At 72.2% G+C, this 55,174-nt stretch carries 53 protein-coding genes (2 of these 53 only partly in view); 19 read left to right on the forward strand and 34 right to left on the reverse strand.

Going from position 1 to position 55,174, the window contains the following annotated elements:
- A protein-coding gene (locus ACH4TP_RS36815; RefSeq protein WP_389237569.1) for an alpha/beta hydrolase crosses the window boundary here: on the reverse strand, window positions 1-151 show its 5' portion. It extends 962 nt beyond the left edge of the window; the window shows 151 of its 1,113 coding nt (coding positions 1-151); the start codon lies at window positions 149-151; the stop codon falls past the left edge of the window.
- Between the two features lie 165 nt (window positions 152-316).
- On the opposite strand from ACH4TP_RS36815, the gene ACH4TP_RS36820 reads away from it, so the two are divergent.
- The 7 genes from ACH4TP_RS36820 to ACH4TP_RS36850 all read left to right on the forward strand — a co-directional run bounded on the left by ACH4TP_RS36820 (window position 317) and on the right by ACH4TP_RS36850 (window position 5,739).
- The gene (locus ACH4TP_RS36820; protein ID WP_398440313.1) at window positions 317-2,185 is read left to right on the forward strand and encodes a phosphatidylglycerol lysyltransferase domain-containing protein; all 1,869 of its coding nucleotides are present in this window, start codon (window positions 317-319) and stop codon (window positions 2,183-2,185) included.
- 28 nt (window positions 2,186-2,213) lie between these two features.
- Complete coding sequence (gene folP / locus ACH4TP_RS36825) at window positions 2,214-3,074, forward strand: dihydropteroate synthase (protein WP_398191063.1); 861 nt, start codon at window positions 2,214-2,216, stop codon at window positions 3,072-3,074.
- Between the two features lie 65 nt (window positions 3,075-3,139).
- Entirely contained in the window at window positions 3,140-3,559 is a 420-nt protein-coding gene (locus ACH4TP_RS36830; RefSeq protein ID WP_389237674.1) for a nuclear transport factor 2 family protein, read from the forward strand.
- A 121-nt stretch (window positions 3,560-3,680) separates the two neighbouring features.
- Entirely contained in the window at window positions 3,681-4,040 is a 360-nt protein-coding gene (gene folB, locus ACH4TP_RS36835) for a dihydroneopterin aldolase (protein ID WP_017240053.1), read from the forward strand.
- Window positions 4,037-4,636, forward strand: coding sequence for a 2-amino-4-hydroxy-6-hydroxymethyldihydropteridine diphosphokinase (folK, locus tag ACH4TP_RS36840; RefSeq protein ID WP_398191066.1), 600 nt, complete (start codon window positions 4,037-4,039; stop codon window positions 4,634-4,636). The genes folB and folK overlap by 4 nt, the downstream gene beginning before the upstream one ends.
- Window positions 4,637-4,685: 49 nt before the next feature.
- Window positions 4,686-5,171, forward strand: coding sequence for a DUF3180 domain-containing protein (locus ACH4TP_RS36845; RefSeq protein WP_398191069.1), 486 nt, complete (start codon window positions 4,686-4,688; stop codon window positions 5,169-5,171).
- A gap of 34 nt (window positions 5,172-5,205) precedes the next feature.
- A complete protein-coding gene (locus ACH4TP_RS36850) occupies window positions 5,206-5,739 on the forward strand; it encodes a hypothetical protein (RefSeq protein WP_398440314.1) in 534 nt (177 codons plus the stop codon).
- Window positions 5,740-5,747: 8 nt separating this feature from the next.
- Here the strand turns inward: ACH4TP_RS36850 and ACH4TP_RS36855 are convergent, their stop codons facing one another.
- From ACH4TP_RS36855 to dacB, 7 genes are all read right to left on the reverse strand, one after another.
- Window positions 5,748-6,740 carry a hypothetical protein gene (locus ACH4TP_RS36855; RefSeq protein WP_398440315.1) on the reverse strand — a complete coding sequence of 331 codons (993 nt, stop codon included), beginning with the start codon at window positions 6,738-6,740 and terminating at the stop codon, window positions 5,748-5,750.
- Window positions 6,741-6,809: 69 nt separating this feature from the next.
- Window positions 6,810-7,415 (reverse strand): GTP cyclohydrolase I FolE, encoded by a 606-nt coding sequence (gene folE, locus ACH4TP_RS36860; protein ID WP_398440316.1) that lies wholly within the window; start codon window positions 7,413-7,415, stop codon window positions 6,810-6,812.
- 102 nt (window positions 7,416-7,517) lie between these two features.
- Complete coding sequence (ftsH, locus tag ACH4TP_RS36865) at window positions 7,518-9,536, reverse strand: ATP-dependent zinc metalloprotease FtsH (RefSeq protein ID WP_389237556.1); 2,019 nt, start codon at window positions 9,534-9,536, stop codon at window positions 7,518-7,520.
- A 171-nt stretch (window positions 9,537-9,707) separates the two neighbouring features.
- Window positions 9,708-10,247 (reverse strand): hypoxanthine phosphoribosyltransferase, encoded by a 540-nt coding sequence (gene hpt / locus ACH4TP_RS36870; protein WP_116165458.1) that lies wholly within the window; start codon window positions 10,245-10,247, stop codon window positions 9,708-9,710.
- A gap of 41 nt (window positions 10,248-10,288) precedes the next feature.
- A complete protein-coding gene (tilS, locus tag ACH4TP_RS36875) occupies window positions 10,289-11,287 on the reverse strand; it encodes a tRNA lysidine(34) synthetase TilS (RefSeq protein ID WP_389237554.1) in 999 nt (332 codons plus the stop codon).
- Between the two features lie 208 nt (window positions 11,288-11,495).
- A complete protein-coding gene (locus ACH4TP_RS36880; protein ID WP_398440317.1) occupies window positions 11,496-12,644 on the reverse strand; it encodes a zinc-dependent metalloprotease in 1,149 nt (382 codons plus the stop codon).
- Between the two features lie 59 nt (window positions 12,645-12,703).
- Window positions 12,704-14,098 carry a D-alanyl-D-alanine carboxypeptidase/D-alanyl-D-alanine-endopeptidase gene (dacB, locus tag ACH4TP_RS36885; protein ID WP_398440318.1) on the reverse strand — a complete coding sequence of 465 codons (1,395 nt, stop codon included), beginning with the start codon at window positions 14,096-14,098 and terminating at the stop codon, window positions 12,704-12,706.
- A 102-nt stretch (window positions 14,099-14,200) separates the two neighbouring features.
- Between dacB and ACH4TP_RS36890 the strand changes: the two genes are divergently transcribed.
- Both ACH4TP_RS36890 and ACH4TP_RS36895 read left to right on the forward strand, forming a co-directional pair.
- On the forward strand, window positions 14,201-14,692 hold the full coding sequence (locus tag ACH4TP_RS36890) for an inorganic diphosphatase (RefSeq protein ID WP_388859057.1): 492 nt from the start codon (window positions 14,201-14,203) through the stop codon (window positions 14,690-14,692).
- Between the two features lie 147 nt (window positions 14,693-14,839).
- Window positions 14,840-16,498: a threonine/serine exporter ThrE family protein gene (locus tag ACH4TP_RS36895; protein ID WP_398191086.1), complete on the forward strand. Its 1,659-nt coding sequence runs from the start codon at window positions 14,840-14,842 to the stop codon at window positions 16,496-16,498.
- A gap of 12 nt (window positions 16,499-16,510) precedes the next feature.
- On the opposite strand, the gene ACH4TP_RS36900 is transcribed toward ACH4TP_RS36895, so the two are convergent.
- The gene (locus ACH4TP_RS36900; protein WP_389237546.1) at window positions 16,511-17,215 is read right to left on the reverse strand and encodes a DedA family protein; all 705 of its coding nucleotides are present in this window, start codon (window positions 17,213-17,215) and stop codon (window positions 16,511-16,513) included.
- 150 nt (window positions 17,216-17,365) lie between these two features.
- On the opposite strand from ACH4TP_RS36900, the gene ACH4TP_RS36905 reads away from it, so the two are divergent.
- Window positions 17,366-17,734, forward strand: a complete 369-nt coding sequence (locus ACH4TP_RS36905; RefSeq protein ID WP_389237672.1) for a YbjQ family protein — start codon at window positions 17,366-17,368, stop codon at window positions 17,732-17,734.
- Window positions 17,735-17,752: 18 nt separating this feature from the next.
- Here ACH4TP_RS36905 and ACH4TP_RS36910 read toward each other — a convergent pair whose 3' ends face one another.
- Window positions 17,753-18,514, reverse strand: a complete 762-nt coding sequence (locus ACH4TP_RS36910; protein ID WP_389237544.1) for a MerR family transcriptional regulator — start codon at window positions 18,512-18,514, stop codon at window positions 17,753-17,755.
- Window positions 18,515-18,640: 126 nt separating this feature from the next.
- On the opposite strand from ACH4TP_RS36910, the gene ACH4TP_RS36915 reads away from it, so the two are divergent.
- Entirely contained in the window at window positions 18,641-19,921 is a 1,281-nt protein-coding gene (locus ACH4TP_RS36915; RefSeq protein WP_398440319.1) for an ion channel protein, read from the forward strand.
- 24 nt (window positions 19,922-19,945) lie between these two features.
- On the opposite strand, the gene ACH4TP_RS36920 is transcribed toward ACH4TP_RS36915, so the two are convergent.
- The 4 genes from ACH4TP_RS36920 to ACH4TP_RS36935 all read right to left on the reverse strand — a co-directional run bounded on the left by ACH4TP_RS36920 (window position 19,946) and on the right by ACH4TP_RS36935 (window position 23,603).
- Entirely contained in the window at window positions 19,946-20,560 is a 615-nt protein-coding gene (locus tag ACH4TP_RS36920; protein ID WP_398440320.1) for a PadR family transcriptional regulator, read from the reverse strand.
- Between the two features lie 23 nt (window positions 20,561-20,583).
- Window positions 20,584-21,138 carry a DinB family protein gene (locus ACH4TP_RS36925; protein ID WP_389237538.1) on the reverse strand — a complete coding sequence of 185 codons (555 nt, stop codon included), beginning with the start codon at window positions 21,136-21,138 and terminating at the stop codon, window positions 20,584-20,586.
- A 72-nt stretch (window positions 21,139-21,210) separates the two neighbouring features.
- Complete coding sequence (locus tag ACH4TP_RS36930; protein WP_398440321.1) at window positions 21,211-22,668, reverse strand: aldehyde dehydrogenase family protein; 1,458 nt, start codon at window positions 22,666-22,668, stop codon at window positions 21,211-21,213.
- A gap of 62 nt (window positions 22,669-22,730) precedes the next feature.
- Window positions 22,731-23,603 (reverse strand): helix-turn-helix domain-containing protein, encoded by an 873-nt coding sequence (locus tag ACH4TP_RS36935; protein ID WP_389237534.1) that lies wholly within the window; start codon window positions 23,601-23,603, stop codon window positions 22,731-22,733.
- Between the two features lie 332 nt (window positions 23,604-23,935).
- Here ACH4TP_RS36935 and ACH4TP_RS36940 point away from each other — a divergent pair, with 332 nt between their 5' ends.
- Window positions 23,936-24,433 (forward strand): ATP-binding protein, encoded by a 498-nt coding sequence (locus tag ACH4TP_RS36940; RefSeq protein ID WP_389237532.1) that lies wholly within the window; start codon window positions 23,936-23,938, stop codon window positions 24,431-24,433.
- Between the two features lie 108 nt (window positions 24,434-24,541).
- Here the strand turns inward: ACH4TP_RS36940 and ACH4TP_RS36945 are convergent, their stop codons facing one another.
- From ACH4TP_RS36945 to ACH4TP_RS36960, 4 genes are all read right to left on the reverse strand, one after another.
- Window positions 24,542-24,754, reverse strand: a complete 213-nt coding sequence (locus ACH4TP_RS36945; RefSeq protein WP_389237670.1) for a DUF397 domain-containing protein — start codon at window positions 24,752-24,754, stop codon at window positions 24,542-24,544.
- Between the two features lie 179 nt (window positions 24,755-24,933).
- Complete coding sequence (gene rpmG, locus ACH4TP_RS36950) at window positions 24,934-25,098, reverse strand: 50S ribosomal protein L33 (RefSeq protein ID WP_225801770.1); 165 nt, start codon at window positions 25,096-25,098, stop codon at window positions 24,934-24,936.
- Window positions 25,099-25,163: 65 nt separating this feature from the next.
- Window positions 25,164-27,218 carry an FUSC family protein gene (locus ACH4TP_RS36955; RefSeq protein WP_398191098.1) on the reverse strand — a complete coding sequence of 685 codons (2,055 nt, stop codon included), beginning with the start codon at window positions 27,216-27,218 and terminating at the stop codon, window positions 25,164-25,166.
- A gap of 652 nt (window positions 27,219-27,870) precedes the next feature.
- Window positions 27,871-29,007 (reverse strand): DUF2786 domain-containing protein, encoded by a 1,137-nt coding sequence (locus ACH4TP_RS36960; protein ID WP_398440322.1) that lies wholly within the window; start codon window positions 29,005-29,007, stop codon window positions 27,871-27,873.
- Window positions 29,008-29,193: 186 nt separating this feature from the next.
- Here ACH4TP_RS36960 and ACH4TP_RS36965 point away from each other — a divergent pair, with 186 nt between their 5' ends.
- Both ACH4TP_RS36965 and ACH4TP_RS36970 read left to right on the forward strand, forming a co-directional pair.
- Window positions 29,194-29,982: an ABC transporter ATP-binding protein gene (locus ACH4TP_RS36965; RefSeq protein WP_398440323.1), complete on the forward strand. Its 789-nt coding sequence runs from the start codon at window positions 29,194-29,196 to the stop codon at window positions 29,980-29,982.
- Window positions 29,976-32,084, forward strand: a complete 2,109-nt coding sequence (locus tag ACH4TP_RS36970) for an FtsX-like permease family protein (protein WP_398440324.1) — start codon at window positions 29,976-29,978, stop codon at window positions 32,082-32,084. Before ACH4TP_RS36965 ends, ACH4TP_RS36970 begins: the two co-directional genes overlap by 7 nt.
- Window positions 32,085-32,673: 589 nt before the next feature.
- Here ACH4TP_RS36970 and ACH4TP_RS36975 read toward each other — a convergent pair.
- Together ACH4TP_RS36975 and ACH4TP_RS36980 are read right to left on the reverse strand one after the other, a co-directional pair.
- Entirely contained in the window at window positions 32,674-33,219 is a 546-nt protein-coding gene (locus ACH4TP_RS36975; protein WP_389237669.1) for a GNAT family N-acetyltransferase, read from the reverse strand.
- Window positions 33,220-33,241: 22 nt separating this feature from the next.
- Entirely contained in the window at window positions 33,242-34,168 is a 927-nt protein-coding gene (locus ACH4TP_RS36980) for an NADP-dependent oxidoreductase (RefSeq protein ID WP_398440325.1), read from the reverse strand.
- 153 nt (window positions 34,169-34,321) lie between these two features.
- Between ACH4TP_RS36980 and ACH4TP_RS36985 the strand changes: the two genes are divergently transcribed.
- Window positions 34,322-35,566, forward strand: coding sequence for a LuxR C-terminal-related transcriptional regulator (locus ACH4TP_RS36985; RefSeq protein WP_398440326.1), 1,245 nt, complete (start codon window positions 34,322-34,324; stop codon window positions 35,564-35,566).
- A gap of 58 nt (window positions 35,567-35,624) precedes the next feature.
- Complete coding sequence (locus tag ACH4TP_RS36990) at window positions 35,625-37,304, forward strand: bifunctional 3'-5' exonuclease/DNA polymerase (protein WP_398191113.1); 1,680 nt, start codon at window positions 35,625-35,627, stop codon at window positions 37,302-37,304.
- A gap of 48 nt (window positions 37,305-37,352) precedes the next feature.
- Here the strand turns inward: ACH4TP_RS36990 and ACH4TP_RS36995 are convergent, their stop codons facing one another.
- Window positions 37,353-38,633, reverse strand: a complete 1,281-nt coding sequence (locus ACH4TP_RS36995) for a hypothetical protein (RefSeq protein ID WP_398440327.1) — start codon at window positions 38,631-38,633, stop codon at window positions 37,353-37,355.
- Between the two features lie 40 nt (window positions 38,634-38,673).
- The gene (locus ACH4TP_RS37000) at window positions 38,674-39,183 is read right to left on the reverse strand and encodes a SigE family RNA polymerase sigma factor (protein ID WP_398191119.1); all 510 of its coding nucleotides are present in this window, start codon (window positions 39,181-39,183) and stop codon (window positions 38,674-38,676) included.
- A gap of 123 nt (window positions 39,184-39,306) precedes the next feature.
- On the opposite strand from ACH4TP_RS37000, the gene ACH4TP_RS37005 reads away from it, so the two are divergent.
- Window positions 39,307-39,690, forward strand: coding sequence for a DUF6479 family protein (locus ACH4TP_RS37005; protein WP_398191122.1), 384 nt, complete (start codon window positions 39,307-39,309; stop codon window positions 39,688-39,690).
- Window positions 39,691-39,862: 172 nt separating this feature from the next.
- On the opposite strand, the gene ACH4TP_RS37010 is transcribed toward ACH4TP_RS37005, so the two are convergent.
- Window positions 39,863-40,558, reverse strand: coding sequence for a pyridoxamine 5'-phosphate oxidase family protein (locus ACH4TP_RS37010; protein ID WP_389237510.1), 696 nt, complete (start codon window positions 40,556-40,558; stop codon window positions 39,863-39,865).
- A 206-nt stretch (window positions 40,559-40,764) separates the two neighbouring features.
- Here ACH4TP_RS37010 and lepB point away from each other — a divergent pair, with 206 nt between their 5' ends.
- Entirely contained in the window at window positions 40,765-41,526 is a 762-nt protein-coding gene (gene lepB / locus ACH4TP_RS37015) for a signal peptidase I (protein WP_398440328.1), read from the forward strand.
- 99 nt (window positions 41,527-41,625) lie between these two features.
- Here lepB and ACH4TP_RS37020 read toward each other — a convergent pair whose 3' ends face one another.
- The 6 genes from ACH4TP_RS37020 to ACH4TP_RS37045 all read right to left on the reverse strand — a co-directional run bounded on the left by ACH4TP_RS37020 (window position 41,626) and on the right by ACH4TP_RS37045 (window position 49,181).
- Complete coding sequence (locus ACH4TP_RS37020) at window positions 41,626-42,867, reverse strand: MFS transporter (protein ID WP_389237506.1); 1,242 nt, start codon at window positions 42,865-42,867, stop codon at window positions 41,626-41,628.
- A 37-nt stretch (window positions 42,868-42,904) separates the two neighbouring features.
- Entirely contained in the window at window positions 42,905-44,788 is a 1,884-nt protein-coding gene (locus tag ACH4TP_RS37025) for a hypothetical protein (RefSeq protein WP_398440329.1), read from the reverse strand.
- A 220-nt stretch (window positions 44,789-45,008) separates the two neighbouring features.
- Window positions 45,009-46,937, reverse strand: coding sequence for an FAD/NAD(P)-binding protein (locus ACH4TP_RS37030; protein ID WP_398440330.1), 1,929 nt, complete (start codon window positions 46,935-46,937; stop codon window positions 45,009-45,011).
- Between the two features lie 66 nt (window positions 46,938-47,003).
- Complete coding sequence (locus tag ACH4TP_RS37035; RefSeq protein ID WP_398440331.1) at window positions 47,004-47,267, reverse strand: acyl carrier protein; 264 nt, start codon at window positions 47,265-47,267, stop codon at window positions 47,004-47,006.
- Between the two features lie 41 nt (window positions 47,268-47,308).
- Window positions 47,309-48,241 carry a 3-oxoacyl-ACP synthase gene (locus ACH4TP_RS37040; RefSeq protein ID WP_389237498.1) on the reverse strand — a complete coding sequence of 311 codons (933 nt, stop codon included), beginning with the start codon at window positions 48,239-48,241 and terminating at the stop codon, window positions 47,309-47,311.
- A 1-nt stretch (window position 48,242) separates the two neighbouring features.
- The gene (locus ACH4TP_RS37045) at window positions 48,243-49,181 is read right to left on the reverse strand and encodes an alpha/beta hydrolase (protein WP_389237496.1); all 939 of its coding nucleotides are present in this window, start codon (window positions 49,179-49,181) and stop codon (window positions 48,243-48,245) included.
- A gap of 224 nt (window positions 49,182-49,405) precedes the next feature.
- Here ACH4TP_RS37045 and ACH4TP_RS37050 point away from each other — a divergent pair, with 224 nt between their 5' ends.
- Window positions 49,406-50,179, forward strand: coding sequence for an SDR family NAD(P)-dependent oxidoreductase (locus ACH4TP_RS37050; RefSeq protein ID WP_389237494.1), 774 nt, complete (start codon window positions 49,406-49,408; stop codon window positions 50,177-50,179).
- A gap of 75 nt (window positions 50,180-50,254) precedes the next feature.
- On the opposite strand, the gene ACH4TP_RS37055 is transcribed toward ACH4TP_RS37050, so the two are convergent.
- The 5 genes in view from ACH4TP_RS37055 to ACH4TP_RS37075 are tightly spaced (at most 5 nt apart) and all read right to left on the reverse strand, a layout consistent with a single transcriptional unit that may run on beyond the window.
- Window positions 50,255-51,274 carry a C45 family autoproteolytic acyltransferase/hydolase gene (locus ACH4TP_RS37055; protein ID WP_398191139.1) on the reverse strand — a complete coding sequence of 340 codons (1,020 nt, stop codon included), beginning with the start codon at window positions 51,272-51,274 and terminating at the stop codon, window positions 50,255-50,257.
- Entirely contained in the window at window positions 51,271-51,888 is a 618-nt protein-coding gene (locus tag ACH4TP_RS37060) for a GNAT family N-acetyltransferase (protein ID WP_398191142.1), read from the reverse strand. Before ACH4TP_RS37060 ends, ACH4TP_RS37055 begins: the two co-directional genes overlap by 4 nt.
- A 5-nt stretch (window positions 51,889-51,893) precedes the next feature.
- A complete protein-coding gene (locus ACH4TP_RS37065; protein WP_398191145.1) occupies window positions 51,894-52,157 on the reverse strand; it encodes an acyl carrier protein in 264 nt (87 codons plus the stop codon).
- A complete protein-coding gene (locus ACH4TP_RS37070; protein ID WP_398440332.1) occupies window positions 52,147-53,664 on the reverse strand; it encodes an AMP-binding protein in 1,518 nt (505 codons plus the stop codon). Before ACH4TP_RS37070 ends, ACH4TP_RS37065 begins: the two co-directional genes overlap by 11 nt.
- Window positions 53,661-55,174, reverse strand: the 3' portion of a protein-coding gene (locus ACH4TP_RS37075; RefSeq protein WP_398440333.1) for a class I tRNA ligase family protein. The gene runs 472 nt beyond the window's last position; the window shows 1,514 of its 1,986 coding nt (coding positions 473-1,986); its start codon lies beyond the right edge, outside the window; its stop codon occupies window positions 53,661-53,663. Before ACH4TP_RS37075 ends, ACH4TP_RS37070 begins: the two co-directional genes overlap by 4 nt.

Raw genomic sequence — 55,174 nt, forward strand, 5'->3', positions numbered from 1 at the left:
CCACCTGGGTCACGAGCAGCATCCCCACCCGACCCGTGACCGGGAGCCAGCCGCGCCGCGCGAGCCTCGGCCACAGCCAGACCGTGACCAGGAACAGCACCACGGCCAGCACCACGGCCGACACGAGGACTTTGTCACTGGTGAGACCCATGAGACGACCGTGCCTTTCTTTCCGAGATTTTCCTGAGAACGAATGAACCCGACCCCGTACACCTTCGTCATAGAAGGCGCACCAGCCGGGACGGCCCGCCGACGCGCCGCAGGGCCCGACCGGAGTCAAGGACCCTGCGCAGGACCACGGGAAGTACGGGAAGCCATGTCTGTCACGCTAGATGGGGACAAATCCGGATTGGTTCCGGTTCAGGTGCGGCGGATTCTCCGCGGCCCCCGCCCCGAGAAGGTCCCCGCCCTCGTCGGCACGGCATGCACCCTCGTCGGCCTCATCGACATCGCCGCCGGGGTCTTCCCCCGCTTCCGCGCCAGCCGCATGCACACCATCGCCGAAGTCCTCCCCGGCACCTTCGGCACCCTCGCGCCCCTCTCCGCCGCCGTCTCCCTGAGCGCCGGCGTCCTCCTCCTGCTCCTCGCCCACGGCCTCAAGCGGAACAAGCGCCGCGCCTGGCGCGCCGCCGTCGTCCTCCTCCCCCTCGGCGCCGCCTCCCAGTTCGTCTGGCGCCACTCCGTCCTCGGAGCCCTCCTCTCCCTCGTACTCCTCACCCTCCTCGTACGCCACCGGGGTGAGTTCGCCGCCCTCCCCGACCCGAGCAGCCGCTGGCGGGCCCTCGCCAACTTCGTCGTCATGGGCGCCGGATCCATCGCCCTCGGCCTCGTCATCGTCAGCGTCCACCCCCGCCGCGTCATCGGCGACCCCAGCCTCACCGACCGCCTCGAACACGTCCTGTACGGACTCATCGGCGTCGAAGGCCCCGTCTCCTACACCAAGGGCACCGACTGGACCGTCGGCTACTCCCTCGGCGCCCTCGGGATGCTCACCGCCCTCACCACCATCTACCTCGCCTTCCGCCCCGAGCACCCCGCCGCCCGCCTCACCGACGACGACGAGACCCGGCTCCGCGCCCTCCTCGCCCAGCACGGCGGCCGCGACTCCCTCGGCCACTTCGCGCTCCGCCGCGACAAGGGCGTCGTCTTCTCCCCCAGCGGCAAGGCCGCCGTCTGCTACCGCGTCGTCTCCGGCGTCATGCTCGCCAGCGGCGACCCCATCGGCGACGTCGAGGCCTGGCCCGGCGCCATCGAACGCTTCATGGACGAGGCCAAGGCCCACTCCTGGACCCCCGCCGTCATGGGCTGCTCCGAGACCGGCGGCCAGGTCTGGACCCGCGAGACCGGCCTCGACGCCCTCGAACTCGGCGACGAGGCGGTGGTCGACGTCGCGGATTTCTCCCTCTCCGGACGGGCCATGCGCAACGTCCGACAGATGGTCAAGCGCATCGAACGCAACGGCTACACCACCCAGGTCCGCCGCGTCCGTGACCTCGACGACGAGGAACTCGAACGCGTCCGCCGCGCCGCCGCCGACTGGCGCGGCACCGACACCGAACGCGGCTTCTCCATGGCCCTCGGCCGCATCGGCGCCCCCGGCGACGGCGACGCCGTGATAGCGACCGCCCACAAGACGGACGACACCGACGGGACCGGCTCCTCCGCGGACTCCCCCTACGGCGACCTCAAGGCGATCATCCACTTCGTGCCCTGGGGCCCCGACGGCATGTCCCTCGAACTCATGCGCCGCGACCGCTCCGCCGACCCCGGCATGAACGAGCTCCTCATCGTCGCCGCCCTCCAGGCCTCCCCCGCCCTCGGCATCACGCGCGTGTCCCTCAACTTCGCCATGTTCCGCGCCGCCCTCGCCCGCGGCGAGAAGATCGGCGCCGGCCCCGTCCTGCGCCTCTGGCGCGGACTCCTCGTCTTCCTCTCCCGCTGGTTCCAAATCGAGTCCCTCTACAAGTTCAACGCCAAGTTCCAGCCACGCTGGGAACCCCGCTTCGTCGTCTACCGCAAAAGCGGCGACCTCCCCCGCATCGGCTTCGCCGCCATGCAGGCCGAAGGCTTCGTGAACTTCTCCCTGCCCCTCCCCTTCACCCGCAGGCGCCCCGCCCGCGCCCCCCGCCCCTGCGCCCACGTCATCCCCGCCCAGACGCCCGACCGAGAGGTCCGCGCGGCCTGATATCGCCCCTGGGCCCTACGCTGGACACATGAGTACGACGATCGACCGGGGCACGGCGCTCGGCCTGCCGGAGTGGGACCGCTGCGCGGTCATGGGCGTGGTCAACGTGACCCCCGACTCCTTCTCCGACGGCGGCCGCTGGTTCGACACCACGGCCGCCGTCAAACACGGCCTCGACCTGGTCGCCGAGGGCGCCGACCTCGTCGACGTCGGCGGCGAGTCCACCCGCCCCGGCGCCACCCGCGTCGACGAGGACGAAGAGCTCCGCCGCGTCATCCCCGTCGTCCGCGGCCTCGCCGCCGAAGGCGTCACCGTCTCCGTCGACACCATGCGCGCCACCGTCGCCGCCCGCGCCGTCGAAGCCGGCGCCGTCCTCGTCAACGACGTCAGCGGCGGCCTCGCCGACCCCGGCATGGTCCCCGCCGTCGCCGCCGCCGAAGTCCCCTTCGTCGTCATGCACTGGCGCGGCTTCAGCGCCGACATGAACAGCCTCGCCGTCTACGACGACGTCGTCGGCGAGGTCCTCACCGAACTCCGCACCCGCATGGAAGCCGTCATCGACGGCGGCATCGCCCCCGAGCGGATCGTCATCGACCCCGGCCTCGGCTTCGCCAAGCTCGCCCCCCACGACCTGGCCCTCGTCGCCCACCTCCCCGAGCTCCGCGCCCTCGGCCGCCCCCTCCTCGTCGCCGCCTCCCGCAAGCGGTTCCTCGGCCACGTCCTCACCCGCGAGGGCGCCGCCCCGCCACCCGCCCGCGAGCGCGACGCCGCCACCGCCGCCGTCTCCGCCCTCGCCGCCCACGCGGGCGCGTGGGCCGTCCGCGTCCACGAGGTACGGGCCACCGCCGACGCCGTACGCGTCGCCAGGGCCGTCGAGGGCGCCGCGTGAGCCGCGCGGACCGCGCCACCGACGAGGCGGCCGTCGAAGCCGCCAACACCACCTTCTACGAGGCCATGGAGACCGGCGACTTCGAACGCCTCTCCGCCCTCTGGCTCGACGACGGAGCCACCCCCATCACCTGCGTCCACCCCGGCTGGCCCGTCCTCACCGGCCGCGGCGAGGTGCTCCGCTCGTACGCCCTGATCATGGCGAACACCGACTACATCCAGTTCTTCCTCACCGACCTGCGGATCTCCCTCGCCGGCGACACCGCCCTCGTCACCTGCACCGAGAACATCCTCAGCGGCGGCCCCGCCGAGGACGGCGCCGAACTCGGCCCCCTCGTCGGCCAGCTCGTCGTCGCCACCAATGTGTTCCGCCGCACACCCGGAGGCTGGCGGATCTGGTCCCACCACGCCTCCCCCGTCCTGGGCGACACCGAGGAGACGGGCGGTCCGGAAGACGGCCCCGAGGCTTCGAATCCACCCGCCTGACGCGCCCCCGGCCCCCCAAGGGCAAGCGCTGTCGGTCCCCGCAGGTAGATTCGAAGTGGACACCCGGCCGTCCGCACCCGGCTGCGTGACCACCCGAACTACGACAGCAGGAGTGATTCGCGTGGATCGTGTCGCGCTGCGCGGCCTCAAGGCCCGAGGCCATCACGGCGTCTTCCCCAAGGAGCGCGAGGAGGGCCAGACCTTCATCGTGGACCTGGTCCTCGGCCTGGACACCCGCCCTGCGGCGGCCGACGACGACCTGGCGAAGACCGTGCACTACGGCATCGTCGCCGAAGAGGTCGTCGACGTCGTCCAGGGCGAGCCCGTCGACCTCATCGAAACCCTCGCCGAGCGCATCGCCCAGCAGTGCCTCAGCCACGCCGGGGTACAAGAGGTGGAAGTCGTCGTCCACAAGCCGGACGCGCCCATCACCGTGCCCTTCGACGACGTGACCATCACGATCACCCGGAGCCGACGATGAAACCGACGCAGAGCGACCCCACCGTCCAGCCCGTGCCGGCCTCCGTCGTCGCGACCGTCGACGCCGCCGACACCACCCTCTCCAACCCCCACTGGGCCGTCCTCGCCCTCGGCGCCAACCTCGGCAACCGCCTGGAGACCCTCCAGGGCGCCGTCGACGCCCTCGGCGACACCCCCGGCCTCCGGGTCAAGGCCGTCTCCCCCGTCTACGAGACGGCGCCCTGGGGCGTCGACCCCGGCAGCCAGCCCTCGTACCTCAACGCCGTCGCCCTCGTGAGGACGACCCTGCCGCCCTCCTCCCTCCTGGAGCGGGCCCACGCCGTCGAGGAGGCCTTCCACCGCGTCCGCGAGGAGCGCTGGGGCGCCCGCACCATCGACGTCGACATCGTCGCCTACGCGGACGTGGTCTCCGAGGACCCCGTCCTCACCCTCCCGCACCCCCGCGCCCACCTGCGCGCCTTCGTCCTCGCCCCCTGGCACGACGTGGACCCCGACGCCCAGCTCCCCGGCCACGGACCGATCGCCGACCTCCTCGCCGCCCTCGGCCGCGAAGGCGTCACGCCCCGCCCCGACCTGGAACTCCGTCTCCCGGAGTAGTCGTTACGCTCGTGCAAGACCGCCCGCGCGACGACACGAAGGACATCCGGTGAAACAACTGCGGCTGAAAGTGCTCACCGGACTGTTCTTGGTCGCCGGCATCCTCTCCTGGGGTGCCGCCCGGCTCTGGGACGCCGTCGGCACCCTCCCCAGCGTGCCGCTCGCCGCGCCCATCGTCCTCGCCGTGATCGCCGTCGTCCTCACCGCGACCGCCCTCTCGATCCGCGCCCGCCTCAAGGCCCAGCGCGAGCGCCGCCCCGGCGCCAAGGGCGTCGAACCCCTCATGGCGGCCCGCGCGGTGGTCTTCGGCCAGGCGAGCGCCCTCGTCGCCGCCCTCGTCGCCGGCATGTACGGCGGCACGGGCGTCTTCCTCCTCGGCTCCCTCGACATCCCCGCCCGCCGCGACCAGGCCATCTACGCCGCCTTCGCCGTCGCCGCCGGCATCGCCGTCATCGCCGCCGCCCTCTTCCTGGAACGGGTGTGCAAGCTCCCGGAGGACGACGAGAACGGCAAGGGCCACGCCCCCGTCTCCTGAACCTGGCAGGATGCCGCCGGGAGGGTGGTTCGGGATGCGCCCGAAAGCCGTACGCCGCAAGACGTTCGCCTGGACGAGCATGGCCTTCGGAGCCGGCTTCTACGCCATCGGACTGTTCGTCGCCCTCGCCGACGAGAACGACGGATTCGGGGTCGGGCTCGCCATGGCGACCACGGCCCTCTTCCTCTGGACCCTCGGCTGGGACTCCACCTACCGCTACACGGCCACCCACGTCTCCACCACGCACTTCCTCATCAGCACAGCCGTCGCATGGCAGGACGTCACGCGCATCGACAGCACCGCCGGCCTGGCCCTCCACCTACGCGACGGAACCACCCTCGGCTCGATCTCCTACGGAGACTCCGTCATCGGCGCCGTCACCGGAAACATCACCCACCGCAGAGCCCAGACCATCCTGCGCGCCGCCCACCACACCGCCACCCACCCCACCGACCGCCGCAGCCCCCCGGGCCCCGTCCCCCGCCACCACGGCTTCGCGTGGCGTCGCGGGCTCGTGGCGGCCGCCGTGATCTACTCGCCGATGCTCGCCGCGAGCACGCTGAACTGAAGCCGCCCCTACCAGGGCTCGCGCGCGAGGTGCCCGTTCACCAGGAAGGTCGGGTGCGGGGCGAGCCGGTAGCTGTAGAAGGTGAAGGGCTTGGTGCCGAGCGCGGGGCGGGGGCGGACCTCGTGGACCTGGACCCAGGAGGACTCGGGTGGCTCGAGCGGGTGGCGCTCTGGGGCGTACGTGCCTCGGGCGGCCCAGCGATTCGACACGTAGAGCCGAGAGGCCAGCCCTCGCTTCGACGGGGTGAACCGGGCGCCGATGACCTGCGCCAGCTCGACCAGGAAGGGAACGTTGGCGCTCACGATCACACGGCCCCAGCCATGCTTGAGATCGCAGCCGTCACCATCGATGTACCCGTCGAGGAAGCCCTGGAAGGTGGCGGCGTCCCTAAGTACCACTCGCGGAAAACTCTGCCGCATGTGGTGGGCGTCGCCGCCGACGTAGTGCCGCATCGCATCGGAAAGATACGAGGACACCACCCGTACCCGGAAACCCGGCAGGTCCCGCTTCAGGTAGCCGGAGGGCCGGGTCACCGCTTCCAGACGAGCAGGGAGGCCCATGCAGGCGGTCAGTGCGGTCGCGTACCGGAAGGCGAAGTCCTCCTCGTTCACGATCAGCGACACGTAGTTCTTGCCGACCGTACCGTCGGCGCACGTGGCCCCCACGAAATAGCCGAACTCGTACCCCGGCCGGATCGTCAGTCGCTCCCGGCACAGCTTCTTCGCATGCGTCCAGGCGACCGTCGTCCCCGCCACGTCCGCCGCACGCGTCCACCCGTCCGGTGTGAGCAGCAGCAGGTCCGGACCGGCAGTGAAGGTCATGTGGTCCGTGACCACATCGACGGCCTGCCGCCCCTTCACCGCCGTCACGTCCACGACCGCGGTCTGCACCGTCCGGTCGCCGTCCAGCGTCCACATCACGCTGCCCGGAACCACGTTCTTGGCCTGCGTGCAGCCGTCCACCAGGTTGACCAGCATCTTGCTGGTCGGTCCGTAGCCCATACCGCCCCCTTGATCAGCGAGGAACTCCGCTGATCAAGGACGCTATGGAGCAAGCCGGACAGTCCGCTACTAGCGGGCCAATATCAGGGACATAGCCTCAGCACGTGTAGTAGCGTCACGAAGTTGGCCGCGTACCGCCGAGGTCGTCGTCTTCGCACCCGGCTTGCGCACTCCGCGCAGCGTCATGCACATGTGCTCGGCCTCGATGACGACGATCGCGCCGCGCGCCTCAAGGATCTCCATCAGCGAGTCGGCGATCTGCGTCGTGAGACGCTCCTGCACCTGCGGACGCCGGGCAAAGACATCCACCAAGCGGGCCAGCTTCGACAGGCCAGTAATTTTGCCCGATTCAGCCGGAATATAACCAATGTGAGCTACGCCATGGAATGCCAGGAGATGATGCTCGCATTGCGATACCAGTTCGATATCCTTCACGAGGACCATTTCGTCGTGCCCCAGGTCGAACGTCGTCGTGAGGACATCCTCGGGCTTCATCCACAGGCCCGAGAACAGCTCCCTGTACGCCCGCGCAACGCGCGCCGGCGTCTCCTTGAGTCCCTCGCGGTCCGGGTCCTCGCCGACCGCGATGAGGAGCTCTCGTACGGCGTTCTCGGCGCGCTTCTCGTCGAACTCGCCGATCGTGCCCTCGCCGTCCAGCGTCACCGGGTCGGTCATCCTGTGCCTCGTTCCGTCTGACTGATGTGCGCGCGAAAGAGCCGCGCCCCCACAGGCTAGAACCTGTGGGGGCGCGGCTTCCATTCCGGGGTGCCGGGGCGGTCAGTCCTCGGGGGTGTCGACGGGGGCGATGTCGATGCCCTTGGTGGTGTCGACCGAGGGGGTGGCCGTGCCGTTGGCGCTGTTCGTCAGGGCCAGCTCCTTGGGGGAGAGGACCGGCGGGCGCGTGGACGGGGTGCGGCGGGCGGAGCCGGTCCAGGCCGGGCGGGCCGGGCGCTTGACGATGGGGGCGAAGATCTCGGCGATCTCCTCCTTGCCCAGGGTCTCCTTCTCGAGGAGCGCGAGGACCAGGTTGTCGAGGACGTCGCGGTTCTCGACGAGGATCTCCCAGGCCTCGTTGTGCGCGGTCTCGATGAGCTTCTTGACCTCTTCGTCGACCAGCGCGGCGACCTCTTCCGAGTAGTCGCGCTGGTGCGCCATCTCGCGGCCGAGGAAGGGCTCGGTGTTGTCGCCGCCGAACTTGATGGCGCCGAGCCGCTCGGTCATGCCGTACTGGGTGACCATCGCGCGGGCCGTGGCGGTGGCCTTCTCGATGTCGTTGGCGGCGCCGGTGGTCGGGTCGTGGAAGACGAGCTCCTCCGCGGCGCGGCCGCCCAGCATGTACGCCAGCTGGTCGAGCATCTCGTTGCGGGTGGTGGAGTACTTGTCCTCGTCCGGCAGGACCATCGTGTAGCCCAGGGCGCGGCCGCGGGACAGGATGGTGATCTTGTGGACCGGGTCGGCGTTCGGCGAGGCCGCCGCGACGAGGGCGTGGCCGCCCTCGTGGTACGCGGTGATCTTCTTCTCCTTGTCCGACATGATCCGGGTCCGCTTCTGCGGGCCCGCGACCACGCGGTCGATCGCCTCGTCCAGCGCCTTGTTGTCGATCAGCTTCTGGTCGCCGCGGGCGGTGAGGAGCGCCGCCTCGTTGAGGACGTTGGAGAGGTCCGCGCCGGTGAAGCCGGGGGTGCGGCGGGCGACGGCCGAGAGGTCGACGTCCGGGGCGACCGGCTTGCCCTTCTGGTGGACCTTGAGGATCTCCAGGCGGCCCTGCATGTCCGGGCGGTCGACGGCGATCTGCCGGTCGAAGCGGCCGGGGCGCAGGAGCGCGGGGTCGAGGATGTCGGGGCGGTTCGTGGCGGCGATGAGGATGACGCCGCCCTTGACGTCGAAGCCGTCCATCTCGACGAGGAGCTGGTTGAGCGTCTGCTCGCGCTCGTCGTGGCCGCCGCCGAGGCCGGCGCCGCGGTGGCGTCCGACGGCGTCGATCTCGTCGACGAAGACGATCGCCGGGGCGTTCGCCTTGGCCTGCTCGAAGAGGTCGCGGACGCGGGAGGCGCCGACGCCGACGAACATCTCGACGAAGTCGGAGCCGGAGATCGAGTAGAAGGGGACCCCGGCCTCGCCGGCGACGGCGCGCGCGAGGAGCGTCTTGCCGGTTCCGGGCGGGCCGTAGAGCAGGACGCCCTTGGGGATCTTGGCGCCGACGGCCTGGAACTTCGCGGGCTCCTGGAGGAATTCCTTGATCTCGTGGAGTTCCTCGACGGCCTCGTCCGAGCCGGCGACGTCGGCGAACGTGGTCTTCGGGGTGTCCTTGGTGATGAGCTTCGCCTTGGACTTGCCGAACTGCATGACGCGGGAGCCGCCGCCCTGCATCTGGTTCATCAGGAAGAGGAAGACGACCACGATGAGGACGAAGGGGAGGAGCGAGAGCAGGATCGAGACGAAGGGCGACTGCTTCGTCGGGGAGACGGTGTAGCCCTTCTCGATCTGTCCGGCCTCGAACTTCTCCTGGAGCTTGTCGGCGAGGTCCGCGCCCTGGGTGCCGATGTAGCTGGCCTGGACCTTGTCGCTCTTGTTGATCTTCTGACCGTCGACGAGGTCGATCTTGATGATCTGCTCGTCACCGGTGGTGATCTTTGCCTGCTTGACCTGGTTCTTGTCGATCGCCTGGACGACCTGGCCGGTGTCCACCGTCTTGTAGCCCTCGGACGAGCCGACGACCTGCATCAGCACGACCACGGCGAGGACGGCCAGCACGATCCACATGACCGGCCCACGGAAGTATCGCTTCACGTCCATCCATACGGAGCGAGAACGCCCCGTCCCTCCTGCCCGTAGGTAAATGCTGCTGTGAGAGCTGCTATGTGAAAAAGCTGTTCTTCGGACGGTACCTCAGCATCGTCGCCCGCGACCGCCTTCCCGTGGTTCAACGGAGGGAAGGCGGTACGGGTTCCCCGTGCGGAGGGGGTCTCAGCCGCCGTAGACGTGCGGGGCGAGCGTGCCGACGAAGGGGAGGTTCCGGTACTTCTCGGCGTAGTCGAGGCCGTAGCCGACGACGAACTCGTTGGGGATGTCGAAGCCGATCCACTTGACGTCGATCGCGACCTTCGCGGCCTCCGGCTTGCGCAGGAGGGTGACCACCTCGAGGGAGGCGGGCTCGCGCGAGCCGAGGTTCGACAGCAGCCAGGACAGGGTCAGACCGGAGTCGATGATGTCCTCGACGATCAGGACGTGCTTGCCCTTGATGTCGGTGTCGAGGTCCTTGAGGATCCGGACGACACCCGAGGACTGGGTGCCGGCGCCGTAGGAGGAGACGGCCATCCAGTCCATGGTGACGGGGGTGGAAAGGGCGCGAGCCAGATCCGCCATCACCATCACGGCGCCCTTGAGGACGCCGACGATGAGCAGGTCCTTGCCCGCGTATTCCGCGTCGATCTTCGCGGCCAGCTCTGCCAGCTTGGCGTCGATCTCTTCCTTGGTGATGAGCACCGACTGGAGGTCGGTGCCCATGTCCTTCTCGTTCACCCGGGTCACTTTCGTTGCAGCGTGCGTCAGCCTTGCCGGATGACAAGTCTGCCACCCTGCCGACGGGCTTCGACGCGTCCGGGCAGGTTGATGGCTCCCTGACCGCGCCAGCCGGTGATGAGCCGGTCGACTTCCTCGATGTGTCGGGCGAAGAGGGAGCCGGCGGGGGCGCCCTCGGCGATCACGGCGCGGCGCAGGACTCGGCGGCGTACGGCGGGGGGCAGCCCGAAGAGCTTGGCGCATTCGAGGGCGCCCGCCTCGTCGCGTACGGCGGTCTCGGCGTCGGCGGCCCAGGTGTCGAGGGCGTCGGCGTCGTCGCGGGAGAGCTGGGCCGTTCGGGCGAGGGCTTCGACGACGCCCTTGCCGAGGGCCTTCTCCAGGGCGGGGAGGCCCTCGTGGCGGAGCCGGGAGCGGGTGTAGGCGGGGTCGCTGTTGTGCGGGTCGTCCCAGACGGCGAGTTCCTGGGCGATGCAGGCCTTGCGGACGGTCTGGCGGTCGAGCTGGAGGAACGGGCGCCGGTAGCGGCCGGAGGTGCCGGAGACGGCGGCCATGCCGGAGAGGGAGCGGATGCCGGAGCCGCGGGCGAGGCCGAGGAGGACGGTCTCGGCCTGGTCGTCGCGGGTGTGGCCGAGGAGGACCGCCGCGGCGCCGTGGCGTTCGGCGGCGGCGTCCAGGGCGGCGTACCGCGCGTCGCGGGCGGCGGCCTCGGGTCCGCCTTCGCGGCCGACGGTGACGGTGACGGCCTCGACGGGGGTGAGGCCGAGGGCGGTCATGCGTCCGGCGACCTCGGCGGCGCGGCTCTCGGAGCCGTCCTGGAGGCCGTGGTCGACGGTGACGCCGCCGGCGCGCACGGGGAGTTTGCGGGCCTCGAAGGCGAGGGCGGAGGCGAGTGCCATGGAGTCGGCGCCTCCGGAGCAGGCGACGAGCACCAGCGGCGCGTCGTCGGTGGTGTGGTCGGTGAGGACGTCGTGGAGTACGCGGCGGACCGCCAGGCGTATCGCCGCGACCGCAGGATGGGGACCCATGTCCGGTTCCCTTCGTGATGGGGGTGGGGTGCCTCGGTCGGAGTCTTAACGGTCGGAAAGGGGGGTTCGGTCACTCAGAGTGCGTCGATGGTGACAGAAACCCGGCCGTTACCCGAGCATTGCACGCCTCACCCCGTGCCCAGGGTCCCTCGGATGGGTGATTGGTGGGGTGTTCTGACGTGTTCTCGTGCCGTGTGCCGCTCCTGTCTCAGGAGTCTGCCTTACGGTGCACCCTCGCGATCCAGTCGGCGGGTGTGGCGATCTCGGTCTTGGTGGGGAGCGTGTTGGGCGAGGTCCACACGCGGTTGAAGCCGTCCATGCCGACCTGGTCGACGACGGCGCGGACGAAGCGCTCGCCGTCGCGGTACTGGCGGAGCTTGGCGTCGAGGCCGAGGAGCCTGCGCAGGGCGAGGTCGAGGCGGGAGGCGCCGCGGGCGCGGCGGGCCTGGAACTTCTCGCGGATCTCGGCGACGGAGGGGACGACCTGGGGGCCGACGCCGTCCATGACGTAGTCGGCGTGGCCTTCGAGGAGCGACATGACGGCGGTGAGGCGGCCGAGGATCTCGCGCTGTTCGGGGGTCTGGACGAGTTCGACGAGGGAGGGGGAGGGTTCGCCCTCCTCGCCCTCGGGGCGGCCGCCGGCGAGGGTCTGGGCGGCTTCGCGGAGGCGTTCGACGACGGTGCCGGGGTCGACGTCGGTGGCGGCCAGGAACGACTGGATTTCGCCCTGGAGATGGTCACGTAGCCAGGGGACGGCGGTGAACTGGGTGCGGTGGGTCTCCTCGTGGAGGCAGACCCAGAGCCGGAAGTCGTGCGGGGCGACGTCGAGTTCGCGTTCGACGTGGACGATGTTGGGGGCGACGAGGAGGAGGCGTCCGCCGCCGTTCGCGCCGGCGGGGAGGTCGCGGGTGGCGGGGGCGAAGGTCTCGTACTGGCCGAGGATCCGGGAGGCGAGGAACGAGAGCAGCATGCCGAGTTCGACGCCGGTGACCTTGCCGCCGAAGGCGCCGAGGACGGCGCTGCCGGGGGTGGCGGAGCGGCGTTCCTGCATCTTGCCGAGGAGCGGGGTGAGGAGTTCGCGGAAGCCGGCGACGTTGGCCCTGATCCAGCCGGCGCGGTCGACGACGAGGACGGGCGTGTCGGCGATGGTCCGGGGGTCGGCGCCCTCGGGGATCATCCGGGTGTAGGCGCGGACGTGTTCCTCGGAGGCCTTGGCGTGTCTGCGGAGTTCGGCGACGACCTCGCGGGCCTCGTCGCGGCTGACTTCGGGTCCGGGCCGCACGAGGCGGGTCGCGGTCGCGACCGCGAGGTTCCAGTCGACCATCCCGGATGTGCCTGCGCCACCGATGCTCGTCATGCGTCAACCGTACGGGTTCGGGGCCTGTTCGGTGAGGGTTCGAAGGGGGGCGCGTGTGATCACTTCCGGCCGGCGAGGGCGGCGGAGAGCCGGTCGAGGGCGGGCTGCGCCTCGTACGGGGAGAGGGTGCGGCCGGCGAGGAACGCGAAGGCGAGGAGGCGTCCGTCGGGGGTGACGGCGGTCCCGGCGAGGGTGTTGACGCCGGTGAGGGTGCCGGTCTTGGCGCGGACGAGGCCGAGGCCCGCGGGGGCCGTGTCGTAGCGGTCGGCGAGGGTGCCGGTGAAGCCGCCGACGGGGAGTCCGGTGAGGAGGGGGCGCAGGGCGGGGCGGGCGGGGTCGGCCGCGCGGGTGAGCAGGCCGGTGAGGAGGGCGGCGGAGACGCGGTCGCGGCGGTCGAGTCCGCTGCCGTCGGCGAAGCGGGCTCCGGCGAGGGGGGCGCCGAGCCGGGTGAGCTCGTCGCGTACGGCCTTCTCGGCGCCCTGGAAGCTGGCGGGCTGCCTGCGGGCGAGGGCTGTCTGCCGGGCGAGGGCTTCGGCGAGGTCGTTGTCGCTGTTCGTGAGGGTGCGTTCGACGAGGTCGGCGAGGGGGGCGGAGTAGGTGCGGGCGAGGGGGGCGGCCTGGGGGGTGCGGCCGGGGGCGGGGGTGCCGGTGATCCTGATGCCGGCCCGGGTGAGGAGGCCGGCGAAGGCGGTGGCGGTGTCGCCGGCCGGGTCGGCGGTGCGGGGGGCGGGGCCGCTGCGGCTGTCGTCGAGGCGGCCTTCGCGGGTCATGAGGGCGACGACGGGGGCGAGGTTGTCGTTGGGGCCGATGGGGTGGAGGGCGGGGCCCTTGTAGAGGCTCGTGTCGTAGGCGAGGCGTACGGAGGTGTGGCCGGCGGCCTTGAGGGCGCGGGCGGTGTCGGCGGCGAGGGCCCCCAGGCGGGCGGGGTCGAGGGTGGGGTCGCCGCCGCCGGTGAGGGTGACGGTCGTGCCGTCGGGGGCGGCGGTGACGGTGGTGGGGATGCGGTGCTCGGGGCCGAGGGCGGAGAGCGCGGCGGCGGTGGTGGCGATCTTGACGGTGGAGGCGGGGGTCATGGGGGTGCCGGCGCCCTCGCCGTAGAGCTGCTTCCCGGTGGCGGTGTCGACGACGGAGGCGGTGCGGAGCGGGCCGAGGCCGGGGTCGGCGAGGAGCGGGACGAGGACGGCGGCGAGGTCGGCGGTGGTTCCGGCGGGGGCGTGCAGGGGGGTGAGGACGCCGGGGGCGCTGGGGGCGGGCGCGGGCCGCTCCGGCCGGGGTGCGGCGGGCGCGGGGGCGGCGTGACGCGTGCCACCCGCCGCGGGGGCGGCGGCGCGGGCCCGCTCGGCCGTACGCTGGCCTCCGTCCCACGGTCCGGCCGCGGCGGCCGCCGCGGCGGCCAGGACGAGACCGAGGGCGGCGGAGCCCGCCGTGAGCTGCCACGTCCTCGGCTCCGGCATTGCTGACCAGCCCCTTTCGCGATCACACACGTGCGTGAGGGACACTTAATCACCGCGCGTCGTCGCGAGCATTCACTTGTGTTGATTCAGGAGGAGCCACCCGTGGAGTTCGACGTTCTCATCGAGATCCCGAAGGGATCGCGGAACAAGTACGAGGTCGACCACGAGACCGGTCGCATCCGCCTGGACCGTCGCCTCTTCACGTCGACGGCCTACCCGACCGACTACGGCTACGTGGAGAACACCCTCGGCGAGGACGGCGACCCGCTGGACGCGCTCGTCATCCTCGACGAGCCGACCTTCCCGGGCTGCCTCATCAAGTGCCGCGCCATCGGCATGTTCCGCATGACGGACGAGGCCGGCGGCGACGACAAGCTGCTGTGCGTGCCGGCGACGGACCCGCGCATGGAGCACCTGCGGGACATCCACCACGTGGCGGAGTTCGACCGCCTGGAGATCCAGCACTTCTTCGAGGTCTACAAGGACCTGGAGCCGGGCAAGTCGGTCGAGGGTGCCGACTGGGTCGGTCGCGCCGAGGCCGAGGCCGAGATCGAGAAGTCGTTCGCGCGCCTCAAGGAGCAGGGCGGCCACTGAGTCCGGCTCGCTTCTGATCTGATCGCGTGAAGGCGGTGCACCCCGGGGGTGCGCCGCCTTTCGCGCATGCGCCGTCCTGCGCACTTTCCCGGCGCCTTCATACCTTCATACTGGAATCCACGATTCCCTGGGGATGAGGCGGAGACAGTGGTGGCGGAGCCGGAGGGCCCCGAGGAGGCTCCTGAGGACCGGAAGCCGCAGTCGGACGAGGCGCGCAGCGCGTTCGTGCCGCCGGCCGGGGTGGAGCAGCCCGCGCCGCCCGAGGAGGAGCATCCGACCTCGGAGTTCGCCCTGCCGTCGGGGCTGGCCCCGGAGCCGCCGCCGGAGCCGGAGGGTTCGGCGTTCGCCCCGCCCGCCACGTACTCCGCGAAGAACTCGCCGCCCGCGTTCACCCCGGCGTACGGGGTCCCCCTGTCGATGCTCCCGCAGAACGCTCCGTGGCAGGACCGGATGCGGACGATGCTGCGGCTGCCGGTGGGTGAGCGGCCGGTGCCGGAGGCGCCGCGCAAGGAGGACGAGTCCGGGCCCTCGGTGCCGCGCGTCCTCGACCTGACCCTGCGCATCGGGGAGCTGCTGCTCGCGGGCGGGGAGGGCGCGGAGGACGTCGAGGCGGCGATGTTCGCGATCTGCCGCTCGTACGGGCTTGACCGGGTGGAGCCGACGGTGACGTTCACCCTGCTGTCGGTCACGTACCAGCCCTCGCTGGTGGACGACCCGATCACGGCGAACCGGACGGTGCGCCGCCGGGGCACGGACTACACCCGGCTCGCGGCCGTCTACCAGCTGCTCTCGGACATCAACGCGCGGGCGCACGAGGTGACGCCTGAGGAGGCGTACCGGCGGCTCGCGGAGATCCGGCGGAACCGGCACCCGTACCCGGGCTGGGTCCTGACGGCGGCGGCGGGCGTGCTGGCCGGGGCGGCCTCGGTGCTGCTCGGCGGCGGTCCGACGGTCTTCTTCGTGGCGGCGCTCGGCGCGGTCCTCGGGGACCGTCTGGCGTGGCTGTGCGCGGGGCGGGGGCTGCCGGAGTTCTACCAGTTCCTGGTGGCGGCGATGCCTCCGGCGGCGATGGGCGTGCTCCTGACGCTGCTGCACGCGGACCTGCGGCCGTCGGCGGTGATCACCGGTGGCCTGTTCGCGCTGATCCCGGGGCGGGCGCTGGTGGCGGCCGTGCAGGACGGTCTGACCGGTTTCTACATCACGGCCTCGGCGCGGCTCCTGGAGGTCGCGTACTTCTTCGTCGCGATCGTGGTGGGCGTGCTGTCGGTGCTGTACCTCGCGGTGCAGTTCGACGCGCAGCTGAACCCGGAGGGGGCGCTGCGGCCGGTGGAGCGGCCGGTGGTGCAGATCCTGGCGTCGATGGTGCTGTGCGCGACCTTCGCGATCCTGCTGCAGCAGTCGCGGGCGACGGTGCTGTTCGCGACGCTGAACGGCGGGGTGGCGTGGGTGGTCTACGCGTCGATCGCGGTGACCGCCGGGGGTTCGGCGGTGATGGCGACGGCGGTGGCGGCCGGTCTGGTGGGCCTCTTCGGGCAGCTGATCGCCCGCTACGAGCACACCTCGTCGCTGCCGTACGTGACGGCGGCGATCGGGCCGCTGCTGCCCGGTTCGGCGACGTACTTCGGGGTGCTTGCGATCGCCCAGCACAATCTGGACCAGGGTTTCGCCTCGCTGGCGAAGGCGGCGGCGCTGGCCCTGGCGATCGCGATCGGCGTGAACCTGGGGAGCGAGCTGGCCCGCCTCTTCATGCGGGCCCCGGGCGCGGCGTCGGCGCGGCGCGCGGCGAAGCGCACCCGGGGGTTCTAGCGGCTTCGGGTCCTACCGCTTGGCGTGACGGCCGCGGGGGGGCTGCGGGGCCGGGATGCCGGGGGTGTCGTGGTCGGCGCTCCGCGGCGGGTTCTTCTTCGCCTGGGAGCGGGCGCGGAGGATCTCGATCGCGACCGGGACGACGGAGATCAGGACGATCCCGACGAGGATCATCTCGATGTGCTTGTGGACGAACTCGACGTTCCCGAGGGAGGCGCCGAGCAGGGTCACGCCCGCGCCCCACAGCAGGCCGCCGATGAGGTTGAAGACGATGAACGAGCGGTAGCTCATCCGGCTCACGCCCGCGATGATCGGCGTGAACGTCCGGACGATGGGGACGAAGCGGGCCAGGATCAGCGACTTCGGGCCGTGCTTCTCGAAGAACTCGTGCGCCTTCTCGACGTTCTCCTGCTTGAACAGCTTGGAGTCGGGGCGGGAGAAGAGGGCCGGGCCGACCTTGCGGCCGAAGAGGTAGCCGGCCTGGTCGCCGAGGACGGCGGCGGCCACCACCAGGGTGCACACCAGCCACAGCGGCTTGTCCAGCTTGCCGGTGGTGACGAGCAGGCCGGTGGTGAAGAGCAGCGAGTCGCCGGGCAGGAAGAACCCGATGAGGAGGCCGGACTCGGCGAAGACGATGACCAGGACACCGATCAGACCGAAGGTCCCGATCAGATAGTCCGGATCCAGCCAGCTCGGTCCGAGGGCAAGCGTGTTCACGGGTTCCGGGCTCCTGCGGTCGGTGGGGGCTTGGGGGACGGCTGGCCCCAAGCTATCAACGCGGGCCGCGGACCCCCGGTTCCACCCGGCCCCCACGGGATGCGGACCCGGCCTCCGCCCCCGAGGGTGGGGGTCAGGAGGTGCATGCCGATGGGCATCGACGAGTACGGGGGCGGCCAGGGGCCGCACCCCGAGGTCCTGGTCGTGACGACGAACGACGTGCCGGGTTACGAGGTCCGGCAGGTGATCGGCGAGGTCTTCGGCCTCACCGTCCGCTCCCGCCATCTGGGCAGCCAGATCGGAGCCGGCCTGAAGTCGATGATCGGCGGGGAGCTGAAGGGTCTGACGAAGACCCTCGTGCAGACCCGCAACCAGGCGATGGAACGCCTGGTGGAGCAGGCGAAGGCGCGCGGCGCGAACGCCGTGCTCATGTTCCGCTTCGACGTGACGGAGGCGGCTGACGTGGGCACGGAGGTGTGCGCGTACGGCACGGCCGTGGTGATCGGGCCGCGCGCCTGATCCCGTTCCCGCCGGGCCTCAGGCCGTCCGGCGGGCGGCGTTCGCCCGGACGGCCTCCCGCAGGTGCTCGGGGAGGCCCGGGTGGATCGACTCGTAGAACGCGTGGAAGTCCTCGTCGGCGACGTACATCTCGGCGAGCTCCACGTGGGTCCTCGGGTGGCACTCGAAGAACCAGGTGGTGAGGTGGCGGCGGTGGGCCTCGGCGAGGTCCATCGCCTCCTCGGACGCCGGGTCCGCGCCCTTGGCCATCAGGGCGGCGTAGGCGGCGCCCCAGGCGTCGACCTCGTCCTTCATCCGCTGCCACTCCTCCTTGCCGTACCCGGCGGCGCGCGCCCGGGCCTGCTCGTGGGAGTGGGAGCCGCCCCAGCGGCGGGCGGTCTCCTCCGCGTAGCGCTCGGGGTCCTTGTCCCCGAAGACCTCGAACTTCTCCTCGGGCGTGAGGTTGATGCCCATCTTCTTCGCCTCCATGGCGTGCTCGACGGCCGCCGCCATCCTCTGGAGCTCGCCGATCCGCTCGGTCAGCAGCGCGTGCTGCCGCCGCAGGTGCTCCTGCGGGTCGGCGCCCGGGTCGTCGAGGAGGACGGCGACCTCTTCGAGGGGGAAGCCGAGCTCCCGGTAGAACAGGATCTGCTGGAGCCGGTCGAGGTCCGCGTCGTCGTAGCGGCGGTGGCCCGCCGTGCTGCGGCCGCCCGGCGAGAGCAGCCCGATCGCGTCGTAGTGGTGCAGGGTGCGCACCGTGACCCCGGCGAAGCCGGCCACCTGTCCCACGGAGTAGCCCATCGGCCGTCCGCCCTCCCTCTGTCGGTACGCCGTTCAGCCTGGGTCCTGACGCGACGTGAGGTGCAAGTCCCGTCCCCCGGCGCCACTCGGGGTGTTGTGTACCTTTTGCTCACTTATGGTGGGGCGGTGGCCACTGATCATGCTCCGTCCCCCGCCCCCGTGGAGACGCCCGCCCGGCTCCTGCTCCCCCAGATCCTGCCCGCGCTCCTCGTCGGAGTGGGGGCGAGCCTGCTCTTCCTCGGGATCAGCGCCCTCGCGGAGAAGTTCCAGCACGTGCTCTGGAACGACCTGCCGGACGCGCTCGGCATCGGGAACCACTCCTCCCTCTGGATCATCGCCATGCTCACGGCGACGGGCATCGCCGTGGGTCTGGTCGTGTGGAAGGTGCCGGGCCACGCCGGCCCCGACCCGTCCTCCGAGGGGCTCGGCGGAGCCCCGCTCGCCCCCGCGGTGCTGCCGGGACTGCTGCTCGCCAGCACCCTCATGCTGGCCGGCGGCGTCAGCCTCGGCCCCGAGAACCCGATCATCGCCACCAACATCGCGCTCGCCTACTGGCTCGGCCGCAAGGTGGCACCCGCCGCACCGGGCGCGGCCTGGGTCGCGCTGGCCTCGGCCGCCACCATCGGCGCGCTGTTCGGCACCCCGGTGGCGGCCGCCCTCGTCCTCTCCGAGGCCCTGACGGGCCGGCCGGGCCCCGGCTCCCTCTGGGACCGGCTCTTCGCCCCGCTCGTCGCCGCCGGCACGGGCGCCCTGACCACCCAGCTCGTGTCCGATCCCAGCTTCGACATCGGGCTCCCGCCGCTGACCGACCCCGGCTTCGGCGACATCCTGGCCGCCCTGGTGATCGCCTCCGCCGCCGCCGCGTTCGGCCTGGTCGCCTGCTACCTCTTCCCGTACGTCCACAGCTCCTTCCGGCGGCTGCGGCACCCCCTGGTGATGCTGCCCCTCGGCGGCCTCGTCCTCGGCCTGCTCGGCGCCCTCGGCGGGCCCCTGACGCTCTTCAAGGGCCTGGAGGAGACCAGGGAGCTCGCCGCCTCCGTCGGCAGCTGGTCCTCGGGCGAGCTGATGAAGATGGCCGCGGTCAAACTCCTCGCCCTCCTGGTCGCCGCCTCCTGCGGCTTCCCGGGCGGCCGGATCTTCCCCGCCGTCTTCATCGGCGCCGCCTTCGGCCTGTGCGTCCAGGCCCTCGTCCCCGAGGTCCACCCGGCCGTCGCCGTCTCCTCCGCCGTCCTCGGCGTCCTGCTGGCCACCACCCGGCAGGGCTGGATCAGCCTCTTCACCGGCGCGGTCCTCGCCTCGTCGCCCTCGATGCTCGCCGTGCTCTGCCTCGCCTCGCTCCCGGCCTGGCTGATCGTCACGGGCCGCCCCCAGCTGGAACTCGACCACGAGGGCCACGCCCTGCACTGACCCCCGCGGCCGGCGGGTTCCGGGTCAGGTCGCGTACGGGTTCTCCTGGCCCTCCCCGAGCATGCCCACGAAGGCCTCGCCCTCGCCCGCGAACACGTACGCCCCGCCCTCGATCCGCTCGATCAGGCCGAGCGTCCACTCCTTGCCCGCGTCCGCCGAGTGGACCCACATGTGCATGATCTCGCCGATGTGCCCGAGCTGCTCCGGGCCGCCCTCCGGCGTGTAGTACTCCGTGACCTCCGCCCGCCACTCGTCGAGCGCCCGCACCCGCCGGCGCAGCAGCTCCGTGACCTCCACGCGGGGCAGGTCCACCATGAAGCCGACGGCCGCCGACAGGACGTCCGTCTTCTGGTCGTACGTGGTCAGCGCCTCGCGCAGCAGCGCGAAGTACTCCTCCGTGCCGGCCTCCGTCAGCTCGTACTCCACGCGCGGCGGCCCGCCCGCGGCGCTCGGCGCGACCTCGTGCGCGTGCAGCAGTCCCTGCTTCGCCATCTGCTTCAGGGCGTGGTAGATCGAGCCGGGCTTGGCGTGGGACCACTCGTGGGCGCCCCAGTACTCCAGGTCGTTGCGCACCTGGTAGCCGTGGGCGCGGCCGTGCTGCCTGACCGCGCCCAGGACGAGAAGTCGGATGGCTGACATGCCCCGATGTTAGTCAACCTTGACTAGGCGGGGGCGTCCTGCCCCGCGTTCTCCTCGGCGATCAGGTCGAAGGAGCCCTTGCCGTCCAGGGACTCGCGGATGATGTCCGCGTGGCCGGCGTGCCGGCCCATCTCCTGGACCAGGTGCAGCAGCATCCAGCGGACCGAGACCCGCCCGTCCTTCGGGAACCAGGGCGCGGGCGGCAGCGGGAAGGTGTCGTCCAGGCTCGGCACGGAGCGGACGAACACCTCCGTCTGCTTCGCGACGTCCTCCCAGAACGCGAGGACGTCGGGGATCGACTCCCCGTCCACGAGCCGGAAGGCCTCGTCCCAGGTCTCCTCGGTGCGCTGCCGCTCGTTCGGCTGCTCCTGGGCCAGCCGCAGCCAGTTCAGCTCCATCTCGGCGACGTGCTTGACCAGCCCGGAGAGGCTGAGTTCGCTGGCGCTGGGGCGGCTCGCCGCCTGCTCCTCGGTGAGTCCGAGGAGCGAGCGGCGGAGCGCGGCGCGCTGAACCTCGACGAAGTTGAGGAACGCACCGCGCTCGTCGCCGGGGGCCTCCGCGGGAACAAGGGCAACCATGGTGTCCGCCTTACGTAGCTGTGGCTCTTTCGACAACCACCACGCTACGGAGACTTGCGGACAGGTACTGTCCTAGAAGGGGAACCGGCTGCGTCCGTGCTGGATCGAGATCCACTTCTGGGTGGTGAAGGAGTCGACCATCGCGTCGCCGTTGAGCCGGCCGATGCCCGAGTGCTTCTCGCCGCCGAAGGGGACGATCGGCTCGTCGTGGACGGTGCCGTCGTTGATGTGGATCATGCCCGTGTGGATGCGCTTGGCGACCCGTACGCCCCGCTCGACGTCCCCGGTGTGGACGGCGCCGCTGAGCCCGTACGGGGTGTCGTTGGCGATCCGTACGGCCTCCTCCTCGCCGTCGAAGGGGACGATCAGGGCGACCGGGCCGAAGATCTCCTGGCCCAGGACCGGGGCGTCGGCGGCGATGCCGGTGAGGACGGACGGGGAGACGAGGTTGCCCTCGACCGCGCCGTGCAGCAGCGCGGTCGCGCCGGCCGCCACGGTCTGCTCGACGACCGAGGAGACCGCCTCCGCCTGCTGGGAGTTGATGAGGGGACCGATGTGGGTGGCGGGGTCGGCCGGGTCGCCGACGCGCAGGGTCCTCACCTTCGCCACGAACTTCTCGGTGAACTCCTCCTCCACCGTCCGGTCCACCAGGATCCGGTTGGCGGCCATGCAGACCTGGCCCTGGTGCACGAAGCGGCTGAAGACGGCCGCGTCGACCGCGTAGTCGACGTCGGCGTCGTCGAGGACGATCAGGGCGCTGTTGCCGCCGAGTTCGAGGACGGCGTGCTTGAAGTTCTGCGCGCAGACCGTGGCGACGTGGCGGCCGACCTTGTCGGAGCCGGTGAAGGAGATGACCTTCGGGACCGGGTGGGTGAGGAGCGCGTCGCCGATCTCGGCGATGTCGGTGACGACGACGTTCAGCAGGCCGGCCGGCAGACCGGCCTCCTCCAGGACCTTCGCGACCAGCGTGCCGCCGCAGATCGGGGTGTTCTGGTGCGGCTTGAGGACGACGGCGTTGCCCAGCGCGAGCGCGGGCGCGACCGACTTGATCGAGAGGAGGAAGGGGAAGTTGAAGGGGGAGATGACGCCGACGACGCCGACCGGGACGCGGTAGACCCGGTTCTCCTTGCCGTCGACCGGCGAGGGCAGGATGCGGCCCTCGGGGCGCAGCGCCAGCTGGACCGCCTCGCGCAGGAACTCCTTGGCGAGGTGGAGCTCGAAGGCCGCCTTGAGGCGGGTGCCGCCGAGCTCGGCGACGATCGTCTCGGCGATCTCGTCCTCGCGGTCCTCGACGATCCGCAGCGCGCGCTCGAAGACGAGCCGGCGCGTGTACGGGTTGGTCTCGGCCCACGCGCTCTGGGCGCGCTCGGCGGCCCGGTAGGCGCGGTCGACCTCGTCGGCGGTGGCGACGGTGATCGACGCGAGCTTCTCCCCGGTGTACGGGTTGAAGTCGATGATGTCCCACGAACCGCTTCCGGGCTTCCACTCGCCGTCTATGTACTGGTGGGCCAGGTCGGTGAAGTGCGACATGCTGGAGACCCCTCTACCCGCTACCTGCAGTGCGACTGATGTGGCGTCATCGTACTGATGTATCAGGAGAGTTGAAGAAGGCCTCGGAGAAGGTCCCGGCTTTCGGCCGGATCCGGACCGTCCTTCTGCAGCTTCTCCATCACCCGCTGGTACTGGGCGACTTCCTCGCGCTTGTCGAGGTAGAGGGCGCTGGTGAGCTGTTCGAGGTAGACGATGTCGGAGAGGTCGGACTCGGGGAAGCTGAGCATCGTGAAGGCGCCGCTCTCGCCGGCATGGCCGCCGAAGCTGAAGGGCATGATCTGGAGCGTGACGCCCGGGTGCTCGGAGATCTCGATGAGGTGCCTCAACTGCCCCTGCATGACCGACCGGTCGCCGTAGGGGCGGCGCAGCGCGGCCTCGTCGAGGACGGCGTGGAACTGCGGGGCGCGCTCGGAGACGAGGACCTTCTGCCGCTCCAGGCGCAGGGCGACCCGGCGGTCGATCTCGGCGCGCGGGGCGTCGGGCATCCCCCGGGTGACGACGGCGTGGGCGTACGCCTCGGTCTGCAACAGGCCGTGGACGAACTGCACTTCGTAGACGCGGATGAGGGAGGCGGCGCCTTCCAGGCCGATGTACGTCTGGAACCAGCCGGGCAGGACGTCGCCGAAGCTGTGCCACCAGCCGGCGACGTTGGCCTCGCGGGCGAGCCCGAGGAGCGCGCCGCGCTCGTTCTCGTCCCCGACCCCGTAGAGGGTGAGCAGGTCCTCGACGTCCCTGGCCTTGAAGCTCACCCGTCCCAACTCCATGCGGCTGATCTTTGATTCGGACGCGCGAATGGAATAGCCGGCCGCCTCGCGGGTGATCCCGCGCGACTCGCGCAGCCGCCTCAGCTGGGAGCCCAGCAGGATGCGCCGCACCACGCTCCCGCTCGCTCCGCTCGATTCGCCTGCGGTCACGGCTCTTCGCCTCCCCTTTACGGTGTCGAGCCCCCGTCGAGCCCCGGATTCTGCCATCAAACGCTTCAGCGCGTACACATTCGATTACGGAAAGGCGACGAGTTCCGGGCATCCGCGCGCACAGTGCGGGCACAGCGCGTGCGGATCCGGGGAAGTTCCCTCCATCGTGTGGACGACTTATGCACAGATTCGGCACGTGGACGGACAGGTCCGGCGCGTGCACGTGCATCTGCCCTTGCATCCAGTGGACGCATTCGGAACCATGGACCCCGCGCAGCCGCGTACTCGTTCGTGTTGTCGCACCACAGTCGCGATTCCCGGGAGTGCCTCGCATGGGGACGAATGGATCGACCGTGCTCGAGCCGTTACGGCAGGGCCTGCCGCCGATCGATCCCGGCGCCGTCTCCACCTCCGCCTCCTGCGCCCTGCCCGCCCGGTACGAAGCCGTGCGCGGGGCCCGCAAGTTCACCAGCACCACGCTCGACCGCTGGGAGCTGACGGAACGCTTCGACGACGTGGCCCTGGTCGTCTCCGAGCTCGTCACCAACGCGCTGCGTCACGCGGTGCCCGCCGACGCGCCGCAGGAGGAGGGCCAGAACCCGCCGGTCCGGCTGCACCTGATGCGCTGGGCCTCCCGCCTGGTGTGCGCCGTGCGCGACCCCAGCCGGGAGAGCCCGGAGACCCGCGAGGGCGAGGAGGACTTCGCCGCCGAGTCGGGGCGCGGTCTGTTCCTGGTGGACTCGTTCAGCGACAGCTGGGGCTGGCACCCGCTGGCCGGCACGCTCCAGGGCAAGGTCGTGTGGGCACTGTTCCGGATCGGACCGGAGTAGCCGGAGCGGCACGGGAGACACACGAAGGGCCCCGACGGAAACCGTCGGGGCCCTTCGCGCGTCCCAGACCAGGTGACCTCGGATCAGGTGACCTCAGATCAGGGGACCTCAGACCAGGTGGTCGAACTCGCCGTCCTTCACGCCCAGCAGGAGCGCCTCTATCTCCGCGGGCGTGTAGACGAGCGCGGGGCCCTCGGGGTGGCGCGAGTTGCGCACGGCGACCTCGCCCCCCGGCAGTTTGGCGAACTCCACGCAGGACCCCTGGGAGTTGCTGTGCCGGCTCTTCTGCCACACGACACCCCGCAGCTCCGTGGCCGCCATGCCGTTGTACGCGTGGTGCGCGTGGTGCACTGGTAGCTCCCCGAGTTGCTTGGTGCAGGTGTCAACTTCCTCGGATCATAGCTGTGTTCACATGCCGATGCATGAGCAGATGCACGTGCACAAGGGGTGGCGTAGCGACTACGCGACGGAGAGTTCTACCGGCGGGTACGCCGCCCTGATCAGCGCTCCTCGCGGAAGTCGACGTGGCGGCCGGCGACCGGGTCGAACTTGCGGAGGGTGAGACGGTCGGGATCGTTGCGGCGGTTCTTGCGGGTGACGTAGGTGAATCCGGTGCCGGCGGTGGACCGGAGCTTGACGACGGGACGGAGTTCATTGCGTGCCATGCCGTGAAGCATAAATGAAAATGAATCCCATTGCCAAGAGATGGTGCGGAGACGTACGTCACCCGTCACCCGGACCGCCTCGCCCCCGTCAGGGCCGTCGTCAGCTCCTCCAGGGACTCCAGGAGCAGGACGGCGCCCTTGTCGAGCAGGAAGTGGTCCGGCGGGTCGGCCGACCAGGCGGTGACCGTCTCGCGCAGGTCGCCCCAGCGCGGCTCCCTGCGCTCCCGCACCTCCTTCGCACCCCGCTCCGTCGACCGGCGCAGGGACTCGGCGAGGGTCGCGGCGGCGGGCAGGGGCGGGGCGCCGCGCTCCGGCAGGTGGGCCTCCAGGAGCATCGCGACCCGGCCGAACTCCGCGAGCGCGTGCCCGGCCTCCTCCACCGCCGCGTGCGACAGCCCCCGGTGCCGCACCGGCTCGTGGGTCGCCCGGTCCACCGCCTCCTGCCAGGCGACCCGGGCCGCACGGGTCCTCAGGAGCGCCTCCCGCACGTCGGGGCTGGCCGGCCCGGCCGGATCGGCGTACCGCGCGGTGACGACGGCCGCGTACGCGCCGACCGCCGCCAGCCAGTCCGCGAGCCGGCCGCGCAGCCGGGGCGTCTCCCAGGCCGGGTAGACGGCGTACGACAGCATCGCGAGGAGCCCGCCGAGGAGGGTGAGGAGGACCCGCTCCCGCACGGTCTGGGTCAGGCCCGCGCCGGCCATGCCGAGCAGGAAGACGACGTACGCGGAGACGAAGACCTGACCGGCCGCGTACCCCGTCCGCATCAGCAGGTACATGCAGAAGGCGCACAGCACCGCGAGGGCTGCGGACAGGTACGCGCCCGGATGCGCCGACCGCACCACCGCCGTCGCCAGGGCCACGCCGACGAGGGTGCCGCCGAAACGGGCCACCGAGCGGGCGTACGTCTGCGAGAAGTCCGGGCGCATCACCATCACCGAGGCCATCGGCGCCCAGTAGCCGTGGCCGAAGGGGAGCCACGTGCCGAGGAGGTACCCGGCGGCCGTCACCGCCGAGACGCGGACCGCGTGGCGCAGGACCGGCGAGCCGGGGCGGAGCTCGGCCCGCATCTTCGCGAGGACGAGGGGCGCGAGACGGGGGAGGGTCGGGCGGGTCCTCAGGGCGTCCGAGGTCTCCGTGCGCGGCTCCGCCGTCTCCACGACGTCGCCGAGCAGGGCCGCAAGACGCAGGGCCGCCCGGCGGGACGGGCCCCTGAGGATCGCGCCGGTGTCCGGGGTGCGGAGGGCGGCGAGGGCGGGCGGGGGCAGGGCGACCGGTTCGCCGTGCCGGATCGCGTGCGCGGCCGCGTCCAGGACCTCGGCCGCCGCCGCGAGCAGCTCCCGCACCCGGGCCCGCTCCGGCCCCTCCTCCGGCACGCCGACCGCCGGATCCGCCAGCGAGGCCAGGACCGGCCGGATCCGCTCCGCCAGCCCCCGCGCCCCGTGCAGCTCCGCCGGGCGGGTCCGGGCCTGGCGGGGTGTCACCGCCGCGGCGTTCCGGGCCGTCATGAGCGGTACGGGGTCGAACGGGGCGACCGGGTCGTGGCGGAGGCGGCGCGCGTAGTCCGCCTCCGCCGCCAGCGCGTCCGCGAGGGCGTCGCGCTGGGCGCCCCAGCGGCGGACCGGGAGGAGGACCACCAGGGCGGCCTGGACGACACCGCCCGCGAAGATCACCGCCGCATGGCCGGCGGCGGTGGCGACGGAGGTCGGGAGGGTGACCGTCACCAGCATGATCGCCACGTTCGAGGAGGCGATGATGCCGGCGGTCGGCCCGGCGGCCCAGGCGAGCCCGGAGAGGAACGTCCAGAGGAGGAGCAGGGCGAGGAAGAGGGCCGTGTGGGCCCCGGTCAGATACCCGAGGAACGTCGACACGGCGAGGCTCGCGCCGGAGGCCAGCGCCAGGGTGGGGCGGGGGCGCCAGGAACGCTGGAAGGTCGCGATGGCCGCCTGGAACGCGCCGAACGCGGACGAGACCGCGACGGCCGGCCCGAACAGCGCCAGCGCGAACCCGACGACGAGCGCGAGCCCCAGCGCTCCGCGCGCCGCGACGGCCGGTTCGAGCCGCCGCCGCTCCATGGTGAGCCCGGAGCGGGCGGTCTCCTTCAGCGCCCGGAGCCAGCTCATGCGGAGAGCGTATCCACGAAGCCGGGCGAACCGGGCATTTACGCCTGGCACGGGCTTGCGCCCCGCCGCCCCCCGTTGCGGGCGCGCGCCCGCCGCCGTTGTGGGCAATCGTTCCGCCGGGGCGGTACCCACCCTCAACGGTCCCGCGTCCCGCCGCCGGCCGCCGTTGTGGGCAATCGTTCCGCCGGGGCGGAACGGGTGGGCACAACGGACCCGCGCCCGGCCGGCGCCAGAGGCTTACGAGCCCTGACCCGCACCCCTGTGCACCGTCACCGCTGGTGCGGCTCCAGGCAACGGAACGCGGAGGCGCCGCTGCAGGGCGCCGTCCCGTGTGCCCACCCGTCCCGCCCCAGCGGGACGATTGCCCACACGGCGGGTGGCGGAGGGCACCGCCCCGCCGAGCGCGCGGCCCACACGGGGCGGGGGCGAAGCCCCACACGGGGCGGGAGCGAAGCCCCGGGCGAAGCGCGCCGGCCCGCCGGGGGCGGGCCCCACATGGGGGCGGGGGGTGAAGCCCCGGGCGGTGCGCGCCGCCTCGCAGGGCGCGGGCCCACACGGGGCGGGGGCAGCCCCGGGTGAAGTGCGTCGGCCTGCCGGGGGTGGGCCCGCACGGGCAGCGGGGCGAAGCCCCACACGGGGCGGGGGCGGCGTTCTACGGCAAACGGGGGCGGGGCGGGTGGAGGCCCGCCTGGTCGGCGGCGGAGGCGCCGTGGGTCCAGCCGGCCTCGTCCCAGGCGGCCCGGACCCGGGTGGTGCGGGTCTCGGGGAAGAGTTCGTCCGTGCGGGCGCCCACCGCGACCTCGCGGGACGCGAGGGCGGGGAGGAGGGTCGGGGCCTCGGCCGCCACCCGCCGGGACGTCGCCGCGAGCCGGGCGCCGAGCCGGTTGGCGTACGCGAGGAGGAAGGACTGGCGGAAGGACTTCGTGCGCTTGCGGCCGCCCGCCCGCTGCTCCGCCTCCGCCCGCGTCATCGCCGCCGTCCCCTGCACGAGCAGCGAGGTGTAGAGCAGTTCCACCGGGTCGAGGTCCGCCTCGAAGCCGACGACCGTCGAGAAGCCGTACGCCTCGTTCCACACGGCCCGGCAGTGGTTCGCCGTCGCCACCGCGTCGAGCAGGATCGCCTTGGCCTGCTCGTACGGCGGCTCCACCCCGATCCGGATCGCGCCCGGCGTCTCCGGGGACGGCGCGCCCGCCGCGAGCGTGGCCTCGTCGAGGCTGTGCCGGGCCATCAGCTCCTGGGCCTTGGCCGTCAGCGCCTCCGCCTCCTCCGGGTAGCCCGTGGCCTCCGCCTTCGCGAGCAGCGCCCTGATCCGGCCGAGCATCCGGGGTTCGCCCGCCGCCGCCGGCGGCAGGGCCTCCCCCGGGACCGGGCCCACCGCGTCGAGGCGCGGCAGCCGGACCAGCAGCCGGTACAGCTCCAGGACCGTCGTGGCCCGCGAGAAGCGGTCCGTCGGGCGGCCCTCCGCCGTGTCGAGCGCGTCGAGCTGCGGCTGCCAGCGGTGCGGGAGCCGTTCGTAGGCGGTCGTCTCCGCCCTGATCAGATCCGCCAGGAGCCGTACGTGCTCGTCCGACAGCTCGCGGCGGGCCATCCGCACCAGGTCCGCCGGCTGCCAGCCCCGTGTCCACAGCGTCCGTACGAACTCCTCGCCGCGCCGGGACAGTTCCGCGTCCGCGCCCGGGTCGGCGGCCAGCAGCGAGGCCGCCGTGTCGAGGGAGCCGTCGTCGGTCGCGTACAGCGCATCGAAGGCCTTGTCGACGGTGGTGCCCCTCACGCCGTTCCCCTCCGACATCCATGTGCCTCCTTCCGCACTCCTGCCCGCCCCTTCACGACGGAACCCGACTCGATCAGTCTCGATCAGACTCGATGGTCTCAGCCGTCACGCCCCCTGGGAGACGCGGGAGGTAGGCCTGGCCCCACCCCCCGGACGCCCGCTGGTGGTCGTGATCGGGGCGGGCCGAAACGGTTCGCTTGAGCCATGACCACGACCACGACCGCCGCCGCCACCGCCGTACGGCTCCGCGGGCTCGTCCGGCAGCACCGGGACGTCCGTGCCCTCGACGGCGTCGACCTCGACTTCCGCACCGGGACCTTCAGCGCCGTCATGGGGCCGTCCGGCTCCGGCAAGTCCACGCTGCTCCAGTGCGCCGCCGGGCTCGACCGGCCCACCGCCGGGACGGTGGAGGTAGGCGGCACGTCGCTGGAGGGGCTGAGCGAGCGGCGCCTCACGCTGCTGCGGCGGGACCGGATCGGCTTCGTCTTCCAGTCCTTCAACCTGCTGCCCTCGCTGACCGCCGCACAGAACGTCGCCCTGCCGCTCCGGCTCGCCGGCCGCCGCCCGTCCCGTACGGAGATCCGGGAGGCACTCGCGCGCGTGGGGCTCGCCGGACGGGAACGGCACCGGCCCGGGGAGCTGTCCGGTGGCCAGCAGCAGCGGGTAGCGCTCGCCCGGGCGCTGATCACCCGGCCGGCCGTCATCTTCGGCGACGAACCGACCGGCGCGCTCGACTCGACCACGAGCCGCGAGGTGCTCGACATGCTCCGGGAGCTCGTCGACCGCGACGGCCAGACGATCGTCATGGTCACCCACGACCCGGTGGCGGCGTCCCGCGCGGACCGCGTCGTCTTCCTGGTCGACGGCCGCGTCGCGGGCGAACTGCGGGGCCCGACGGTGGAGACGGTCGCGGCACGGATGGCGGAGCTGGAGACGGGTGGGGCGGGGGCGGGGGCCGGAGCCGGGGCCCCGGTGGGAGGTGCGGCGTGCTGAGGGTTCTCCTCTCCGGGCTGCGGGACCGTTGGGCCTCCTTCCTCGGGGGGTTCGTCGCGCTCGCGCTGGGCGTGGGGCTGCTCGTGACGACGGGGCTCGGTCTGTCCGCCGCTTCGCATGCGCCCGAGCGTTCTCCCCAGCGGTTCGCGGGCTCGCCCGTGGTCGTGCGGGGACAGGACCGGCTGACACTGGACGTGCGGCGCGGGCCCGTCACGGTGCCCGTGGAGCAGCGGCTCGATCGTCCACAGCCTGTGGACGGCGGGCTGCTGCGCGAGCTTCGCGCCCGCTGGACGGTCACCGCATCCGGCGGCCCGGACGCCGTCGGCGTCGACGGCCCCGCCGCGGAGGTCCGGGCGCTCGTCGGGGACCGTGCCCGGGTCCTCACCGGGGGCGACCGGGCGCAGGCCGACGCCGACCCCGAGCGGGACGCCCGCGCCCTCGTCGGCCTGAGCGCCCTCCTCGGCACCTCCGGGGGCGTCACCGCCTTCGTCTCCGTCTTCGTCGTGGCCTCCACGTTCGCCTTCGCCGTGGCGCTGCGCCGCCGCGAGTTCGGGCTCCTGAGGAGCGCCGGCGCCACCCCCGGCCAGATCCGGCGGCTCCTCCTCGCCGAGGCGGCGGCGCTCGGCGTGCTCGCCTCCGCCGCCGGGTGCGGGCTCGGCGCCCTCGGGGCGCCCCTCCTCGCCCGGACCCTCGTCGACGGCGGCCTCGCGCCCGCGTGGTTCACGATCGGCGGCCCTTCCTCGTCCTCCTCGCCCTCCTGGCCCTTCCACGCGGCCTTCTGGACCGGCGTCGCCGTCGCCCTCGCCGGGGCCGTCGCCGCGTCCCGGCGGGCGGGGAGGGTCGGCCCCACGGCGGCGCTGCGGGAGGCGGACGTCGACGCCGACGTCCTGCCCCTGGGCCGGGCCGTCCTCGGTACGGGCCTGCTCGTGGCCGGGCTCGGGCTCCTCGTCTGGACCTGCGCGACGGAGCCGTCCGAGCTGCTGAAGCGGAAGGCGTACACGACCCTCCCGATGCTCCTGACCAGCGGCGTCGCGCTGCTCTCCCCGCTCCTCGTCCGCCCGGCGGCCCGTCTCGCGCGGTCGCGCGGGGCGGTGGGGACGCTCGTACGGGAGAACAGCGCGGCCGCCGTCCGCCGCACCGCCGCCGTCGCCGCGCCCGTCCTCGTGACCGTGGCGCTCGCCGGGACGCTGTTCGGCTCGGCGGCGAGCGTCACGCGCGCGAAGGAGACGGAGGCGCGGGAGCGGACGGCGGCGGAGTACGTGGTGAGCGGCGAGGACCTGAAGCCGGTGGCGGCACCGCCCGGGGCCGTCCTGTCCCCCACCGGGGCGACCTCCGTCTTCGTACGGGACGGGGACGCGGCCCTCGTGAAGTACGGGGCGCGGGCGGTCGCCGACCCGGCCGCCTTCGCCGAGCTGGCCCGGCTGCCGGTGACCGCCGGGGACCTGCGGGACCTGGACGACCGGTCGATCGTCGTCAACGAGGAGTTCGAGCGGCGCCGGGTCGGCGAGACGGTGGAGGTGTGGCGGGCGGACGGAAGCGGTCCGGTACGGCTCCGCGTCGTGGCCGTCCTCGCCCTCGGAACCGGCGACAACGGGCCGTACGTCACCCGGGCGAACGCACCCGGCGCCACCCTCGACCGGATCGACGCGCGCGGGGGCGGGGCGGCGACGGTACGGGCCCTGGAGGCAAGCGGGGGGACGCCACGCGCGCGCGTGGCGGGCGGCAACCGGCAGGCCCGCCTGGGCATGGTCCTGGTCCTGGGCATCGCCCTCGTCTACACGGTCATCGGCCTCGCCAACACCCTGCTCATGGCGACGTCGGTACGCGGCTGCGAACTGGCCTCGCTGCGGCTCGCCGGGGCCACCCGGGCCCAGATCCTGCGGGTGGTGACGGGCGAGGCGGCGCTCGCCGTCGCCCTCGGCACGCTGCTGGGCCTTCTGGTGACCGGGGGCGTCCTCGGCACCCTGGGAGCGGGCCTGGCGGCCCTCTCCGCTCCCGTCGCCCTGGTCCTCCCCTGGCCGGTGGCCGGCGCGGCGGCGGGCGTGTGCGCGGTGGTCGCGGTCGCCGCGTCGGGTGCCTCCGCGTGGCGGCTCACGCGGTGAGCGGCGATGGTGGGACGACGGGGCGGCGACCGGGGTCGGAGCCGGGTCACCGCCCCGCCCTCCCGCCCCACGGCGCCCCGGCCCACCCCCGTGCGACCGGGACCCTCGCCCGGGGCTTCGCCCCGCCCCCATGTGGGCCCGCGCCCTGCGGGACGGCGCGCACCGCCCGGGGCTTCGCCCACGCCCCCCGTGTGGGCCCGCGCCCGCCTGGGGCTTCGCCCCGCCCCGCGTGGGGCCCGCGCCCGTGCGGGGCGGTGCGCTTCTCCCCCGCGCCCGTGTGGGCAATCGTCCCGCTGGGGCGGGACGGGTGGGCACACGGGACGGCGCCCTTAGCGGCGCCTCCGCGTTCCGGGCCTGGACCCGCACCACGTGTGCGCCGTCACCTTCGGTGCGGGTTCAGGCTCGTAAGCCTCTGGCGCCGGCAGGGCGCGGGTCCGTTGTGCCCACCCGTTCCGCCCCAGCGGAACGATTGCCCACAACGGGCGGGGCGGCGGGTGGGCACCGCCCCGGCAGGCGCCTGCGACGGGGGCGGCGGGTGGGCACCGCCACGGCCGGGCGGGCGGGCGCAGCGGGGGCGGGAGGGTGTGGGTTACGGCTTCCAGTCGGGGGAGAGGACCGACCAGATTTCCTCGTCGTGGCGTTTGCCGCGGTAGTCGTAGCTCTCGCGGAGGACCGCCTCGCGGGTCATGCCGAGGCGGCGGGCCACGGCGATGCTGGGTTCGTTGTCGGAGGAGACGACCCATTCGACGCGGTGGACGCCGCGGACGCGGATCGCCCAGTCGATGAGGGCGCGGGCGGCGCGGGTCACGAGGCCCTTGCCGGCGGCGGAGGGTTCGAGCCAGCAGCCCGCCTCGGCGGTGCCGGCGGCGGTGTCGAGGCGGCGGAGGATCACCGCGCCGACGAGCGTGCCGTCGAGCCAGATGCCGTGGATGCGGCCGGAGTCGGCCGCGACCTTCTCCGCGTACAGGCGGAGGTAGGCCCGGCTCGACTCCAGGTCCGTCACGACGTCGGGGAGTCCGTTGCGCGCGCCGATGAACTCCCTTCCCCGGTCCATGTGGGCGAGGAACTCCTCGGCCTGCCACGGCTCCAGCGGGCGCAGCTCCGCGCCGTCGTCGCCCAGGGACATCGCGTACATCGGCATCGCCTTTCTCCGTGAACTAGGGGATCAGGACGATCTTGCCCCGTACATGACCGGATTCGCTCGCCTCCAGCGCACGAGCCGCCTCCTTCAGCGGCAGCACCTCGGCCAGGCGGACCGACAGCGCGCCCTCCGCCACCAGGCGGGCCTGGGCGACGAGCCCGTCCCGTACCGCGTCCGGCTCCCCCGTGACGCCCGAGAAGACGATGCCGTGCTCCTCCGCGTCCGTCGCCGCGATCGTCACGATCCGCTCCTTCGCCGCGTCGCCGCCGCCGAGCAGGTCGATCGCGACCGGCAGGACGCCGTGCCCGGCCGCGTCGAAGACGGCGTCGACGCCCTGCGGGGCGGCGGTTCGGACCCGGTCGGCCAGGCCGTCCCCGTAGGTGACGGGGATCGCGCCGAGCTCCCGCAGGTACGCGTGGTTGGCCTCCGAGGCGCTGCCGATCACCGTGATCCCGGCCGCGACCGCGAGCTGGACGGCCACCGAGCCGACGACGCCCGCCGCGCCGTGCAGGAACAGGGTCTCGCCCTCGTGGACCCGGAGCAGGTCCAGGACGCGCTGGGCGGTCTCGCCGGCCACCGGGAGGCTCGCGGCGGCCTCCCAGGAGAGCCCGGCGGGCTTGGGGGCGACGGTGCCGGCGATGGCGTACTCGGCGTAGGCGCCGGTCTTCGTCCAGCCGAGGACCTCGTCGCCGACGGCCAGGCCGGTGACGCCCTCGCCGAGCGCGTCGACGGTGCCGGCGAACTCCAGGCCCGGGACGGCGGGGAAGGTGGTCGGGTAGAACTGCTCGACCCAGCCGTGGAGCCGCTTCCAGTCCACCGGGTTGACCCCGACGGCCGCCACCCTGACCCGCACCTCGCCGGGGCCGGGCTCCGGCTTCTCGACGCCGGCCTCGTGGCGCAGCACCTCGGGGCCGCCGAACTCCTCGTACACGATCGCTTCCATCTCAGCCTCCGCTGCTGCCCGTTGCTTCTTCGTTCTCTCTTCGCTGCCCCAAGCCTGCGCCCGGCACCACCCCTCCTCCGCCCTCCCAACGGCCAGTCGTACCTGGCCGAAAGACGGGCCGTCAGCTGATCCCTCCCGACTAGGCTGAGCCGCATGGACGCGCTCACGCTGACCACCGCGTACGAGATCATCCGGCAGCCGCTCGGGGAGATCCTCCCCAAGGTCTCGGCGGCCCTCGCCCCGCTGGTCCCGCACGTGGACGCGGCCGAACTCTCCACCCACTGCGCCCACTCGCCCTTCAAGACCCTCGGCGGTACGGAGCTGATGACCGCCGCCGAACTGGCCCCGCTGCTCGCGGCGGGCGTCCCCGGCGAGCCCTGGCAGGGGTCCGCGACGATCGGCGGCCGGGAGCGCGAGGTCGTCGCCGTCACCAGCCACGCGACCCGCCGCGGAGCGGTCCTCGTGCTCGTACGGGAGGACGGCGCCGCCCCCGCCGACGCGGCCGCGCTCACCGTGGCGCAGGCGCTGTGGGACCTGGTCACCGGGCACTTCGACCGCTTCGCGACGGAGGCCGTGCCGGGCGCGCTGGCGCGTTCGCGGGCGGCGGCCGACACACGCGCGCGTGTGATCGCCGAACTCACCGCCGCGCACGCGGCGGCGCTCTCCGGTGTCCTCGGGGTGCTGCGCAGCCGGGCCCTCGACGACACGACGGCCCGGACCACCGCCACCGACCTGGCCGCCTCCGCGCTGATCGACATGCGGGCGGAGCAGCGGCGGGACCGGGCGCTCGCGGAGGAGCCCGCGGAGGACGCCTTCGAGCGGCTGGCGGGCGAGCTGCGGCCGATGCTCCGGCACAGCAGGGTGCGGCTCGACCTGGGCGCGCCCGACTCGGCGCGCTCGCTCGCGGCGGACGTCGCGCACAGCGCCCGGGCCATCGTCCGCTCCCTGCTCCTCATCGTCCTGGAGCAGGAGTCCGTGTCCCGCGTCCACGTCGGCTGGCAGCTGACCGAGCACGAACTGCGGGCCTCCGTGCGGGACGACGGCGCGGGCGCCCTCGCCCCCTGCGACCTGGGCGCCGGAACGATCCGGGACCGGCTCGACGTCCTCGGCGGGCGGCTCGACATGGACGCCGTCCCCGGCTGGGGCACCACCATCACGGCCGTCATCCCCCTCGCCACCCCGGAGGCCCCCGTCGAGGCCGCCCACCCGCTGACCGGGCTCGGCGAGCGGGAGGTGGAGGTGCTGCGGCACCTGGCGCTCGGGCACCGGAACCGGCGGATCGCCGAGGAGCTGCACATCAGCGAGTCGACGGTGAAGTTCCACGTCGCGAACATCCTCAACAAGCTGGGCGTCGACTCGCGCGGCAAGGCCGCGGCCCTCTTCCACGCGGCGGCGTGACCCCTCCCCCGGCCCGGCGTGCCCGGGGGTGTCAGTGGCGGGTGCCAGACTCGCACCCATGAGCGAGAGGTGGGCGCTGGCGGCCGAGGCCGAGGGGGACGGAGCGCTGCTCGTGCCGCTCGGGCCGGACGGGCTGCCCGCGGGGGCCGTGCGGCGCGAGCCGGACCTCGTGGCGGCCGTCCGCCGGAGGCCCGAGGTGGCCCGCTGGGTGTGGCGGTCGACCGCCGAGGTCTATCCGCGGCTCCTCGCCGCGGGCGTGCGCGTCGAGCGGTGCTACGACGTGGAGGACGCCGAGCAGCTCCTCCTCGGGCACGAGGGCCGGCTCGGTGAACCGCGCAGCGCCGCCGCGGCCTGGGCGCGCCTGCGGAACGCCCCCGTACCGCCGGATCCCCCGCAGCGGGCCGCCGAGCCCGGCTCGCAGGACTCCCTCTTCGAGCCGCGGCCGACCGCCTCCGTGCCCTTCGACGGGCTCCTCGCGGTCTACGCGGAGCAGCTGCGCCGCCACGACCGGGCCGAGCACCCCGGCCGGATGCGGCTGCTCACCGCCGCCGAGTCGGCGGGGATGCTGGTGGCCGCCGAGATGCACCGGGCCGGGCTGCCGTGGCGGGCGGACGTGCACCGGGACCTGCTGAACGAGCTGCTCGGCGAGCGGTACGCGGGCGGGGGCGAGCCGCGCCGCCTCGCGGAGCTGGCCGACGAGGTGTCCGCCGCCTTCGGGCGCCGGGTGCGGCCCGATCTGCCCGCCGACGTCGTGAAGGCCTTCGCGCGGGCCGGGATCCGGGTCAGGTCCACGCGCCGCTGGGAGCTGGAGGAGATCGACCACCCGGCGGTGAGGCCCCTCGTCGCGTACAAGAAGCTGTACCGGATCTGGACGGCGCACGGCTGGTCGTGGCTGGCCGACTGGGTGCGGGACGGCCGCTTCCGGCCGGAGTACCTGCCCGGGGGCACGGTCAGCGGGCGCTGGACGACCAACGGCGGCGGGGCCCTGCAGATCCCGAAGGTGATCCGGCGGGCGGTCGTCGCCGACGAGGGCTGGCGGCTCGTGGTCGCCGACGCCGACCAGATGGAACCGCGCGTGCTCGCCGCGATCTCCCGCGACCCCGGTCTGATGGAGGTCGCCGGGCACCCCGACGACCTGTACACCCGGCTGTCCGACCGGGCCTTCTCCGGCGACCGCGGCCACGCCAAGCTCGCGCTGCTCGGCGCGATCTACGGGCAGACCAGCGGCGACGGCCTGAAGAACCTGGCGGCGCTGCGGCGCCGCTTCCCGCGCGCGGTGGCCTATGTCGACGAGGCGGCGAAAGCCGGCGAGGAGGGCCGGCTCGTACGGACCTGGCTGGGCCGGACCAGCCCCCAGGCCGTCGGCTCGGAGGAGGACGACGAGGCCGGCCTCCCCCAAGAGGCGCCGGAGAGCGGCGAGTTCGCCCCCGGGTACGCCTCGGGGAACGCACGGGCGCGCGGCCGGTTCACCCGCAACTTCGTCGTGCAGGGCAGCGCCGCCGACTGGGCGCTGCTGATGCTGGCGGCGCTGCGGCGCTCCCTGGCGGGGATGCGGGCGGAGCTGGTCTTCTTCCAGCACGACGAGGTGATCGTGCACTGCCCGGAGGAGGAGGCGGAGGCGGTGACGGCGGCGATCCGGGCGGCCGGGGACGAGGCCGGGCGGATCGCCTTCGGGGAGACGCCGGTCCGGTTCCCGTTCACGACGGCGACGGTCGAGCGGTACGCGGACGCGAAGTAGCCGGCGGTACGGGGCCGCCGCCCCGCACCACCGGCCGCCCGGTCGCCGCTACTTCAGCGGCAGCTTGTGCCACTTCGGGCTCAGCGCGATCGTCTTCAGCTGCTCCATCGTCAGCGCGGGCTCGTCGCGCGTGGCGTCCTTGTACTGGGCGGGCGAGTTGAAGGCGGAGACGACGACCCGGAAGCCCTGCGGGGTCAGGGTGTCGACGTTCCACCAGACGACCCCCTCGCCGCCCTTCTCGCCGGGCTGCCGGGTGGACTTGACCTTGGTGCCGTCGGGCAGGGTGACGACGCCCTCGCCGGTGAAGAGCTCGTCGAGCTCCCCGGCGGTGGGCTGGACGTCGATGCCGACGAGGCTCGGGCCCTTGCCGTCGTCGACGACGACGTAGCCGTGGCCGTCGTCGCCGCCGTGGGACTCCACGGTGACGCCCTTGGGGAGGAGGGAGCGCAGGGTGGCCTGGACGGCGGCGGCGCTCGGCGCGGCCGGCGGCCCCTGCTCGCCCGTGCCGGGCGCCTTCGGGAGCTGCGGCAGCCGGGCGGCCAGCGGCCGCCAGGCCTCGGCGGTGACGAGGTCCTTCAGCTGGGTGCCGCTGAAGGGCGGGTCCTCGCGGCTGATCGGGGCGTCCTTCTCGGCGGCGGCGTTGTACTCGCTCGCGTCGATCAGGATCCCGTCCTTGGTGAGCAGGACCGCCCGCCAGTTCTTGGTCTCCACGCGCTTGTCGGGGTACTCGTACCCCTCGATGAACATGAACCGGTCGCCGCCCGACAGCCGCCCGGCGGTGCAGCGGTCGTACGGGACGAGGGCCTGGTCGGGACAGGTGACCTGGTCCTTACCGGACTCGGGGGTCCCGCCGGCCCGGTAGAGGCCGACGCTGACGCCCGCCTTGCCGTGGCCGTCGTCGTAGACGCCGGTGACCGACTGGCCCGTGCCGTCCAGGTTGTCGAACTGCCACTGGCCGGCCGGGGTGTTGGCCTTGAGGACGGCGGCGAGGTCCTTCACCGGGATCGTCGCCTCGCCCATCGGCTCCTTGCCGGGGTGGGCGGCGCCGCTGCCCCGCCCCTGCTGCGGGGGCGCCGCCACGGAGGTGGTCGCCGCCGGTCCGCCGGGGCCGAGCAGCGAGCCGCCGTAGGCGCCGCCGATGCCGACGGCGGCGAGCGCGAGGACGCCGCCGGTCACCGCGAGGCGGCGGCGGACCAGGCGGCGCCGGCCGCGCTGGAGCCCGCCCGCGACCAGCTCGCGCCGGTCGTCGGCGGCGAAGCCGTCACCGGTGCTGCGCAGGACCGCGCCGAGCTCCTCCTCGAAGCGCCGGGTTTCTTCGTTCTGGGACATGCCGAGATCACCGTCTCCGGTCGGTAGGGAAAGTACGTGGTCAGCGGGCGGCGAACTCGACGATGCTGCCGCCGAGTCGTTCCCGCAGCTTCGCGAGCGCCCGCACCGAGCGGGTCCGCACCGCGGCCGAGCTGACGTTCAGGGCGTCGGCGGTCTCCTCGATGCTGCGGTCCTCCCAGTAGCGCAGCACCACGACCGCCCGGTCCTTCGGCGCGAGGCCGGCGAGCGCGTCGAGCAGCGCGATCCTCAGGGCCGGGTCCTCGCCGTTCTCGGGGGCGCGGTCGGGCAGCTCGCCGAGGGGGCGCTCGGTGGCCGAGCGGCGCCGCCGGTGGCTGAGGAACGTGCGGACGAGCACGGTCTGGGCGTACGCGGCGGGGTTCCCTATCCGGGCCATGCGGCCCCAGAGGACGTACATCCGGCCGAGGGTCTCCTGTGTGAGGTCCTCGGCGAGATGCGTGTCGCCGCTGGTCAGCAGGCATGCCGAGCGGAACAGGTGCCCCGTGCGTGCGGAGGCGAACTCCAGGAACTCGTCCGCGCGGGCCTTTCTCATGCCCCTCCTCTCGTCGTGGTCACGTGGTGTGGTCGCCGTACACCTCATTGACGCGACGGGGGCGGGAGAATGTTTCAGACGGATCCGGTATCCGATGAAGCGGAATCGGGTAATCCTGTTGGTATGAACACTCTCAGCGCAGCAGAGAACCTGGCCGCTGGGGTTTGGCAGTCAGGTCTGGCCCAGGTCCTCGGCGGGCTCGTCGTCGTCGTCGTCCTCATCGGCGCCGTCTGGCTGGGCTTCCGGATCAGCGACCGCGAGTCCAGGAAACCGAAACCGGAGGAACAGCCGCACCGGCCCGACACCGGGGCACTGCCCGGCGAGATGGCCGAATACCGCAGGCCGGCCGAGATGCCGCAGACCGACGGCGAGCACCGGCTCATGCCCTACCAGCTCAAGGAATCCGGCACGGAGACCTCACCCGACCCGCCGTCCGAGGAGAAGCGCAAGTGGGGCGGCATCTCCAGCGGCGGCTTCGGCAGCGGCGGCACCGGACACGGCGACTGAACGCGCCCAGGCCCCGGCCCGGCGAAAGCCGGGCCGGGGCTTTGCCAGGCCGGGGCCCGGCCGGTCTGGGGCGTCACCGGGCCGGGACCTGGTCAGGGCCGGGGCCCGGCCGGTCTGGTGGCTTGACCGGCCCGGGGCCCGACCGGCGCCGGGCCGGTCAAGCCGTCGGATGTCACCGCCCCGGGGAGACGGGCCTGCCCGCGCGGGAGGCGATGTGGGCCGGCGGGGCGAGGTCCGCCGGGAGGAGGGGGTCGACGACCGGGTCGCCGAAGGTCGTCACCACCGGCAGTACCCCCGCCCACAGGCCGAGCGCCGCGTCCTCGGACTCGCCGTCGTCCGGCGGGCCGTCGGCGGTCTTCACCGAGGCCTCGGTGAGGTCGAGCGCGAGCAGCGCGGTCGCCGCCAGCTCCTTGCGGCTGGGCTGCCGGGCGTACTCCCACTGCCCGGGGGAGCTCTGCTCGGTCAGCGCCCGCAGACCACGCAGCTTCTCCTCGGGATCGGTGACGATCTCGGGGACGCCGTAGATCATCGCGCAGCGGTAGTTGATGCCGTGCTCGAAGACGGAGCGGGCGAGGACCAGCCCGTCGACGTGGGTGACCGTGACGCAGACGGTGGTGTCGGGGGCCTGGACCAGGCTGCGGCTGGCGACCGAGCCGTGGAGGTAGAGCCGGTCGCCGTCCACCCCGTACGCGGTGGGCACCACCATCGTCGTGCCGTCGACGGTGACGCCGAGGTGGCAGAGGAAACCGGCGGCGAGCACGGCGTCCAGGTCGGCCCGCCGGTGGCTGCCCTTGTGCCGCATCCGGCGCAGCCGGGTCCGCTCGGTGACGGTCAGCTCGTCGCCGAGCTCCGTGGTGGTGCTGCTCATGATGACCTCTCGTTCCGTACGGGTGTACGTGTTGTACGGGTGATCAGTCCGCCACCGCCACCGACTTCCGCCTGTCGGGACGGCGCGGACCGACGAGGGGCCCGGGTCACCCGTACGGAGTGAAGACCGCCTGACGGCCGCCCCCGTACACCCCAGGGGCATAAGGTCCGTGCAGACGACAGCGGAACGACGAAGTCAGGGTGGACATGAGCGACTTGGCGACCGAGGCGCGATCCGGCCGGGAGGGCCCGGAGCCGGACCCTCCGGGCGACGCGGCCCCGGCATCCGGGCGGGCGCCGAAACGGCGCCGCCCCTTCTGGATCGAGCTGCCGTTCCTCGCCGGCATCGCGCTCGTCCTGGCCTTCCTGATCAAGACGTTCCTGCTCCAGGCGTTCCTGATCCCGTCGGGGTCGATGCAGAACACGCTCCAGGTGGACGACCGCGTCCTGGTCGACAAGCTCACCCCGTGGTTCGGATCGGAACCCGACCGGGGCGAGGTCGTGGTCTTCCGCGACCCCGGCGACTGGCTGGCGGGACAGACGGCGAAGCAGCCCACCGCGGTGCAGAAGGCCCTGGGCTTCGTCGGCCTGATGCCCGCGGCCGGCGAGAAGCACCTGATCAAGCGGGTCATCGGCGTGGCGGGCGACACCGTCGAGTGCGCCGGCACGGGGCCCCTGAAGGTGAACGGCAAGCCGCTGACCGAGCCGTACGTCTTCGCGGGCAACACGGCCTGCAGCCCGGACCCGGAGGGCCAGTTCAAGGTCACGGTCCCCGCCGGCAGCCTCTGGGTCATGGGCGACCACCGCCAGGCCTCCCAGGACTCCCGCTACCACCGGACCGACCCCCGCGGCGGCATGGTCCCCGTCACGGACGTCGTCGGCCGCGCGATCGTCGTCGCCTGGCCCTTCGGCCACTGGTCGACCCTCTCCGTCCCGGACACCTTCGACCAGCCGGGCCTCGCCCGCTGACCCGTCCGGGGAGCTCCGGCCATCGGAAAAGCCAGGTCAGACGATGTCTGACCTGGCTTTCTGCTGAGCCGCCTCCGGAAGGTGCGGGAAAGCCCGGGGTCAGAGGGCCTTCGCGAGCTGGTGGCGGGTGGCGAAGGCGATCGCGACGGCGACCAGCAGGACGGCGAACCCGCAGAGGAAGGCCATCTGGGTACCGGGGGAGCTGATGAGCAGGCCGCCGATCTGCGCGCCGAGCGCGGAGCCGCCGAGACTGATCGTGGAGGACCAGGTGAACGCCTCGGTGACATGGGTCGCGCGTGCGGTCCGCGAGATGATCGCGTACAGGATCACGGTCATGGGCGCCTCGAACGAGCCGAGGACGACAAGGGCCAGGCCCATCGACCAGTTGTCCCAGACGAGTACGGGCAGGAGGGCAGCCGCGCTGACGACCACGATGCCCACCCTGAGCGCGACGAGGACGGACCAGCGCCCGCTGCGGCTTCCGTACCAGAGTCCGCCGAGGATCCCGCCGACCCCCCACGCCGCGTAGAACAGGCCGACGCTGCCGGCCGAGCCGTGATCGTCGGCGAAGGCGGGCAGCGCGACGTTGTAGATCCCCGTCCTGACGGCGGTACAGGCGACCAGGGCCAGCACCAGGAGCAGCCCCTTCGAGCGGAGGGCGCCGAGGGCGTCGCGCTCGCTCGGGGTGGCGGGCATGGTGCGCGAAGCCCGGGTCGTCGCGAACCCGATGGAGCCGACGGCGGCGAGCAGGCCGCCGATGACGACGGCCGTGCCCGGGCTGCCGACGAGCAGCATGACGCTGAGCAGGAGGGGACCGCCGATGAGGAAGGCGTTGAACAGCACCGACTCCAGGGAGATGCCCGCCGGCTCCAGCCCCTCCGTCGCGCGCCACAGGGAGCGGATGCAGCCGCTGATCGGCGGGACCGTGGCGCCCGCGACGGCCACGCACACCAACTGCGCGGCCATGGAGCCGGATTCGAGGGCGACGAAGCCGATCAGTGACGCCGGGTACACGACACCGGTGACGAGGAGCACGATCGTCTGCCCGTACCGGTCGACGCGGCGGGCGACGAGCGGCGCGAACAGCGCGGTGCCCAGGCTGTACGCGCCCAGGAACAGGCCGGCCGAGAGGTAACCGGCGTCCTTCTTCGAGGTGGTGAAGACCACCAGGGCGAGGCCGACCAGGTAGAAGGGAAAACGCCCGACGACACTCCAGAACAGCGGGGCGCGCATGGTTCTGCTCCGCAGGGCGGCGACGAGTCGGTTCTCCTCGGGCGGGAGTTCCGGGGAGGTGTCGGCGTCGCTGGGGCTCGTCGTGTCGGAGGAGGGGTGTTTCGCCATGATGTCTCGCACTTCGGGAAGGATTGCCGGCTCTGGGTTACTCGCTGCTGTCGGGGGCAGGGAAGGCGCCATAGGGGCGGCGAGCGATCGTCACGGCGAGGTCCTGGACGGCGTACGCCGTCATGTAATAGGCCATGGGTGCCGTGTAAGGGCTCAGGGTCAGGGTGAACTCGGTCTCCCCGACTCCGTCCGGCCCGATGCGGACCTCCTGGAGCTCCGGTGTGACCGTGCAGTACTCACGCCCGTACTTGGCGACGAAGAGGCCGAGCCGGATCGTGCCGGGCCGTGCGTCGCGCACCGTCACCCGCACCGGCCGGACGTCTCCTTGGAGGAGGTCCTCCTCGGCCTCGATCAGCAGCGACGGTCCACCGGGCAGACCCAGGGCGACGTCGCTGCAGCGCGTGCAGATGACGCCCTCGGTGTCGAGTGCGGTGGGCACCAGGGCACGCCGGACGAAGCGCTCGGCGGGTCGCCCGCACGGACAGCGCACCGTCGCGACCGAAGAGGGATCGACGGTGCTGCGCTCCGCGAAGAAGCCGAAGGAACCGCCGAATTCGTTCTCCGGATCGCTCACGAACTGCTCCGCGATGGCGAGGTCCAGCTGCTCCAGGTCGAAGAGGAGGCTGCGGGTCGTCTCGGCCGGGTCGCGAACGACCTGGGAGTGCCTGGTGATCTGGTGATCGACCCGGGCGGCCAGACTTTCGAGGCCGGATCGCAGGGGGTTGCTGAACGACAGGAGCCCGCCCGCCAGATAGGCGGTGAGGCGGGCGGAGGTGGTCAGCAGGAGCTGTCCCGGCATGACGGACGGCGGCTCCGGCGTGGTGCCCTCCTCGGCGGCGCCCATGCCGAAGTGGACGTAGGCGGGAGAGGGGCCCACGGTGCGGATGCTGGAGTTGAAGGCCGCGGCGGAGGAACCGCGTTCGCGCACGGACTCCAACCAGGAGAGGTTCTCCGCATGCCCGGCCTCGTGTCCCGTGATCGCGGCCACCACGTCCTTGGCGGTGCCGTCGATCGCGTTGAGCATCAGCTGGTACTTGGGGTCGTAGATGGCCGCGTCGGCGAAGGGGCCGCTGTTGCACGAGCTCAGGACGACCTCGGCCGCGCGGACGTCGCGCAGCTGGATCAGCTTGTCCACGGGCTTGTAGCAGGTGGGCTCGTCGGAGTAGGCGCAGATCGGGCCGATGACGTTCTCCTTGCGGGGAACGACCGAGTTCAGGCCGCAGATGGTGTAGTCGGCGAGATTGAGCGAGTCGTCCTTGCCGTGCCCCTGCAGGAGGAGGCGGCTCCAGCGGGTTCCGAGGAGCTCGGACCTGACGTCCGCGGTCTTCATGTCGTCCTCGTCGAGCAGGTGGATGCCGCTGCGCGTCAGTCCACGGTCGACGGCGGTGAACATGCCGATCTCCCGTACGTCCGGGGCCGTGTGGACGTACTGCTTGGCGGTGAACCAGGCCAGGGAAGCCGCGTCCCGGCCGGTGAGGAGCCTCAGGCGCACATCGGGCCGGCTTTCGGCGGCGCGTATCAGGGGCCAGACGGCGTCCACCGAGAGGTGCTCGTAGAGACCGGCGACCAGCAGGGAGCGCCCCTCGGCCCGGCCGGCGTCCTCGCCCGCCTCCGGGAAGAGCGCGTCGAGCAGGCCGGCTCCGACCTCCTCCTCGTCGAGCCACTTGTCGGCGAACGGTTCGAGGAGCGCGACGAGACCGGCGGGCATGGCGTCGGGCCGCAGGACGATGCCGTACGAGCAGGCGGACGGTCGGCGCACCTCCCCGTACAGGCCGGCCGCGCGTTCGGCCGAGGCCGTGAGATCGGCTCGCCCGTCGGTCCAGACCGGGACCTTCGCGCGGGACGTGTCCGCGAGGAACGCGTCGACGGCGGCGGTGTAGGAGGAGGCGTCCTCCACGAGGGAGAACGGCGAGTCCGACACGATTTCGGAATCGTCGCCGGAAACCTGAAGGTCGGACTGCACCACGTGTGGCTCCTTCACAAAGGCAATCGGTCTCGAGCAGCCTGGTTCGGATTGCGACAGCACTCTGCACCGAGGTACCGAGACGGTACTTCCGTTACGGAGCCCTGCGTATCCGCGGCAAGTTCATGTGCGAGGACACATGGCGCTTACCTCTCCCCGAGGCGCCTGCACACTTCGCTTACGCGGCTGCTTCGCGGCGGCACAGTTCGTGGAGCACGGCACGGGCGATCGTGTCGTTCTGCCGGAAGAACTCGTCGTTGCTCCGCGGGGACGGGAAGCGGCCGGATGCCACGCTTCCCGAAAACAGGGCTCCCACCCCGAAGCGGCTCTCGTGGGGGGTCCCGTCGGCGCGCTTGAGGCGATTGAGGGAGTCGGTGTCGACGAGGCCCACGCTGTCGATGACACCCGTGGGATACCGCTCGCCGCCGTCGGGGTCCGTCTGGCGCTCTTCTCGGATCTCCTCGCGCTGGACGAGCGTGGACAGCACCGGGTCGCTCACGTGGAGCACCGTTCGCTCCGGGAGCCGGGCCTCGATGAGGGAGCGGGCCGCGACCGACGCGTTCACGTTGCCCGACCGCGCGTGGAAGAGGCCCCCGTCGGTGGTCACCTTCATCTCCGAGCCGAGGAACTTGACGACACCGGCACGGGTGAGGGCGAGCAGTTCCTCCAGGCGCGGTCCGGGCGGTCCGCTGGTGAGGAAGCGGCAGAGATCGAGGAACGCGGGGATATCGCGCTCCCACGACTCGGGAGAGATCCTCTCCTCGCCGATGAGTTCGGTCAGCCTGGAGAAGCCGGAGATCAGACCCTGGATCATCCCCAGGTGCGCGCTGTGGCGAGGATCGCGCCCGCGTCGCACTCCCGTGTCGATGTAGCGGACCATCCAGTCCTGCAGGGCGTCCAGGTCGGGGAAGCTGCGGCCGGCCAGCGGATGGGACGTCTCCTCCAGGTCGATCCGGTCCTCCTCGAACCGCACGGCCTGGTCGACCAGTTCCTTGAGTTCCGGTCCGTCCCAGTCGAGGGTGCCGAGGCGGTCGACGAACTGACGGGCGTCGATGTCGAGGAGTTCCGGGTGCGAGGCGGCAAGCTCGTGATAGCCGGCGTGGATGACTTCGCGGGCCATCAACGGCCAGATGTCCAGGGCGAAGTCCAGGGGGCGGTCGCCGAGGGCGTCCACGGCGGCGGCGTCGAGGTGGCCGAACGGTCCCGGGGGTGATCCGGTCAGGGTGTAGTGCGTCTTCGACCAGTACGGTACGCCGCGCCGCGAGCCCACGAAGAGGACGGGTTCGTCACCGGACGGCTCGTAACGCAGCTCGCCGGAGTCATCACGGTGGAACGTTCCGCCGCGTCCGGAGGTCAGCAGCACGGCGGTGTCGACGAAGCACAGTCCGAGCCCGCGGACGATCACCGGTTCACCGGCGGGTATCCGGTCGAAGGGATGGTCGGCGGTCGGTCCCGACGGCAGGTAGCACAGGTCGTGGGCGGCCGCGTACTCCGTCAGGCGCACCTCTTCCGCGTTCGGCTCGACGTCGACGTTGCCCTGGGCGAACAGCACGATGTCGACGTCGATCGCGGGAAGGCCGTCCGCCATGACGACGCGCTGCCTTCCCAGAGGAAGGTCGTGCACGTCGACGGCCCGGCCCACGTGCGAATGGACCTGTACCCGGGGTCCGCCGTCCTCCGCCAACTTCCAGAACACCCACGACAGGTATTCGCTCTGGGTCCGACGCGAGGTGAACCAGCCGTCGTGCATCCTGCTCACCTCGGCCGACACGGAGGGATCGTGCCGGAATCCCGAGGGCGACGACAGGCTGCCCGCCGCCAGCTCCTGGGCCCATTCGCTGAGCGTGGGACCGGGAACGACCGGGCCTTCGCATGCGACGGTCTCGTCGGTGAACATCGTGCAGCTGCCGGCCGTGGTGTTCATCCACAGCAGTGGCGACTGCTCGGACCGCCAGATGCGACCGCCCCCCGGCGGGTAGGGATCGATGACGTGGACGGCGATCGTCCGGTCCGGCGCACACTCGGCAGCGTTGGCGATGAGACGTTCGAGAAGTGAGGTGCCACGTGGGCCGGCACCGATGATTGCCACGGCCAGCGTACTGGTCATATTCCGTTCCTACGCCTCGATGTGTACACGTTTCCGCTTGCTCGGGTCGAACCCGTGGAGATGCCGTTACGCGGCGCTCTGCCTGCGCCCGTCGATCAGCTCGGCGAGCTCCGCGACGCTCGCGTCGCCGATCAGCTCGCTCATCTCCAGCTGGACCGAGGTCTCCCGGAGGATGCGGTACTGCACGCCGACCGTCTGCAGCGAGGTCGCGGCGAGCTCGCGCAGGGTCCGCGTGGCGACCTCCTCGGACTCGGCCAGCTGCAGCACCTCCCGGACGGTGGTCTGCAGCCACGACAGAGTGGTGGGCTCGACGCCGGCACTCTTGTGCACTTCGGTGACTCCTTCGTTGGGTGACTGGGGGCGAGGGCCGCTCATACGGCCCTCAGCAGGACGCACATCCGCAGCCCTGACACGCTCGACGCCAGCAGGTACAGCCCGCCCGGGCGGACGTCGCCGGCCGACTGCCGGTCGACGAGGTTGATCAGCGGGTCCGCGGCGAAGCAGTGCCCGATCCTGGTGATGTTCGAGGTGTCCAGCTGGGACGGGCGGAACCCGGCCTGGACCTCCTTCATCAGCACGATCGGCAGGAAGATGTTGTTGTGCAGCAGCCCGTCGACGTCCTCGACGCGGATGCCGGCCTCGGCGAACAGCCGCTGGTTGGCCGTCTTGGCCAGGTCGGAGCTGATCTCGGTGCCCTGAAGCATGGAGGCCGGGTCCTGGGCGTGCGCGTCGGCGACCCACTCGTAGGACTCGGGAGCGCCGTCCACCCGCCGCGAGACCAGGCAGGCGGCCGCGCCGTCGCTGAACAGGGCGAAGTCGGCCAGCCGCGCGGACTCGTCGGGCACCGCGTCGGTGGTGATCACCAGCACGGTCCGGTGCCGGCCCGCGGCGACCATCGTGGCGGCCGTCTGCAGACCGGTGAGCAGGGTCGCGCACCGGTTCAGGGTGATCCCGGTGACCGGGACGTCGACGAGTCCGAGGCCGCTCAGGACCGCCGCGATCAGGTCACCGTGCTCCCCGACCTCGCCGGGGAACGTGGTGGAGCACAGCACGAGCGCGTCGACCCCGTCCGGCGCGACGCCCGCCGCGTCGAGGGTCTGCCGGCCGGCCCGTACGGCGAGCGCGGCCGTGTCGAGTTCCGTACGGCGCACGGTGCCCCAGCCCCACATCTCGGCATCGGGCACCATCCGCCGGCTCTCCACGAATTCGGCGAATCCCTCGATCTCGGAATGGTCCGTCGCGACCTCGCCGAGCACATACCTGGGCGAGCGCAGCACCACGCTCGGAATGTCAGTCGTCCTCATGTCAGCCCAACCGCCTGCGCAGGAAGTCGGCGATCAGGCGAATCGCGTTCCTGGACGTTTCGAGGACGGCCGAAAGCTGGAGAAAGCCGTGCGGAAGATCCTTGTGCGGGTGGAACTCCACCGGCACGCCCGCGCCCGAGAGCAGCTGCGCGTATTCCTCGCCCTCGTCGTACAGCGGGCAGTACTCGGCGGTCAGCAGCAGGGCCGGCGGAAGTCCGCTGTGGTCGGCCGCCTTGGCCGGTGAGGCATAAGGCGATTCGCCGTCGGCGGGATCGGCGAGGTAGTGGTCCCAGAACCAGGCCGAAGACCGCGCGTTGAAGAACATCGGATCGACGTGGTCCTTCATGGACTGCGTCGTGGCGTCATTGCGCGTCGGCGGATAGACGAGCACCTGGGCGGAGATCTCCGGCCCGCCCTTGTCCCGGGCCATCAGGGCCATGACCGCGGCGAGATTGCCGCCGGAGCTGTCTCCGGCGACGGCCATGCGGGCGGGGTCGGCGCCGAGTTCGGACGCGTGCTCCCCCACCCACCGCACGGCGGCGTAGCAGTCGTCGATGGCGGCCGGGAACGGGTTCTCGGGCGCGAGCCGGTAGCCGACGGACACGACTATGCAGGGGGTCAGGCTGGCCACCGCGCGGCAGATCGCCTCGCACGTGTCCAGGGAGCCGACGACCCAGCCGCCGCCGAAGAAGTACACCACCACGGGGAGCGGGCCGTCGTGCTCGCCCTGCGGGCGGTACACGCGCAGCGTCAGCGGACCCGTCGGACCGTCGATGTCGAAGTCGAATACCTCTTTGGGTTCTTCCACCCAATCCCAGATCTCGGCCTCGGTCTCCCGATCCGCAATCCGGGCCTGCTCCACCGGCATGGTGTACAGCGGCGTGAATCCGGTGGCGACACGATAGTCCCTGATTCCCGCGTAGAGCGGATCAAGCGGCATGAAAAATCCCTCAGCTCCCAGGACTACAGCAAGAAAATCCGAACCAACACCGAGAGTGGCACAGGCCCGGACCGCACCGGGGTAACCGAGGCGATGAGCTGCGGCGGGAACGGGTCAGCGCGATGTGTCCCTCCGATGAACTTGCCGCGGACGCGCGGGAATCGGTGGGCTCGTAAAGTCCTGCGAACTCCACTCATCGTTCGACAGGTAACAGGAGAGAACCAGTGAGTGACTTCGAAGGACTCGTGGCGATCGTCACGGGTGGCGCCCAGGGACTCGGTGCGGCCACGGCCAAACTGCTGACCAGCAGGGGCGCGAAGGTCGCCGTCCTCGACCTCAAGACGGAGGGCCTGCCGGACGACGTCTTCGCCGTCCAGGCCGACGTCGGCGACGACGCCCAGGTCGAGGCGGCGGTGGAGGCCGTGGTCGAGCGGTTCGGTCGCCTGGACATCGTGGTGAACAACGCCGGCATACCGGCGGTCGGCGACGTCACCGCGAACAGCTCCGAGGAGTGGCTGAACGTCCTGAACGTCAACGTGGTCGGCATGGTCAGGGTCGCCCGGTACGCCATGCCGCATCTGCGCCGCTCGCCCGCCGCGGCGATCGTCAACACGTGCTCGATCGTGGCGTGGGCCGGACACCAGACGCGCGCGCTGTACTCGGCCAGCAAGGGCGCCGTGTACTCGCTGACGCTGGCCATGGCGGCGGACCACGCCCGCGAGGGCGTCCGCGTCAACTGCGTCGCGCCCGGCACGGCGGACACCCCGTGGGTGGAGAACCAGCTGCAGGGGACGGAGGACCCGGAGGCCGCCAGGGAGTCGCTGATCAAGTTCCTCGCGCCGGGCCGTCTGGTGACGGCCGACGAGGTGGCGGGCGCGATCGCCTACCTGGCGAGCCCGCTGTCGAGCGCCTCCGTCGGCATGATGCTCGCCGTGGACGGCGGCCAGCACAGCCTGCGCCTGCGGCCGCAGGACCAGCAGCACCTCATCGGGCGCTGAGCCCCACACGACTTCGGCCCCGAGACCATGGACATGGTCTCGGGGCCGAAGTCGTGTGGGGGGTCTCCGCTTCTCCTACAGGACGTGCACCTGCTCCGGCACGGTGGACGGGTCGCCCGGCCACAGCCGCATCTCCCCCAGGTCCGGGCGCAGGACCACCGCGGCGACGGTGCGCTCGCGCCGGATGTCGCCGTTGTCCCGGACCAGGATCGGGGGCGTCGCGAGGAGCCGGTGGTGGCCCTCGGTGTCGCCCGCCTTCGGGATGCCGGCGTCGAGGACCGTCTGGAGGCGCCGCTTGGAGGAGTTCTTGGCGAAGATGTTGATCTCGTCCTGCTCGGCGAGCTCGGCGTCCAGGAAGTGGTTCGTGTGCGCCAGTTCGTCGCCTTCGAGGACGCGTCGCCGCGCGACCGTCGCCTCGACGCACACGGCCCGGTCCGCACCGCAGACCGTGAACGCCCGCGAGCTGGCGAGCGGCAGCTCCCGGAGGATCTCGACGGCCTGCTCGACCGTGTCCGCGGTGTCGAGGACGTGCCTGATCGCCAGGTACGGCGGCACGCCCGGCTGCCAGTCGCCGCCGAGGACGAGGTTGATGCCCACGGCGATCCCGGCGTCGTTGACACCGAGGTAGCCGAGGAGACCGGCGAAGCTGAGCACCAGGGAGCGGTGGCGCGGCCCGGAGACCGACAGCACGGCGATCTGGTCGTCGAGGTCGCCGTTCAGGTCGACCGTCTGGGCGAGCACCGGCTCGGCGCCGGCCGAGGCGTACGTGGTGCAGTCGCCGGCGGTGACCCGGCTGTAGCCGATCAGCTCGCGGCGCAGCTGCAGCAGCCAGGCCTCGTCGCGGTCGATCCCGGCGCCGGCGGCGAGGCCGTCGATCTCGGCGGCGAGGTCCGGCAGCGCTTCGGCGGTCACCGCGCGGTGGGCCGCGATCTCGGGCCGCAGCGCGTCGAGGTCGGCCGGCCGGTCGGTGAGGTGGCCGAGGCGGGCGAGCGAGTCGTCGAGAAAGCCGCGGAGCCGCCCGGCCAGCGCGCGCCCGTGGCCGAGGCCACGGGCATGCGGCGAGCCGGACAGCTCGAGGAGTGGCGCGTCGGTCACGCGCACGGGTTGACCGCCCTGCCGTCGCGGCGGAGCTGCTCCTCGACCGAGGGCCACTCGGCGCGGAGCACCGAGTAGTAGATCGCGTCGCGCCTGCGTCCCTCGGGCATCGGGTTGAAGCTGCGCATGACGCCTTCCTCGTATCCGCCGATCTTGCGCAGTCCGGCGCGGGCCTGGAGGTTGAGGACGTCGGTCTTGAACTCGACGCGCTCGGCGCCCAGGACGTCGAAGGCGTGCTGGAGCAGAAGGTACTTGGCCCAGCGGTTGATGCCCTTGCCCTGGAAGTCGACGCCGAGCCAGGACCAGCCGATCTCCAGTCGCCCGTCGGCTTCGCTCAGGTTGCCGTAGCTGGAGCTTCCGGCGACCTGTCCCGTGCTCCTGTCGACGATGACGTAGACCGCGCGCTTGCCACTGGCCTGGTCAGCGAGCATGGCGTCGAAAAACTGCTCAAAATCAGCGTCGCTCTCGACACGGGAAACGAAGTACTTCCAGATCCGGTCGTCGAACGCGATCTTGCGGAGGGGTTCACGGTCTTCCTCCGAGATCGGGTGAAGTTCGACGTGCTCGTTCTCGAGGAGCGCGGAGGCGTGCTGGGTCCAGGCGTTGTGGGTCAAGGAACTCATCCCTTCAGAGGGGCGTGGGGGCGGAGGGCGTCGACGACGTCGCCGAGGGTGCGCATCCCGGCGAGGTCGTCCTCGGTGAAGTTGTCGAGGCCGACCTCCGCGGCCTTGCACAGGGAGGTCAGGAACAGGACCTTGTTGAGCGAGGTGATCCCGTACGTCTCCACGAGGTTCTCGCCGAGGTCGAGGCCCGCGGGGTCCGGGTGGTCGCGCAGGACGCGGGAGAGCTTCTCGCGCGCCAGGGTCTCCAGGTCAGTGGGCATGGATGCCTGCCTTCGGGTTGTCGATCCGGTCTCGGTAGCGGTCCGCGATGCGCTTGCGGATCGGTTTGAACTGCGACGTGAGGAGCCCGCCCTCGACGGTGAACGGCTCGTCGGCGACGATCACGCGGATGATCCGCTCGTCGCGCTCCGACGCGGCGTTGACCGCGGCCAGGGCCTCGCCGACCGCCGCCGTGTCGACCGGTCCCGGGTGGGGCGAGACGACGGCGACCAGGCCGGCCTGGCTGGGGCAGTACACGACGCATTCGGCCACCGCTCCGGTGTCGCGGAACCGCGTCTCGATCGGCCTGACGATGATCTTCTTGGCGTTGTCGAGGACGATGACGTCGTCGCTGCGGCCGAGGATGTAGAGGAATCCGTCCTCGTCGAGGCGGCCGAGGTCCCCGGTGCGCACGATGCCGCCCGGCAGGAACATGCGCTCGCTGTCGCCCGGAGCGGCGTACGTGTACGCGGTGTTGACCGGGTGGTCGCTGCGGACGCAGACCACGCCCTCGTCGTCGATGACGATCTCCTTGCCGGGCAGTGCCCGGCCGACGCTGCCCTCGCGGTGGGCGCCGGGGTGGTTCTTGGTGGCGATGCAGGTCTCGTTGAGGCCGTAGCCCTCGAAGATCGGGAGGCCGGCCTCGGTGTAGAACCTGAGCGTGGCCGGGTCGGCGGGGGCCGAGCCCGTCCACAGGTAGCGGATGCGGTCGCCGAAGAGTTCGGCGGCGGCCTCGGCCGGTTCGACGCCCCCGGCGATGACGCCTTCGACGTGCCGCTTGGCCGCGTCGAAGAAGGCGGGGACGCCCATGACGACGGTGGGGCGGACGAACGGGAGCACGGCGAAGACGGACTGGTACGTCGTGATCGTGATGTCGTGGCCCCAGTACAGCGCCGAGTACAGCCAGTAGCGCTGCTGGAGGAGCGAGAGCGGCAGGAACGTCAGGATGTCGTCGCCCGGCTTGTGCTCGAACACGCTCTGCACGGCGTGCAGCGAGGAGTCGATGCTGCCGACGGTGGCCTCGAGTCCCTTGGGCACACCGGTGGACCCGGACGTGAACTTGACGGTCGTGCACTGCGCCGCGTCCCACTGCTCCGGCTCGAACCCCTCGGGGTCCTCCTCGGCGTAGTCGGCGACGGCCGAGATCGGCAGGACCCGGGCCGGGGCGTCGTCGGGCAGCCGGACGTCGGTGTAGAGGGCGTCGAGGCCGTAGCGCTCGACCAGTTCGGCGTCGGGGCTGAACTTGCCGGGCTCGAACCCCGCGGTCTGCGCCCCGAGCATGAGCGCCGCGACGTCGAGCAGGACCCATTCGAGCCGGTTGGCCGAGAGGATGCCGATGCGGTCGCCCGCGCGGACGCCCCGGCGCCCCAGCGCCGCGGCGACGGCCCGTGCCCGGTCGTGGAACTCGGACAGCGGCAGGGTGGTGCGGTGGCCGAGGCCCGTGACGGTGAGGGAGCCGTCGTGCGTGGGCCGCTCGCCGATGACGCTGTTGATGATCGATACGGTCATCGCTGCTCGCCGGTGCCGAAGAAGCGGGTGTCCGCGAGGGTGCAGCGGCTGCCGGGCTCGACCAGGTCGACCGCGTCGGGCCAGGCCTCGACGGCCGGGATGCCGAGGGCGGCGGCGAGCTTGGCCGAGAAGCGCGGCATCAGCGGCGCCGACGCGGTGGCGAGCAGGCGGGCCGCGGCCAGTTCGAGCGAGAGGGCGGTACGGGCCTCGGAGCTCCAGCGGCCGTCGTGCGCCAGGGCCGCCTGCTGACGGGAGAAGGCGCGGACGTCGGTGACGATGCCGTCGAGCGCGGCCGTGGCGGCCGTCAGCGAGAACCCCTCCGGGTTGAGGGCGGCCGTGACCTCGTCGAGCCGTACCGACAGGCGGGTGAGGAACGCGGTCTGTTCGGTCGTCCAGGTGCCCGCGTCGGGGGCGAGGCCGTCGAAGTGCTTCCCGACGCGCTCGCCGAGGCCGGTGAGCCACTCCTGCCACTCGCCGACGAGGGTGTCCGCGCAGGCGCGGTCGAACTCGGCGCGGCGGAAGTCGGTGCGCTCGCCCTCGGGCCGGGTGCGGGAGAGGTAGTAGCGCACCGCGTCGACGGTGTCGGGGGTGAGGATCTCCTTGCCCCAGATCGCGTGCCGCCGGCTGGTGGAGAACTTCTGGCCCTCCAGCAGGTAGAACTCGTTGACGTGGTAGTCGATGTCCGGGTTCCACTCGGGGTGGGCGAGCGCGTACAGGACCGGGTAGAGGATCGCGTGGTAGAAGCTGTTGTCGTACCCGAAGAAGTGGACGATCTTCCAGTCCTGGGAAGGCGCCTCCTTCGACCACTGCCGCCCCATCCCGGCGCCGAGCTGCTCGATGCCGTGCAGGAAGCCGTGGCTCATCTCCGGCCAGACCCAGATGACCTGTCCGTCCAGGTCGTCCTCGGCGGGCCGCACGCCCCAGTCGGAGGGGTGCGAGACCGGCAGGTCGAGCGTCTTGCGGGCGAAGACCCGCTCGGCCAGTTCCCGCAGCCGGACCGGGACCCGGCCGAGCTTGTGGTGGTCGGCGACGGCGTCGGCGAACTCGTGCAGCGGCAGGGTGTAGCGCTCGATGTCGGCGGTCTTCGGCGCGGCGTCGCTCAGGCGCGAGGCCGGATCGACGAGGTCGGCGACGAGGTTGGGCTCGCCGCACTCCTCGCAGATGTTGCCGCCCGCGCCGTGCGAGCAACTGGGGCAGGTGCCGCCGACGTTGACCTCGTAGAGGTAGTCGCCGGTCTCGGCGTCGAGCAGGGCGGGCGTCGCCTTGGGGCTGACGCGCCCGGATTCGACGAGCCGGGTGAAGTAGCGCTGGAGGCCCTCGTCGTAGCCGTCCTCCACGCTCGTGGCGTAGTACTCGTCGACGCTGATGTCCATCGCCTTGAGCGTCTCGGCGATCTCGGCCGAGAAGTGCGCGGCGACCTCGGCGTTCGTGGAGCCCTGGCGGGCGGCGACGGCCGTGACGTAGCTCTGGTAGTCGTCGCTGCCGGTCAGGTGCCACGCCTGGTTGCCGA

The organism is Streptomyces sp. NPDC021012, assembly GCF_044333355.1.
Lineage (GTDB): Bacteria > Actinomycetota > Actinomycetes > Streptomycetales > Streptomycetaceae > Streptomyces.

Bases quoted from the DNA above. Each gene is read 5' to 3' on its own strand.
- ACH4TP_RS36820 (WP_398440313.1), top strand. From the start codon at position 317: ATGTCTGTCACGCTAGATGGGGACAAATCCGGATTGGTTCCGGTTCAG.
- folP (WP_398191063.1), top strand. From the start codon at position 2,214: ATGAGTACGACGATCGACCGGGGCACGGCGCTCGGCCTGCCGGAGTGG.
- ACH4TP_RS36830 (WP_389237674.1), top strand. From the start codon at position 3,140: ATGGAGACCGGCGACTTCGAACGCCTCTCCGCCCTCTGGCTCGACGAC.
- folK (WP_398191066.1), top strand. From the start codon at position 4,037: ATGAAACCGACGCAGAGCGACCCCACCGTCCAGCCCGTGCCGGCCTCC.
- ACH4TP_RS36850 (WP_398440314.1), top strand. From the start codon at position 5,206: ATGCGCCCGAAAGCCGTACGCCGCAAGACGTTCGCCTGGACGAGCATG.
- ACH4TP_RS36855 (WP_398440315.1), bottom strand. From the start codon at position 6,740: ATGGGCTACGGACCGACCAGCAAGATGCTGGTCAACCTGGTGGACGGC.
- folE (WP_398440316.1), bottom strand. From the start codon at position 7,415: ATGACCGACCCGGTGACGCTGGACGGCGAGGGCACGATCGGCGAGTTC.
- ftsH (WP_389237556.1), bottom strand. From the start codon at position 9,536: ATGGACGTGAAGCGATACTTCCGTGGGCCGGTCATGTGGATCGTGCTG.
- hpt (WP_116165458.1), bottom strand. From the start codon at position 10,247: ATGGGCACCGACCTCCAGTCGGTGCTCATCACCAAGGAAGAGATCGAC.
- tilS (WP_389237554.1), bottom strand. From the start codon at position 11,287: ATGGGTCCCCATCCTGCGGTCGCGGCGATACGCCTGGCGGTCCGCCGC.
- ACH4TP_RS36880 (WP_398440317.1), bottom strand. From the start codon at position 12,644: ATGACGAGCATCGGTGGCGCAGGCACATCCGGGATGGTCGACTGGAAC.
- dacB (WP_398440318.1), bottom strand. From the start codon at position 14,098: ATGCCGGAGCCGAGGACGTGGCAGCTCACGGCGGGCTCCGCCGCCCTC.
- ACH4TP_RS36905 (WP_389237672.1), top strand. From the start codon at position 17,366: ATGGGCATCGACGAGTACGGGGGCGGCCAGGGGCCGCACCCCGAGGTC.
- ACH4TP_RS36910 (WP_389237544.1), bottom strand. From the start codon at position 18,514: ATGGGCTACTCCGTGGGACAGGTGGCCGGCTTCGCCGGGGTCACGGTG.
- ACH4TP_RS36920 (WP_398440320.1), bottom strand. From the start codon at position 20,560: ATGTCAGCCATCCGACTTCTCGTCCTGGGCGCGGTCAGGCAGCACGGC.
- ACH4TP_RS36925 (WP_389237538.1), bottom strand. From the start codon at position 21,138: ATGGTTGCCCTTGTTCCCGCGGAGGCCCCCGGCGACGAGCGCGGTGCG.
- ACH4TP_RS36930 (WP_398440321.1), bottom strand. From the start codon at position 22,668: ATGTCGCACTTCACCGACCTGGCCCACCAGTACATAGACGGCGAGTGG.
- ACH4TP_RS36940 (WP_389237532.1), top strand. From the start codon at position 23,936: ATGGGGACGAATGGATCGACCGTGCTCGAGCCGTTACGGCAGGGCCTG.
- ACH4TP_RS36945 (WP_389237670.1), bottom strand. From the start codon at position 24,754: ATGGCGGCCACGGAGCTGCGGGGTGTCGTGTGGCAGAAGAGCCGGCAC.
- rpmG (WP_225801770.1), bottom strand. From the start codon at position 25,098: ATGGCACGCAATGAACTCCGTCCCGTCGTCAAGCTCCGGTCCACCGCC.
- ACH4TP_RS36955 (WP_398191098.1), bottom strand. From the start codon at position 27,218: ATGAGCTGGCTCCGGGCGCTGAAGGAGACCGCCCGCTCCGGGCTCACC.
- ACH4TP_RS36960 (WP_398440322.1), bottom strand. From the start codon at position 29,007: ATGTCGGAGGGGAACGGCGTGAGGGGCACCACCGTCGACAAGGCCTTC.
- ACH4TP_RS36965 (WP_398440323.1), top strand. From the start codon at position 29,194: ATGACCACGACCACGACCGCCGCCGCCACCGCCGTACGGCTCCGCGGG.
- ACH4TP_RS36975 (WP_389237669.1), bottom strand. From the start codon at position 33,219: ATGTACGCGATGTCCCTGGGCGACGACGGCGCGGAGCTGCGCCCGCTG.
- ACH4TP_RS36980 (WP_398440325.1), bottom strand. From the start codon at position 34,168: ATGGAAGCGATCGTGTACGAGGAGTTCGGCGGCCCCGAGGTGCTGCGC.
- ACH4TP_RS36985 (WP_398440326.1), top strand. From the start codon at position 34,322: ATGGACGCGCTCACGCTGACCACCGCGTACGAGATCATCCGGCAGCCG.
- ACH4TP_RS36990 (WP_398191113.1), top strand. From the start codon at position 35,625: ATGAGCGAGAGGTGGGCGCTGGCGGCCGAGGCCGAGGGGGACGGAGCG.
- ACH4TP_RS36995 (WP_398440327.1), bottom strand. From the start codon at position 38,633: ATGTCCCAGAACGAAGAAACCCGGCGCTTCGAGGAGGAGCTCGGCGCG.
- ACH4TP_RS37000 (WP_398191119.1), bottom strand. From the start codon at position 39,183: ATGAGAAAGGCCCGCGCGGACGAGTTCCTGGAGTTCGCCTCCGCACGC.
- ACH4TP_RS37005 (WP_398191122.1), top strand. From the start codon at position 39,307: ATGAACACTCTCAGCGCAGCAGAGAACCTGGCCGCTGGGGTTTGGCAG.
- ACH4TP_RS37010 (WP_389237510.1), bottom strand. From the start codon at position 40,558: ATGAGCAGCACCACCACGGAGCTCGGCGACGAGCTGACCGTCACCGAG.
- lepB (WP_398440328.1), top strand. From the start codon at position 40,765: ATGAGCGACTTGGCGACCGAGGCGCGATCCGGCCGGGAGGGCCCGGAG.
- ACH4TP_RS37020 (WP_389237506.1), bottom strand. From the start codon at position 42,867: ATGGCGAAACACCCCTCCTCCGACACGACGAGCCCCAGCGACGCCGAC.
- ACH4TP_RS37030 (WP_398440330.1), bottom strand. From the start codon at position 46,937: ATGACCAGTACGCTGGCCGTGGCAATCATCGGTGCCGGCCCACGTGGC.
- ACH4TP_RS37040 (WP_389237498.1), bottom strand. From the start codon at position 48,241: ATGAGGACGACTGACATTCCGAGCGTGGTGCTGCGCTCGCCCAGGTAT.
- ACH4TP_RS37045 (WP_389237496.1), bottom strand. From the start codon at position 49,181: ATGCCGCTTGATCCGCTCTACGCGGGAATCAGGGACTATCGTGTCGCC.
- ACH4TP_RS37065 (WP_398191145.1), bottom strand. From the start codon at position 52,157: ATGCCCACTGACCTGGAGACCCTGGCGCGCGAGAAGCTCTCCCGCGTC.
- ACH4TP_RS37070 (WP_398440332.1), bottom strand. From the start codon at position 53,664: ATGACCGTATCGATCATCAACAGCGTCATCGGCGAGCGGCCCACGCAC.